This window comes from Alicyclobacillus sp. CIJ1 (assembly GCF_057538885.1).
Genome location: NZ_BAAJPH010000068.1, coordinates 1 through 57,671, shown reverse-complemented (window position 1 = coordinate 57,671; position 57,671 = coordinate 1). Strand labels below are relative to the sequence as shown.

The 57,671-nt window shown below is 59.5% G+C and carries 59 protein-coding genes and 1 CRISPR repeat array (1 of these 60 running past the window's edge); of the genes, 14 read left to right on the top strand and 45 right to left on the bottom strand.

Annotated elements, in window-relative coordinates; genetic code table 11:
* Positions 1–260, top strand: partial view of an ABC transporter permease gene (locus tag AC27E8_RS05855; RefSeq protein ID WP_487097364.1) — the 3' end only. The gene continues 1,390 nt to the left of window position 1, outside the view; the window shows 260 of its 1,650 coding nt (coding positions 1,391–1,650); its start codon lies off the left edge, out of view; its stop codon occupies positions 258–260.
* Positions 257–1,336, top strand: coding sequence for an ABC transporter ATP-binding protein (locus AC27E8_RS05850; RefSeq protein ID WP_487097366.1), 1,080 nt, complete (start codon positions 257–259; stop codon positions 1,334–1,336). Before AC27E8_RS05855 ends, AC27E8_RS05850 begins: the two co-directional genes overlap by 4 nt.
* 46 nt (positions 1,337–1,382) lie before the next feature.
* On the opposite strand, the gene AC27E8_RS05845 is transcribed toward AC27E8_RS05850, so the two are convergent.
* Complete coding sequence (locus tag AC27E8_RS05845; RefSeq protein ID WP_487097368.1) at positions 1,383–1,802, bottom strand: hypothetical protein; 420 nt, start codon at positions 1,800–1,802, stop codon at positions 1,383–1,385.
* A gap of 219 nt (positions 1,803–2,021) precedes the next feature.
* Here AC27E8_RS05845 and AC27E8_RS05840 point away from each other — a divergent pair, with 219 nt between their 5' ends.
* Positions 2,022–2,441: an acyl-CoA thioesterase gene (locus tag AC27E8_RS05840; protein WP_067849182.1), complete on the top strand. Its 420-nt coding sequence runs from the start codon at positions 2,022–2,024 to the stop codon at positions 2,439–2,441.
* Between the two features lie 53 nt (positions 2,442–2,494).
* On the opposite strand, the gene AC27E8_RS05835 is transcribed toward AC27E8_RS05840, so the two are convergent.
* On the bottom strand, positions 2,495–3,127 hold the full coding sequence (locus AC27E8_RS05835; RefSeq protein WP_487097370.1) for an MBL fold metallo-hydrolase: 633 nt from the start codon (positions 3,125–3,127) through the stop codon (positions 2,495–2,497).
* Between the two features lie 18 nt (positions 3,128–3,145).
* On the bottom strand, positions 3,146–3,715 hold the full coding sequence (locus AC27E8_RS05830) for a cysteine hydrolase family protein (protein ID WP_487097372.1): 570 nt from the start codon (positions 3,713–3,715) through the stop codon (positions 3,146–3,148).
* A gap of 313 nt (positions 3,716–4,028) precedes the next feature.
* Between AC27E8_RS05830 and AC27E8_RS05825 the strand changes: the two genes are divergently transcribed.
* From AC27E8_RS05825 to AC27E8_RS05805, 5 genes are all read left to right on the top strand, one after another.
* On the top strand, positions 4,029–5,102 hold the full coding sequence (locus tag AC27E8_RS05825; protein ID WP_487097374.1) for a BMP family lipoprotein: 1,074 nt from the start codon (positions 4,029–4,031) through the stop codon (positions 5,100–5,102).
* Between the two features lie 75 nt (positions 5,103–5,177).
* Positions 5,178–6,698: an ABC transporter ATP-binding protein gene (locus tag AC27E8_RS05820; RefSeq protein ID WP_487097376.1), complete on the top strand. Its 1,521-nt coding sequence runs from the start codon at positions 5,178–5,180 to the stop codon at positions 6,696–6,698.
* Entirely contained in the window at positions 6,695–7,768 is a 1,074-nt protein-coding gene (locus AC27E8_RS05815; RefSeq protein WP_487097377.1) for an ABC transporter permease, read from the top strand. Before AC27E8_RS05820 ends, AC27E8_RS05815 begins: the two co-directional genes overlap by 4 nt.
* 36 nt (positions 7,769–7,804) lie before the next feature.
* Complete coding sequence (locus AC27E8_RS05810) at positions 7,805–8,722, top strand: ABC transporter permease (RefSeq protein WP_008337831.1); 918 nt, start codon at positions 7,805–7,807, stop codon at positions 8,720–8,722.
* A 309-nt stretch (positions 8,723–9,031) separates the two neighbouring features.
* The gene (locus AC27E8_RS05805; RefSeq protein WP_487097379.1) at positions 9,032–10,021 is read left to right on the top strand and encodes an MFS transporter; all 990 of its coding nucleotides are present in this window, start codon (positions 9,032–9,034) and stop codon (positions 10,019–10,021) included.
* Positions 10,022–10,198: 177 nt separating this feature from the next.
* Positions 10,199–10,751: direct repeats of the CRISPR family, unit length 37 nt; unit sequence GCTTCAATGGGGCCGCCGACGATCTCGGCGGAGCAAC.
* A 440-nt stretch (positions 10,752–11,191) separates the two neighbouring features.
* On the opposite strand, the gene aceA is transcribed toward AC27E8_RS05805, so the two are convergent.
* On the bottom strand, positions 11,192–12,475 hold the full coding sequence (gene aceA, locus AC27E8_RS05800; protein WP_014462932.1) for an isocitrate lyase: 1,284 nt from the start codon (positions 12,473–12,475) through the stop codon (positions 11,192–11,194).
* A gap of 453 nt (positions 12,476–12,928) precedes the next feature.
* Here aceA and AC27E8_RS05795 point away from each other — a divergent pair, with 453 nt between their 5' ends.
* The 3 genes from AC27E8_RS05795 (at position 12,929) to AC27E8_RS05785 (ending at position 16,658) form a co-directional block, all read left to right on the top strand.
* A complete protein-coding gene (locus tag AC27E8_RS05795) occupies positions 12,929–14,296 on the top strand; it encodes a nucleotide sugar dehydrogenase (protein WP_487097380.1) in 1,368 nt (455 codons plus the stop codon).
* Positions 14,293–15,660, top strand: a complete 1,368-nt coding sequence (locus AC27E8_RS05790; protein WP_487097382.1) for a glycosyltransferase family 4 protein — start codon at positions 14,293–14,295, stop codon at positions 15,658–15,660. The genes AC27E8_RS05795 and AC27E8_RS05790 overlap by 4 nt, the downstream gene beginning before the upstream one ends.
* A gap of 149 nt (positions 15,661–15,809) precedes the next feature.
* Positions 15,810–16,658 (top strand): hypothetical protein, encoded by an 849-nt coding sequence (locus tag AC27E8_RS05785; RefSeq protein WP_487097383.1) that lies wholly within the window; start codon positions 15,810–15,812, stop codon positions 16,656–16,658.
* Here the strand turns inward: AC27E8_RS05785 and AC27E8_RS05780 are convergent, their stop codons facing one another.
* Entirely contained in the window at positions 16,659–17,597 is a 939-nt protein-coding gene (locus AC27E8_RS05780; RefSeq protein WP_487097385.1) for an ADP-ribosylglycohydrolase family protein, read from the bottom strand. It lies immediately after the preceding gene.
* 165 nt (positions 17,598–17,762) lie between these two features.
* On the opposite strand from AC27E8_RS05780, the gene AC27E8_RS05775 reads away from it, so the two are divergent.
* The 3 genes from AC27E8_RS05775 (at position 17,763) to AC27E8_RS05765 (ending at position 21,224) form a co-directional block, all read left to right on the top strand.
* Positions 17,763–18,737 carry a beta-ketoacyl-ACP synthase III gene (locus AC27E8_RS05775; protein WP_487097387.1) on the top strand — a complete coding sequence of 325 codons (975 nt, stop codon included), beginning with the start codon at positions 17,763–17,765 and terminating at the stop codon, positions 18,735–18,737.
* A gap of 1,477 nt (positions 18,738–20,214) precedes the next feature.
* Complete coding sequence (locus AC27E8_RS05770) at positions 20,215–20,574, top strand: hypothetical protein (protein WP_487097388.1); 360 nt, start codon at positions 20,215–20,217, stop codon at positions 20,572–20,574.
* A gap of 371 nt (positions 20,575–20,945) precedes the next feature.
* Positions 20,946–21,224 carry a hypothetical protein gene (locus tag AC27E8_RS05765; protein WP_195867081.1) on the top strand — a complete coding sequence of 93 codons (279 nt, stop codon included), beginning with the start codon at positions 20,946–20,948 and terminating at the stop codon, positions 21,222–21,224.
* 672 nt (positions 21,225–21,896) lie between these two features.
* Here AC27E8_RS05765 and AC27E8_RS05760 read toward each other — a convergent pair.
* The 40 genes from AC27E8_RS05760 to AC27E8_RS05565 all read right to left on the bottom strand — a co-directional run bounded on the left by AC27E8_RS05760 (position 21,897) and on the right by AC27E8_RS05565 (position 57,462).
* Positions 21,897–22,715, bottom strand: a complete 819-nt coding sequence (locus AC27E8_RS05760) for a hypothetical protein (protein WP_487097390.1) — start codon at positions 22,713–22,715, stop codon at positions 21,897–21,899.
* On the bottom strand, positions 22,696–23,166 hold the full coding sequence (locus AC27E8_RS05755) for a gamma-glutamylcyclotransferase family protein (RefSeq protein ID WP_487097391.1): 471 nt from the start codon (positions 23,164–23,166) through the stop codon (positions 22,696–22,698). Before AC27E8_RS05755 ends, AC27E8_RS05760 begins: the two co-directional genes overlap by 20 nt.
* Before the next feature lie 64 nt (positions 23,167–23,230).
* Positions 23,231–24,913, bottom strand: coding sequence for an amidoligase family protein (locus tag AC27E8_RS05750; protein WP_487097393.1), 1,683 nt, complete (start codon positions 24,911–24,913; stop codon positions 23,231–23,233).
* Positions 24,914–24,974: 61 nt separating this feature from the next.
* Complete coding sequence (locus tag AC27E8_RS05745; RefSeq protein WP_206830170.1) at positions 24,975–25,364, bottom strand: hypothetical protein; 390 nt, start codon at positions 25,362–25,364, stop codon at positions 24,975–24,977.
* Between the two features lie 685 nt (positions 25,365–26,049).
* A complete protein-coding gene (locus AC27E8_RS05740) occupies positions 26,050–27,126 on the bottom strand; it encodes a hypothetical protein (RefSeq protein ID WP_487097394.1) in 1,077 nt (358 codons plus the stop codon).
* A 56-nt stretch (positions 27,127–27,182) separates the two neighbouring features.
* Entirely contained in the window at positions 27,183–27,605 is a 423-nt protein-coding gene (locus AC27E8_RS05735; protein WP_487097396.1) for a hypothetical protein, read from the bottom strand.
* Positions 27,606–28,133: 528 nt separating this feature from the next.
* Complete coding sequence (locus AC27E8_RS05730; RefSeq protein WP_487097445.1) at positions 28,134–28,571, bottom strand: hypothetical protein; 438 nt, start codon at positions 28,569–28,571, stop codon at positions 28,134–28,136.
* A complete protein-coding gene (locus AC27E8_RS05725; protein ID WP_487097398.1) occupies positions 28,571–29,461 on the bottom strand; it encodes a type II secretion system F family protein in 891 nt (296 codons plus the stop codon). The genes AC27E8_RS05730 and AC27E8_RS05725 overlap by 1 nt, the downstream gene beginning before the upstream one ends.
* 17 nt (positions 29,462–29,478) lie before the next feature.
* Entirely contained in the window at positions 29,479–30,867 is a 1,389-nt protein-coding gene (locus AC27E8_RS05720) for a TadA family conjugal transfer-associated ATPase (protein ID WP_487097400.1), read from the bottom strand.
* A gap of 10 nt (positions 30,868–30,877) precedes the next feature.
* Entirely contained in the window at positions 30,878–31,717 is an 840-nt protein-coding gene (locus AC27E8_RS05715) for an SAF domain-containing protein (RefSeq protein WP_487097401.1), read from the bottom strand.
* Complete coding sequence (locus AC27E8_RS05710) at positions 31,707–32,870, bottom strand: ParA family protein (protein WP_487097402.1); 1,164 nt, start codon at positions 32,868–32,870, stop codon at positions 31,707–31,709. The genes AC27E8_RS05715 and AC27E8_RS05710 overlap by 11 nt, the downstream gene beginning before the upstream one ends.
* Positions 32,854–33,354 (bottom strand): hypothetical protein, encoded by a 501-nt coding sequence (locus AC27E8_RS05705; RefSeq protein ID WP_487097404.1) that lies wholly within the window; start codon positions 33,352–33,354, stop codon positions 32,854–32,856. The genes AC27E8_RS05710 and AC27E8_RS05705 overlap by 17 nt, the downstream gene beginning before the upstream one ends.
* Entirely contained in the window at positions 33,351–33,956 is a 606-nt protein-coding gene (locus AC27E8_RS05700) for an EAL domain-containing protein (RefSeq protein WP_487097406.1), read from the bottom strand. Before AC27E8_RS05700 ends, AC27E8_RS05705 begins: the two co-directional genes overlap by 4 nt.
* Before the next feature lie 6 nt (positions 33,957–33,962).
* Positions 33,963–34,973: a ParM/StbA family protein gene (locus AC27E8_RS05695; protein ID WP_487097408.1), complete on the bottom strand. Its 1,011-nt coding sequence runs from the start codon at positions 34,971–34,973 to the stop codon at positions 33,963–33,965.
* Positions 34,974–34,994: 21 nt separating this feature from the next.
* Positions 34,995–35,453 (bottom strand): hypothetical protein, encoded by a 459-nt coding sequence (locus AC27E8_RS05690; RefSeq protein ID WP_487097410.1) that lies wholly within the window; start codon positions 35,451–35,453, stop codon positions 34,995–34,997.
* Positions 35,454–35,491: 38 nt separating this feature from the next.
* Positions 35,492–36,721, bottom strand: a complete 1,230-nt coding sequence (locus AC27E8_RS05685; RefSeq protein ID WP_487097412.1) for a CpaE/TadZ family protein — start codon at positions 36,719–36,721, stop codon at positions 35,492–35,494.
* Positions 36,722–36,738: 17 nt separating this feature from the next.
* Positions 36,739–37,695, bottom strand: coding sequence for a hypothetical protein (locus tag AC27E8_RS05680; RefSeq protein ID WP_487097413.1), 957 nt, complete (start codon positions 37,693–37,695; stop codon positions 36,739–36,741).
* The gene (locus AC27E8_RS05675; RefSeq protein WP_487097414.1) at positions 37,695–37,967 is read right to left on the bottom strand and encodes an HU family DNA-binding protein; all 273 of its coding nucleotides are present in this window, start codon (positions 37,965–37,967) and stop codon (positions 37,695–37,697) included. The genes AC27E8_RS05680 and AC27E8_RS05675 overlap by 1 nt, the downstream gene beginning before the upstream one ends.
* 930 nt (positions 37,968–38,897) lie before the next feature.
* Complete coding sequence (locus AC27E8_RS05670; RefSeq protein ID WP_487097416.1) at positions 38,898–39,878, bottom strand: Ig-like domain-containing protein; 981 nt, start codon at positions 39,876–39,878, stop codon at positions 38,898–38,900.
* 51 nt (positions 39,879–39,929) lie between these two features.
* Positions 39,930–40,400 (bottom strand): hypothetical protein, encoded by a 471-nt coding sequence (locus AC27E8_RS05665; RefSeq protein WP_487097417.1) that lies wholly within the window; start codon positions 40,398–40,400, stop codon positions 39,930–39,932.
* Between the two features lie 90 nt (positions 40,401–40,490).
* Positions 40,491–41,210, bottom strand: a complete 720-nt coding sequence (locus AC27E8_RS05660; protein WP_487097418.1) for a replication-relaxation family protein — start codon at positions 41,208–41,210, stop codon at positions 40,491–40,493.
* Positions 41,207–41,530, bottom strand: coding sequence for a hypothetical protein (locus AC27E8_RS05655; RefSeq protein ID WP_236011217.1), 324 nt, complete (start codon positions 41,528–41,530; stop codon positions 41,207–41,209). Before AC27E8_RS05655 ends, AC27E8_RS05660 begins: the two co-directional genes overlap by 4 nt.
* A 67-nt stretch (positions 41,531–41,597) precedes the next feature.
* Positions 41,598–44,018, bottom strand: a complete 2,421-nt coding sequence (locus AC27E8_RS05650) for an ATP-binding protein (RefSeq protein WP_487097446.1) — start codon at positions 44,016–44,018, stop codon at positions 41,598–41,600.
* A gap of 2 nt (positions 44,019–44,020) precedes the next feature.
* Positions 44,021–44,635 carry a methyltransferase family protein gene (locus tag AC27E8_RS05645; RefSeq protein WP_487097420.1) on the bottom strand — a complete coding sequence of 205 codons (615 nt, stop codon included), beginning with the start codon at positions 44,633–44,635 and terminating at the stop codon, positions 44,021–44,023.
* Positions 44,635–45,093: a hypothetical protein gene (locus AC27E8_RS05640; protein ID WP_206830149.1), complete on the bottom strand. Its 459-nt coding sequence runs from the start codon at positions 45,091–45,093 to the stop codon at positions 44,635–44,637. Before AC27E8_RS05640 ends, AC27E8_RS05645 begins: the two co-directional genes overlap by 1 nt.
* Positions 45,094–45,107: 14 nt before the next feature.
* Positions 45,108–45,554: a hypothetical protein gene (locus AC27E8_RS05635; protein WP_487097422.1), complete on the bottom strand. Its 447-nt coding sequence runs from the start codon at positions 45,552–45,554 to the stop codon at positions 45,108–45,110.
* 86 nt (positions 45,555–45,640) lie between these two features.
* The gene (locus tag AC27E8_RS05630) at positions 45,641–45,943 is read right to left on the bottom strand and encodes a hypothetical protein (protein WP_487097424.1); all 303 of its coding nucleotides are present in this window, start codon (positions 45,941–45,943) and stop codon (positions 45,641–45,643) included.
* A 25-nt stretch (positions 45,944–45,968) separates the two neighbouring features.
* Complete coding sequence (locus tag AC27E8_RS05625; RefSeq protein WP_487097426.1) at positions 45,969–46,181, bottom strand: hypothetical protein; 213 nt, start codon at positions 46,179–46,181, stop codon at positions 45,969–45,971.
* Between the two features lie 74 nt (positions 46,182–46,255).
* Entirely contained in the window at positions 46,256–47,113 is an 858-nt protein-coding gene (locus AC27E8_RS05620; protein ID WP_014465144.1) for a type II secretion system F family protein, read from the bottom strand.
* 3 nt (positions 47,114–47,116) lie between these two features.
* On the bottom strand, positions 47,117–48,019 hold the full coding sequence (locus AC27E8_RS05615; RefSeq protein WP_487097428.1) for an HD-GYP domain-containing protein: 903 nt from the start codon (positions 48,017–48,019) through the stop codon (positions 47,117–47,119).
* Complete coding sequence (locus AC27E8_RS05610; RefSeq protein WP_487097429.1) at positions 48,006–48,806, bottom strand: GGDEF domain-containing protein; 801 nt, start codon at positions 48,804–48,806, stop codon at positions 48,006–48,008. The genes AC27E8_RS05615 and AC27E8_RS05610 overlap by 14 nt, the downstream gene beginning before the upstream one ends.
* A gap of 5 nt (positions 48,807–48,811) precedes the next feature.
* Positions 48,812–50,032, bottom strand: a complete 1,221-nt coding sequence (locus AC27E8_RS05605) for a transglycosylase SLT domain-containing protein (RefSeq protein ID WP_487097430.1) — start codon at positions 50,030–50,032, stop codon at positions 48,812–48,814.
* Positions 50,033–50,047: 15 nt separating this feature from the next.
* Positions 50,048–50,713, bottom strand: coding sequence for a hypothetical protein (locus AC27E8_RS05600; RefSeq protein ID WP_487097431.1), 666 nt, complete (start codon positions 50,711–50,713; stop codon positions 50,048–50,050).
* Positions 50,710–51,324 carry a hypothetical protein gene (locus AC27E8_RS05595; RefSeq protein ID WP_487097432.1) on the bottom strand — a complete coding sequence of 205 codons (615 nt, stop codon included), beginning with the start codon at positions 51,322–51,324 and terminating at the stop codon, positions 50,710–50,712. The genes AC27E8_RS05600 and AC27E8_RS05595 overlap by 4 nt, the downstream gene beginning before the upstream one ends.
* Positions 51,325–51,388: 64 nt before the next feature.
* Positions 51,389–52,000 carry a TcpE family conjugal transfer membrane protein gene (locus AC27E8_RS05590; RefSeq protein ID WP_487097433.1) on the bottom strand — a complete coding sequence of 204 codons (612 nt, stop codon included), beginning with the start codon at positions 51,998–52,000 and terminating at the stop codon, positions 51,389–51,391.
* A gap of 69 nt (positions 52,001–52,069) precedes the next feature.
* Positions 52,070–52,324, bottom strand: a complete 255-nt coding sequence (locus AC27E8_RS05585; RefSeq protein WP_487097435.1) for a hypothetical protein — start codon at positions 52,322–52,324, stop codon at positions 52,070–52,072.
* A 13-nt stretch (positions 52,325–52,337) separates the two neighbouring features.
* Positions 52,338–52,952 (bottom strand): metal-dependent hydrolase, encoded by a 615-nt coding sequence (locus AC27E8_RS05580; RefSeq protein WP_487097437.1) that lies wholly within the window; start codon positions 52,950–52,952, stop codon positions 52,338–52,340.
* Positions 52,953–53,007: 55 nt separating this feature from the next.
* Complete coding sequence (locus AC27E8_RS05575; RefSeq protein ID WP_487097438.1) at positions 53,008–53,781, bottom strand: BRO-N domain-containing protein; 774 nt, start codon at positions 53,779–53,781, stop codon at positions 53,008–53,010.
* A 93-nt stretch (positions 53,782–53,874) separates the two neighbouring features.
* Complete coding sequence (locus AC27E8_RS05570; protein ID WP_487097440.1) at positions 53,875–54,270, bottom strand: disulfide bond formation protein B; 396 nt, start codon at positions 54,268–54,270, stop codon at positions 53,875–53,877.
* Between the two features lie 150 nt (positions 54,271–54,420).
* Positions 54,421–57,462, bottom strand: a complete 3,042-nt coding sequence (locus tag AC27E8_RS05565; protein WP_487097441.1) for a hypothetical protein — start codon at positions 57,460–57,462, stop codon at positions 54,421–54,423.
* Between the last annotated feature and the right edge of the window lie 209 nt (positions 57,463–57,671).

Here is a 57,671-nt window from a genome sequence, read left to right as displayed (position 1 = left end):
TCATGTCTGGCTTGTACGAGGTGACACTCGCGAGCCTGCTTTACGGCCCGAATACCCAGACCATCGCCGTGGCCGTGCTGTCCGCGAGCGAAGGCGGGGATGTCCGTACGGTCGCGGTCTTGGCCGTGTGGATGACGGCCGCGAGCTTCGCCCTGGGCCTCTTGGCGCTGCGCGAGCCGAGGGGGCGGCGAAGCCAGGGCCTGTCGCAGCTTCGCATGGCCGTGCCGGCCGCACCCCTCGAGGAGGTGAAACTCGGATGAAGGATTCGAAAGCGCATCGCCTCTCCGTCGCAGGCGTCACTGTGGCGCACGGCCAGCAGGTGGCGGTCAGACGCGCGTCGCTGACCATAGAGGCGGGCGAGATCGTCGCGCTCGTCGGGCCGTCTGGATCGGGCAAGAGCACGCTTCTCGGCGCCATCGCGGGGTTTTATCCCATTCAATCGGGGGCCATCTGGATAGGCGAGGAGATGGTGGCCTCGCCGACGCTTTCTCTTCCGCCGGAGCGCAGGCGCGTGGGCGTGGTGTTTCAGTCGCACGCGCTCTGGCCGCAGTGGATGGTGGTGGACAACGTGGCCTATCCGCTCCGCAGGCGGGGCATGGCGCGGCTTCTGGCGCGGCGCGAGGCAGAATCGGTGCTCGCCGCGGTCGGCATGGACGCGTTTGCCGCGCGCTATCCGTCGGAACTCTCTGGCGGCCAGCGCCAGCGGGTCGGCCTGGCGCGGGCGCTCGCGTCGAGGCCGGAGCTGTACCTGTTTGACGAGCCCACCGCGAGCCTCGATCCGGCCAACCGCGAAACCTTCATGCACGAGGTGCGGGAGCGGATTCGACAGACGGGGGCGGCCGCGCTGTACGTGAGCCACCAGGTGGACGAGGCGCTGTCTTTGGCGCACCGCGTGGCCGTCATGATGCACGGGGAGATCCTGCAGGTGGAATCTCCCGCGGAGGTGTACGAGAACCCGCGCACGGCCGAGATCGCCCGGCTTTTGGGGCCGGCCGCGTGCGCCACGGGCGTGGTGCGCGAGGTGAACGGGAGCGGGCAGGCGCTTGTGCAAATCGCGGACAGCGAGCAGATGGTTCGACTGACGTCCGCGCCCCCCTCGGCCGATCTCGGCCGCAGGACGCTCATGATGCGGCCGGAGTGGTGTGAACTCACCGCCGACGATGAGGCGTCGCTGCCTTGCCGCGTGGTCCGGGTGCAGTACGTGGGGCACCGGACGCTGTACGAACTCGAGTCCCTCGCCGGGAGGCTCTTGGCGAGCCACGTGGGCCCGCCGCAATACCAGGAAGGGCAGCGCGTGGGGTGGAAAGTGCGGCGCGCCTGCGTGATGGAAGGATGAGGGCGCAGGGCCCGGTGCCCTGCGCGCTCGCGCATGCTTCGAAGCCTCAACGCAACATGGCGAAGACCGCGATTGTGTTGAGCGCCATCAAAACGTGTTGCACCGTGTGATAAGCGTCCGGCACAGTCCTCCTGTCGGATTTGGGAAGCAAGTACACATTGTCACCGAATGCGTCGTCATAACGTCGAAGCCTTTCGTCCGAGGCACCGGTGATCCACGAGATCCAGTGGGCGCGGAACTGTAGAAAATCCCACACAGGAAACAAAAACGCCATCATAGGAATCACGAAATACCATCGCTTCAAGCTCCCGATAAAGTACAGGATCAGCATGCATTCGAGCAGTATGTACTGCCAAGCGTCGCGATCCTTCCACTTGATTCTCCCGCAGAATCGGTTGATTCCTATGAACAAGAGGCTAAACCAAAGCATCAACAGCCCTGAAAGGACGTCGGTCACAACTGCCATCTGCATCTCCCCGGGTCACGCGTGGTGGGCAGGCGGGAACATTCGGCCTACCCCTCGTTTGGGAAGCAACGGGAACAAACACGAGCGAGACCGGAGACGACAATGACAACTGCCATGCGGAGCCGGTGAATTCGGCGCACAGGGATTCCTCCTTGCCTGCGGACTTCGGTTACAATGGACTGCAGAGAAATGCGACGAAACCGACAGGGGGAATGCAGTTTGATCCATGAAACGCCGATTCATATTCGTTACAGCGATACCGATTTGAACGGCCACGTGAACAACGCGGTCTACGCTACCTATATGGAGGAGTCCCGCATCTCCTTTCTGCAGGAGGTGTTCCCCGGCCAGCGTCTGCCGCTCGTCATCGCCTCGCTGCACATCGACTTCCGCCAGGAGACGCGCTATCCCGAGCACACCGACGTGGTGGCGCGCACCTGGCTCACGCGGCTCGGGAGATCAAGCTTCGAATTCTTCTGTCAAATCGTAAGCGTCCGCGGCGAGGTGATGTGCGAAGGCACCGCGGTGGTCGTCCACTACGATTTCGAGAAGCGCAAATCCGCCCCGCTGCCGGACTGGGCGCGCGAAAAGCTCCTGCCCTACGTCCGCGAGCGCGAGGAATCGAACGTCGGCGTGTGAGCGAAACGAGGCGCGTCACTCGCGCCTCGCCTTCACGAGCCCAGAACCCCCGACTACTCCACCAGCGCCTCCCACAGGGATCCGCGCCGGACGGGATCGCCATGCGCGGGGCAGACCCAGTCAAACGACAACCTGCCCACGTCCGCGAGCGACTGCCTGAGCGCCGCCTTGTCCCAGGTGAGGAAGGACGGCGACTTCTTCAGTCGGCCCCCGCGGGTCGTGACGAGATCGCCCGCCAAAAGCGTGTCGCGCGCGATGAGGCAGACGTGGCCGGGCGTATGACCGGGCGCGGGTACCACCTCCAGGCCGCCCACGTGTGCGCCCGGCTCGAGCGCGCGGTCCACCTTCGGACGCTCCACGCGCATCAGCCCGGCAATCGCGCGGCGCACGCCCTTCGGCTTCGCGGTGCCCTCAATGTACGGAATGTCCGGCGCGGGCGCCCAGAGTGTCGCGCCGGAGAGCTCCTTCAGCCGCTTGGCATTGCCGATGTGATCCACGTCCAGGTGCGTCAGGACGATGTGGGCGAGGTGGCCCGGCTTCAGACCGAGGGACGCAAGCGCCTCCACGATCTCGTCCGCACGCCCGGGCATGCTGGTATCGACCAGCACGGGCTCGTCGCCCAGCACAAGATAGCTGTAGCTTCCCTTGGTGCACTCCAACAGGTGAATCTTCGGCGCGATTTCCACGCCTCACGCCTCCCCGCATCAGGCGAGTGTCTTCGCCCACTCCTCGACGGTCATCACGTCGGCCTGCCGCGGGAACACCTTCTCCACGAGCACTCGGTGCACCTCCGGATCGGCGTCCAGGCAGGCGTCTTTCAGCACGGTCAGCGCGTAGTCCTTGTCCGCCGCCTCCCGCAGCGTGGAGAGCACCACGCCCGATGTGGCGATGCCGCAGAGCACGAGGTGCGTGATGTCCTTGGCGCGCAGGATGACCTCCAGGTTGCTGCCGGCAAATGCGCTGACCCGGTACTTCGTGACCACCGGCTCTCCCGGCTCTGGCCGCACCGACTCGTGAATTTGGGTGGTGTCGGCGCTCACCGTCATGTTGCCGGCCTGCGCGAGGTGCGCAAACATCTTGTTGCGCGGGCTCGCCTCAGGGAAACCTTCGCTGAACGCCACGCGCACGAAGATGACCTGCATGCCCGCCTTGCGCGCAGCCGACACGGCCTGCTGAAACGGACGCATGGCCGATGCATCCTGAATGTACCGCGAAACAATGCCGTTCTGGACGTCCATCACCAAAAGCGCGGTGTGTTTTACATCCGATGCCATGATCCCTCTCCTTTCGGACCGTCGCCGCCCGCGCTCCGCCCGCGAGCCCCGACCTCATCAAGGCCATCATACCGCGAATCGCGGGATGCGCCCAAACGCGACGCCCGTCTTCCCAAAACGCCCGCCACTTCACACTCTTTCGTCTTCAATTCCTTTGTGCAACATGGACTCGAATCCAAGTTGAGATCCAGCAAATTGACACAGGAGATTCGTCGACGAGTGTCGAATGTGCGTCGAATGGTTCCGAGCATGGAAATGCGCTCGGCAGCAAATGCTTGCGTTGATCGGATCCATTCTCAAGGGGGTTCATCACATGCAGAAACGGATTTGGCAGAGCGGCCTCTCCATCCTGGCCGTGGCCGCCCTCGTCGTGGGGTGCGGCACCAACAACTCGTCGTCCGGCACCACCAACACCGCGAACAGCGGCGGCACGGGCAACACCACGTCGACGAGCGGCAAGACCATCAAGGTCGGCCTCGTCACCGATACCGGCGGTCTCAACGACAATAGCTTCAACCATCTGGCGTACGTCGGCATGCAGGAGGCGCAGAAAGAGCTGCCCAACATCCAGACGAGCGTCGTGCAGTCCCAGTCCGAGTCGGATTACGTCCCGAACCTCAGCCACTTCGCGCAGGATGGGTACGATCTCGTCATCGCCGTGGGCTATCTCATGGCAGACGCGGTGCAACAAGTGGCCAAGGAATACCCGAAGACGCACTTCCTCATCATCGACGATAGCATCACCGGCATCCCGAACGTCGCGAGCGCCATCTTCCAGTCGCAGCAGGCCGGCTACCTCGCGGGCGTCGTGGCCGGCATGGTGCAGAAGGATCATCTCCTGAAGAACATCAACAGCCACAACACCGTCGGCGTGGTGGGCGGCCAGGAGATCCCGCCGGTGGACACGTACATCGCGGGCTTCCAGCAGGGCTTCCACAGCGTGGATCCGACAGGCAAGGTCATCGTCGAATACACCAACTCGTTCAACGACGAGGCGGCCGGCAGCCAGTACGCGCAGAACGAGATTGCGCAGGGCGCCGACATCATCTTCCCGGTGGCGGGCGGCACCGGCATCGGCTCCATCAAAGCCGCGCAGAGCGCGAAGGTCTACGCCATCGGCGTGGACACGGACCAGTCGTATCTCGCGCCCGGCACGGTCATCACGAGCGCCATCAAGCGGGTGGACACGTCCGTGTTTGACACCATCAAGGCCGTGCAGGACGGCACCTTCAAGAGCGGCGTCAACAACTTCGACCTCTCGAACAACGGCGTCGGCATCGCGCCGCTCATCTCGGGCCTGCCGAAGTCGGTGACGGATGCGGTCAACCAGGCGAAGCAGGAGATCCTGAGCGGCAAGATCCAGGTATCCACCACCGTGCAGAAGTGAACAGCGGGAGGGCGGCGCTTTCGCGCGCCGCTCTTCCCACGATTTGGAGCTCTTCACTTGGAGGCGATCCCGGCTTTGGAACCTGTGTTGGAAGTCGTGGACCTCAAAAAATGGTTTCCAGGCGTCAAGGCTAATGACGGCGTGAACCTGACCGTGCAAGCAGGGGAAGTGCACGCCATCCTCGGCGAAAACGGCGCTGGCAAGTCCACCCTGATGAAGGTCATCTACGGCCTGCTGGAGCCCACGTCCGGCGAGATCCGGCTGTTTGGACAGCCTGTCCATTTCCGAAGCCCGCGCGACGCCATTCTCGCCGGCATCGGCATGGTGCACCAGCACTTCATGCTCATCCCGGCGCTCACCGTCGCCGAAAACGTCGTCCTGGGCGACGAACCGGGCGGGCTCCGTTTTGACCGCCGAGAAGCGGTGCGGCGCGTCCGCGAGCTGTCCGAGCGGTATGGCCTCGCCATCGATCCCAACGCGAAAGTGGGCGATCTCACCGTCGGCCTGCAGCAGCGCGTCGAGATTCTCAAGGCATTCTACCGCAAAGCGCGCGTGCTCATCCTCGACGAGCCGACGGCACTCCTCACCCCTCAGGAGACGCGGGAGTTGTTCAACATCATCCGCGCGCTGAAGGCCGAAGGCGTGCCCGTGCTTTTCATCAGCCACAAGCTCGACGAGGTTCTCGAAATCAGCGATCGCGTCACGGTCATGCGCGCCGGAAAGACGGTGGAAACGCTCGAAACGAAAGGCGCGACGCCGCAGATGCTCGCCAACCTCATGGTCGGCCGTGAGGTCGTGCTGCGCGTCGAGAAGCCGCCCATCGAGGCCGGATCGCCCGTTCTGGAAGTGCGAAATCTGCGGGTGCGCTCGGCGGATCGGCACGAGCGCGTGAAAGGCGTGAGCCTGACCGTCCGGCGCGGCGAAATTCTTGGCATCGCGGGTATCGACGGAAACGGACAGTTTGAACTCGCGGACGCCATCGCGGGCCTGTTGCGCGCGGAGGCGGGGCAGATTGTGCTCGACGGGCGCGACATTACGCACCTCTCCCCCGCCGAGAGGATACAACTCGGCATCGCGTATGTGCCGCAGGATCGGCAGCTCGACGGCCTCGTTCTCTCGTTCGATCTCGCCGACAACATCATTCTCCGCGACTTTCGGCGGCCTCCGTTTTCGCGGCGCGGCATCTTGAACCGACGCGCGGCCGAATCGTACGCCAAGCGGCTGATTGAGGCGTTCGACGTGCGCCCGCCCGATTTCCGGCGCAAGGCCTCGGAGCTCTCGGGCGGAAACCAGCAAAAGGTGATCCTCGCCCGCGAAGTATCGCGAGATCCGCTCGTCCTGATTGCGGCTCAGCCGACGCGAGGGCTGGATGTCGGCGCCATCGAAGGCGTGCACCGCCAACTGGTCCGGCTGCGCAACGAAGGCAAGGCGGTGTTGCTCATCTCACTGGAACTGGACGAGATCCTGAGCCTGTCGGATCGCATCGCCGTGATGCATGACGGCGAGATCGTCGGCGTGGTGGATGGGACGGAGGCCACGCGCGAGCAGCTCGGCCTCATGATGACGGGACGGCGCGCGAAGGAGGGGACGGCGTGAAGGCGCTGCAGTCGATTCTCTTGCCCGTGGCCGCGAGCCTGGTGGCCATCGCCATCGGTGCCATCCTGGTGGCGGCGCTCGGGTACAATCCGGTGTCCGTGTATGGATCGCTCATCTCGGGCGCATTTGGCAATCTCGGCAACTTGGGCAACACGCTCACGGCGAGCCTGCCGCTCATCATCATCGGGCTTGGCATTGCCATCTCGTTTCAGAGCGGGCTGTTCAACATCGGTGCGGACGGCCAGTACTGGATCGGCGCGACGGCGGCGGTCTGGGTGGGTTACCACTTCACGTCCCTGCCCGGCTGGCTACACATGCTCTTCTGCCTCGCAGCCGGCATGATCGCGGGCGCGCTGTGGGCAGGCATCGTGCCCGGGCTCACGAAGGCGTTCGTCGGCGCACACGAGGTCATCACCACTATGATGATGAGTTACATCGCGATTTTGTTCGCACGCTACCTCATTGAGGGCGGACCGATGCAGGAGAAGGGGTACATCCCCCAGTCGCCGCTCATCGCGTCGAACACCCAATTTCCTTATTTCACGCAAGGGTTTGCGCGATCCCAGCTGTCACCTATCTCCATCCTCATCGCGGCGCTGGCCGTGATCGTCGCGTGGTTCCTGCTCTACAAGACGACGCTCGGATTTTCCCTGCGATCCGTCGGCCTGAACGCGCGCGCGGCGAAATACGCCGGCATCCGCGTCAAGCTGCATATCGTCATTGCGCTCGCGCTGTCGGGACTCTTCGCCGGCCTGGCGGGGGCGGTGCAAATGCTCGGCGTCGATCATCAGCTGCTCGATGGCTTTTCGTCGAACTACGGCTACACGGCCATCGTGGTGGCGCTTCTCGCGCGCAACAACCCGCTCGCCGTCGTCATCTCGGGCCTCTTTTTCGGCGCGCTAACCACAGGCGGGCAAAACATGCAGATTGTCTCCAACGTCCCGGCTTCGCTCACGAATGTGCTGACCGGACTCATCATCTTCTTTGTCGGATGTGAGCGCATCATCCCGCAGGTCATCGGTTGGTATCGGCGGCGCCGCTCCGCGAGAGCCCAGACGCCCGCAAGCTGACGAGCCGATTCCCGGATTGTGAAAGGAGGCGCACGGATGGTCTTCTCCAACCCCGAAATTTGGGCGCTGACCTTGTCCATGGCGATCCCGCTCGCGCTCCCGGCCGTCGGCGGCACGTTCTCGGAGCGTACGGGCGTCGTCAACATCGCGATGGAAGGCATCATGCTTATCGGCGCCTTTTTTGGCGTCGCATTCTCGTACTGGACCGGGAACGCGTGGATTGGACTTCTGGCCGCCATCGTGTGCGGCGCACTCACCGCGCTCGCGCTCGCCTGGGGCGCGATTCACGTGTCCGCCGACCAAACGGTGCTCGGCATGGGCATCAACATCTTCGCCGCGGGCCTGACGACGTTCTTACTCAACACGCTGTTCGGATACAACGGCACCCCTGTGAACACGCCGAAGCTGCCGTCGGTGAGCATCCCGGGCCTGGATAGAATTCCGTACATCGGCGTGATTTTCACGAACCAGAGCGTGCTCGTGTACATCGGGATCGTCCTGATTTTCCTGTCCCACTGGTTCCTGTTCTCCACCCGGCTCGGCCTCAGGATGCGATCCGTCGGCGAGAATCCGCTCGCGGCGGACACGCTCGGCATCCCGGTGTGGCGGCTGCGGTATCTCGGTGTGGTCTTGAGCGGCGTGTTTTCCGCCATCGGCGGGGCGTATTTGTCCATCGGCATCCTGAACGGGTTCACGTCCAACATGACCAGCGGCCGCGGCTACATCGCGCTCGCCGCGATGATCTTCGGCAAGTGGACGCCGCTCGGATCGTTCGGCGCGGCGCTCATCTTCGGTTTTTCCACCGCGCTCGGCATCGTGCTGCAAGGCCATGGCGTGTCGTCGAACATTCTGCAGATGATTCCGTACGCGCTGACCATTCTCGCGCTGACCGGGCTCATTGGCCGATCCACGCCACCAGCGGCGGATGGCATCCCGTACGAACCGCGGAGATAATGCGGAGAATCAAGGAGAGGCGTCGCTCCACGCGAGCGGCGCTTTTTTGTGAGTTTGCGATACAATGTTTTGGAGATTGGCGGAAGGGAGCCGTTCGGATGCACAGGCCCATTTGATCCATCTCGTCGGGGGAAGCCCCGTCTGCAACCATTTGCGAGCTTCCAGCAGGGGGCTCCTGACGAGGTGACAACTGAACATGAGGACATACGGGTCGTGGTTCCAACGCCGCGGTCTGGCACTTTTCATGATTGCGGACGGCGTGTCTGTTTTGGGCGATCAGGTGGGCTGGATGGGGCTTTGTGGTCCACGATGACCATGACCAAGAGCGCGCAGATCATGGGATGGCTGGGCCTTGCCTTCGGCCTGCCAGCCGTCGCGCTCGGCCCCACCGTTGGGCACGTTCTAGACCACACATCGCACAAGTGGGCGCTCATCACATCCCACGTCATGCTCGGCGCTTTGTTCGCATCCATCGCCGTGCTGGAACGTATGCACGCGCTTCCGGTGTGGACGTTTCTGATGTTCGCGTTTGCGGCAGGCTGCCTTACGCCGTTCTCGACCATCGGCTGGAGCGTCGTCATCCCCAACATCATAGCGGATGATGAGCTTGGCCCCGTCAATGCGCTCATGGAGATCCTGTGGAACGGCGCAGCCATTCTGGGACCGACACTTGGCGGATTCGCCATCGCGCGCGCAGGAACCTCTGCGGCCATCTTCTTGGACGCAATTTCGTTTTGGCTCGCGGCCCTATGTGTTGGACTGGCGGAGATACCCGGGCAGGCGAGGCGTGCGCCGATGACGATGCGTCAAGCGGCGCGATCGTTTGTGCAAAACACCCTCGAGGCCATGAAGACGTTGTACGCGCTGCATCCAGTCTGGTGGATCACCATCGGCGCGTGGGCGCTCAATCTGGCGTACGGCGCGCTTGACATCGAGTTGCCTCTCCTGACGCACCGACAGTTTGGTCGAGGTGCCTGGATCCTAGGCAGCCTTTGGACCGCCTATGCCATCAGCTCGATTGCTGGGGCGGCGTTAAGCGGCTGGATCTCCAAGAGACGCAGGACCGGCGTCGTCATGGCGATGATGATCATCGGATGGGGCGCGGCGTTCGCGCCGCTGTTCTGGATCCACGCCTTCACGCTCATCTACGTGTTCCTCGCCTGCGCCGGACTCCTGTTTGGCGGGTATCCACCGCTGGCGCGGACCGTCGTCCAGCGCTCTGTGCCGACGCAGGTCGTGGGACGCATCATGGGCCTACGGGGTTCACTGATTGCACTTGGCCCGCCGCTCGGCTCGTGACTCGGTGGCATGTTGGACAGATGGTGCAGTCCTTCGGACGCCATCGCCCTGATCGGCATGGCCGTTGTGGCCGTTGGATGCTGGCTTGGCTTACGGGATGACTTTCGGAGGATAGAAGCTTGAAAGCGGAATGCATGCACGACGATTGAAGAGGGCGGATGATTGCCGCCCTCTTTGTCGTGATTGGGGGCGCCGACGATCTCGGCGGAGCAACGTTACGGTCAGCACGTCTGGCTGGACGTTTACGGATACGCTTCAATGGGGCCGCCGACGATCTCGGCGGAGCAACTGTACTGTGGTCATCTGCCGCATCGCCTCGCCACAGCTTCAATGGGGCCGCCGACCGTCTCGGCGGAGCAACGTGCGGCTTCGACGACAAAATTCCCGCTTCGTGCATTGCATGCTTCAATGGGGCCGCCGACCATCTCGGCGGAGCAACGCATCTCAAGGATCTTGTGATCTTGAATGTGTACGATGCTTCAATGGGGCCGCCGACGATCTCGGCGGAGCAACGGGGCAATTGAACTACGCAGGACTCGTCTACCAAGCTTCAATGGGGCCGCCGACGATCTCGGCGGAGCAACATAGCGAACCGCCAGATTCTTTAACCTGTTGACAGAGCTTCAATGGGGCCGCCGACGATCTCGGCGGAGCAACAGGAGCGCCTGAACCAAGTCGAGGAGCGTCTGAAGGGCTTCAATGGGGCCGCCGACGATCTCGGCGGAGCAACTCTACTCTCCTGAGCCCGCGCCTGGCGCGGCTTTCCGGCGAAAAATCGCGAACCTGTGCAACGCGCGTCCTTCACGCGCCTTCCAACCGCTATCATCATACCCTGTCTGTCCTCAAAAATCCAGCCCCCATGCGGAATTCTCGCATTTCGCGAACCCCCCGGGTTTTCGCCATCGATTCAGGTTCGCGCTCCTTACCCCCGCCGCTTCTCCATCACTGCGGTGATCCACGGCACCACACGCCCCGCTTCACCCCGGACCGCGTCTGCGAACGGGGCCGTCCGAATTCACCCCGCTCCTTATCCTCCCACCTGCTCCCATGAAGCTACGCACCAAAAAAACAGGGGCCGCACCGGGCCCCAAAGTGAGTGCCATGCCGAGTTGGAACCATCCTCGCAGAGCGCCGAGATCGTGGGGCTTATCCGCCCGCAGGGCCGAGCCGTCACGCCTCCACAAACTGCTCCTCCTCCGTGGAGCCGGTGAGCGCCGTCGTGGACGAAAGTCCGCCCGACACCACCTGCGCCACTTCATCGAAGTAGCCCGTACCCACCTCCCGCTGATGGCGTGTCGCGGTATAGCCGCGGGCTTCCGCAGCAAACTCTTGCTGCTGGAGATCCGAGTACGCCCCCATGCCGCGCTGGTTGTAGCCATATGCGAGCTCGAACATGCTGTAATTGAGGGCGTGGAAGCCCGCCAGGGTCACGAACTGGAACTTGTAGCCGAACGACGCGATGATCTCCTGGAACTCCTCGATGGTCTTCGGATCGAGCTTCTTCCGCCAGTTGAAGGAAGGCGAGCAGTTGTAGGCGAGGAGTTTGTCTGGGAATTCGGCCTTGATAGCCTCCGCAAACCGCTTCGCTTCCTCGATGTTGGGCTCGGACGTCTCGCACCAAATCATGTCCGCGTACGGGGCATAGGCGAGTCCGCGGGCAATGGCCGCCTCCAGCCCGCCTCGGAACCGGTAGAACCCTTCCGGCGTGCGCTCGCCCGTGATGAACCGAGCGTCGCGATCGTCGACATCGCTCGTGATGAGGAACGCGCCGTTGGCGTCCGTGCGCGCCACGATGATGGTCGGCACGCCGAGCACGTCGGCCGCCAGGCGCGCAGCCGTCAGATTCCGCACCGCGTGCGACGTGGGGATGAGCACCTTGCCGCCCATGTGGCCGCATTTCTTCTCCGATGACAGCTGATCCTCGAAGTGCACGCCCGCGGCGCCGGCTTCAATCATCATCTTCATGAGCTCGAACACGTTCAGCGGCCCGCCAAATCCTGCCTCCGCGTCGGCTACAATCGGCACCATCCAGTCGATGTCGCCCTTGCCTTCCGCGGTCTGAATCTGATCCGCGCGCAACAGCGCGTTGTTGATCCTCCGCACCAGGCTCGGCACACTGTTGGACGGGTACAGGCTCTGATCCGGGTACATGTGCTCGGCCAGGTTGGCGTCCGCTGCCACCTGCCAGCCGCTGACGTAGATCGCCTTGAGGCCGGCCTTGACCTGCTGCACGGCCTGGTTGCCCGTCAGGGCACCAAGCGCGCGGATGAAGCCGTCTTCATGGAGACGCCGCCACAGCTTCTCCGCGCCCATCTGCGCGAGTGTATGTTCAATGTGCACCGATCCCCTGAGCCGAATCACGTCTTCCGCCGTATAGGCGCGCTCGACGCCTTTCCAACGAGGATCCGTCTTCCAATGCTGCTCCAGTTCCGCCGCCGTTTTGAAGTATGTCATCTTCCATTCCCCCTAGGTTCCATTTGCGGCGCCCTTGACATTGCGCCTGTCTCATTCCTGTTTCATGCCGGGCCATTTCACGCTGTACCAAGATTGCGAGAACAAGTCCGTGAAATCTACGTTACAGATGCGAGGCGGTTCGCTCATCTCCGTCTGTTTCTCTCATCTCCCCTCAGCCTAAGGCTGCTGTTCTGGCACAATTGTATTAAAACAATGCCTTGTTTGTGAATAGTGTTTTGATACAGTTTGTGTGACAAATTTGTGACGAGTCTGAAAACAACCGCTTGCTCGCCGGGTGCCGCAGTCATCCTCTCTCTGCCGGAAGATTTCTTACAACTTGCACACCAAATCTTTGCAAACCCCTCACAGTCGGTTCATGCTGGCTTGCTACACTGCGCATAAACGCCTCACGCACGTTCTCATGCTAGATCCGAACCTATGGGGAGGAACCACATGCGCACGCAGATTGCAGTCATTGGACTTGGCTATATTGGCTTGCCGCTCTCCCTCGCGCTCTGTGAGCGCGGCGAGACGGTCATCGGCGTCGATGTGGACGAGCGCAAAGTGAACGAACTCCGCACCGGCGTGACGCACGTCATGGAGCCGTACCGCGGCGAATCCCTCGAAAGCATCCTGCGCCGGCACCTCGAAAGCGGCCGCTTCACCGCCACGACATCACTAGCCGAAGCCGCCGAGCGCGCCGACACGTTCATCGTCACCGTCGGCCTTCCGGTGGCGGGCGACGTCGTGGACAAGTCGCCGCTTCTCGCCTGCGTCAACGACCTTGGCCAGGCCCTTCGCCCGGGCGATCTCGTCCTCATCCGCAGCACGCTTGTCCCTGGCATGATGGAAGACGAAATTGTCCCCCGCCTCGCATCGGCGAGCGGCTTCGTGCCGGGCCAGGACTTCCACGTGGCCTACGCGCCGGAGCGGGTCGCCGAGGGCCGCGCAATGGAAGAGTTCCAGACCCTCGATGTCGTCGTGGCGGGACTCACGGACGCGTGTGCCCATCGCGCCATGGCCGTGCTCGCCCGCCTCACGGACGGCCGGCTGCACAAGACCAGCCTCCGCGTCGCCGAGCTGTCCAAAGTCGTGGAAAACGCGCAGCGCGACGTCAATATCGCCTTGGCGCACGAGCTCAAGATGGTCGCCGAGCAGCACGGCGTCGATGTCTACGAGCTCATCCGCATGGCCAACACGCACCCGCGCGTGCACCTGCTCGAGCCCAACATCGGCGTCGGCGGCTTCTGCATCCCGAACGCGTACGCGTACCTCGCGGCTTCGCTCACATCGGAGGAGCATATCCCGCTCTTTTCGCTGGCCCGCCAAATCAACCTGACGGCGCCGCATCGCGCCGCCCGCCAACTCGACGACGCGCTCCGCCAGATCGGCAAGCGCCTGTCCGGTGCGCGCGTGGCGCTTCTGGGCCTCGGCATGAAGGACGGATCGAACGATATCCGCCAGAGCCCGGCCGTCCACTTCGCGGAAATCCTCGCCGAGCGCGGCGCCACCGTGACGGCGTTCGATCCGACCGTGGAACCGTATTTCCCCTTCCAGGCACCGTCGCTCGAAGACTGCCTGGTGGACGCGGATGCCGTGGCCGTCGCAGCCTGGCAGGCGGCGTTTGACACAACGCCGTGGCCCGCCCTCCTCGCCCGCGCGCGTCAGCCGCTCGTCGCCCTGGATCTCAAGCGCCGCCTCGTGCCGAGCCTCAAGGAGGCGGGGTGGCAGATCCGCGGCGACAGCCATCTGCCCTACATCGCCATGCCCGCGCCCCATGCATCCGCCGAGCGGGACTGCGCGGTGGAGATGGTGCCATGAAGCGCCGCCACGCCCTCATCATCTGCCACGACTTCCCGCCGGTCGGCGGGATCGCCGTGCAGCGCCCGCTCAAATTCGCGAAATATCTCGGGGAATTCGGCTGGAAGGTCACCGTGCTCACGGCCGATCACGTCTACAGCGCCACGCCCGATCCGTCGCTTCTCGACGAGATCCCGGGGGACGTGCAGATTGTGCGGGTCACGGATGTTGTGTCGAAGCAGCTCGCCCGCTGGTCGGGGCGCATGGTGGGCGACGGCTCGGCTCCGGCGCAGCAGCCGTCCGTCCAGGCGCGGCGCCCGCTGTGGAAGCGGCTCGCCTGGGGCGCGTGGAAGTGGGTCCAAGCGCACGCGCTCATCCCGGACGAATCCGTGGTGTGGGCCATGCTGGCGGGCTTCGCGGCCCGGCGCATCGTGCGGCAGCGCGTCATCGACTGCATCTACACCACCTCAGGGCCGCAGAGCACGCAGCTTGCAGGTCTCATCGCTTCCGCGTTTTCACGGACGCCCTGGATTGCGGATTTTCGGGATCCGTGGACGAACAACCTCCACTTCCACCATCGCGGCTGGCGAGCCTCCCTCGAGCGCCGGCTCGAGCGCATGGTCTTCGCCCGCGCATCGGCCATCGTGACGGTCACCGACGGCTTCTGGCGCCTCTTCGCGGCGAAGTACCCGCATCGCGCGCTCGACATTCACGTCATCCGAAACGGCGTGGACGAAGCGGATTTTCCCCCCGCGCCCGCTAGGCGCAAGGGCGAAGAAGAGCCGTTCACGTTCTTCTATGGTGGCATCCTGTACCCCGGGCGATCGGCGGACGCCCTGTTTCAGGCCGTGCATCGACTGCTACAAAGCGGGCACGTCATCCCCCAGCGCCTCCGCATTCAGTTCGCGGGTGTCCTCGACTACCCTGGCCATCATCACCACGCGCGCCTCATCCGGGAGCTCGGGCTTGAGGCCGTGATCGAGCCGCTCGGCTACCTCCCGCGCCGCGAGGCACTCGCCCGCATGCTGGCCGCCGACGCGACGCTTCTCATCGGCGATCAGTCCGAGCAGGCCAAGGACTACGTCCCCGGCAAGCTGTACGAGTACCTGTACGCCGGACGCCCCATCCTCGCCATGCTCCGCGAAGGCGAAGCCGCCGATCTCATCCGCCGCGAGCAGGCCGGCATCATCGTGCCGCCGGATCATCCTGACGCCATCGCGCAGGCGATGCTCCATCTCATGGCGCAGCCTGCCACCGAGCGACGCACGTGGAATCCGGCCTACAGCCGCCGAGCGCAGGCGCAGCAACTGGCCCGCCTGATGGACGATGTCCTGGCGGTCCAAACCGAGTCCACCGCCTGGTCGTCCATGTCCTGGGACGTGTGACGGTGATGTACCTGTCCATGGGTAGCCCCGGCGCCGTTCGCCCAGTGCGAGGGCCCGCCCTGGCGCGAGCCCTCGCTCGCATGCTCGCGAGCATCCTCGCGCCTCACGTGCTATAATTTCTCCAACCTTTCATGGACAAGGATGATAGCGTGGCTCTCCAGGCATGGTTCTCTCGCACCGCCGCCTCTGCGGCCCTCGTCGGTGTCTGTGCGGTGTCCACCGCCTGCGGCTCGTCCGCCGCGAGCTCGCAGTGGATGCTCGTCAATCACTGGATGATCGACGCCGTGACCACGAAGCAGGCCCCGCTTGCGCTGCAATGCCTGCTCATCGATGCGAATCCCACGACGCAGAGCGTGGTGTCGTCTGCGCAGCTCCAGACCCCAGGCCTGCACACGCGCAGCTTCTCTCAGCAGGAACTCCAGCTCACCCAGAACACCATCGAGTTTCAGCTGCACTTCACGTCGACAGTGACGCGCTCCATGCACGGCGCCGAACCCACGCTCACCATCGCGACGCCGAATTGGACGCATACCTTCTCGTTCGGGGAAATGGATGTCACCCTCGTGCCGAAGCGCGTCAATTGGCTGCTTCCGTTGCGCAGCTTTGCCGGCGAGAGCGGCGCGTTCACGACGTCCCACGTCTTCGCCATGGTGGTTGCAAACCCGCTCCCGCACGCCGTGACGTTCGATGGTTTCACGGTGGGTGGCGGCGTGGAGCTGGAGCGCACCGCGTACGTCATGGATCCCAAGCAGGCGCCCATCACGATTCCCACGCAGGCCAAGACGCTGGTCTCGCCCATCGACATCCCGCCTGACCACACATTGGCACTCTACTGCACGTTCCGCCAGCCGTCCGCCTACCGAAACGTGTACTTCCAGCCCGCGCTGCGTCTGACCTACCAGGGCCAATCCGGGTACGAGCTGACCAACCCGGCGCTCTACACGGAGACGAAGTTCAAGGGCGATCCGACCGCCATCTACCCGACGGTTAACGGCTGATTAGCAGCTAAGGCGCCATTGAACGAGGGACTCCACAAGGGGCTCCGCCTTGTCCCTCCCCCTGAGCTGGCGACGCCACCTCTCCGGAATGCCCGACGCGCCGAATGCGACGCCAGCGAGCCCGCCCGCCACGGCTGCGTTGGTATCCGTGTCCCGACCGAGCTGAATGGCGCGCCTGACGACCCGCTCGTAGCTCGTCTCGTTCAGAGCCAGGCGAGCCGCGTGGAGCGTGTGCACGACGTAGCCGTCGCCGTTCGTGACAGGCGGATCGTCTGGACGGACCTCATCTTCGAGCGCCTGGCGGTACGGCGATCCCGCTTCGTAAAGGCCGCGCAGCACCGCGATGGCATTCTCGTACGCCTCGCCCGGCGCTTGCCCACCCAACATGCGCCGCGCCCACAAGCAGTACACAGCGCAACACACCTGATTGGTGACATGGCCGTGCGTCACGCGCGCCTGCCGGTGCGCATCTTCGACAAGCGCCGCATCATCGCCCCGATGCCACAGCGCGAGCGGCAGGACCCTCATCAGGGCGCCATTGCCTTTCCCCTCCGGAAGCACGAGCCCCGCGCGTTCCGGTTCCACGCCGCGCTTCATCTCCTGAATGGCCAGTTTGGTCTGCCACCCAATGCCAAATGCCTGTCCGTCCACGGTCCAAAGTCCTTCGTCATGCCACGCGATGAGCCGCGTGGCGAAGTCCGCCGGATCGAACCGGCCGCACGTGAGAAGCGAGTCGAGCAGACACAGCGCCTGCGCACCATCGTCGGTCCACGTGCCCGGTGGCACCACGGCCCCCCATTCCCCAGGCGGCCCCTGCATGTCAATCTCGCCCTCAGGCGGCATCTCTTCGGGTTGAAGTCCGACATAGGGCTCGCCGAGCGCATCACCCACAAGCAACCCCCACATGCCGCCGCGCAACCTGTCTTCCAGTGCGATCATCCAGCCACCCCCAAATGGACTCAGCCCCGCGTTGATCTCCATTGTAACCGCTATCCAGTTTGGGTAGCGAACCGCGTAAGATCGCCAATTTCGTCACGATTCTGGCGCACTTTGGCCCACATGGGCCATGTCGTTGGCTGTTATACTGGCGGAGAGGTGAATGGATTGTATAAAGCCGTCATTCGCGGCGTGGGCTCCTACCTGCCGGAGACGCGCCTGACCAATGTCGAAATTGAACAGATGGTGGAGACCTCTGACGAGTGGATTCAGACCCGCACAGGCATTGTCGAGCGGCGAATTGCGCGGCCGGACGAGGCCACCTCGGACTTTGCCTACTTCGCGGCCCAGGCGGCGATCGCCGACGCAAAGCTGGACGCGAAGGACATCGATCTTCTGATTGTCGCCACGGAGACCCCGGACTACCTGCTGCCGCCCGTCGCCTGTCAGGTGCAGGCGAGGCTCGGCTGCCGCAACATCGGCGCGTTTGATCTCCATGCCACGTGCGCCGGCTTTCTGTCTGCGCTTCAGGTGGCGGAACAGTTCGTGAAATCGGGCGTGCACCAGCATGTGCTCATCGTCGGCGCCGATACGCTGTCGCGCTTCACGGACTACACGGACCGCAGCACGTGCATCCTCTTCGCAGACGGTGCCGGCGCGTTTGTCGTGTCGCGTGGCGAGCCAGACGAACCCGGCGGCGTGCTCGCGACCGCGATTCACGCGGATGGCACCTACTTCGAACATCTATACATCCCCGGAGGAGGCAGCCGGACGCCGTACGGCGAGGGTGCGAAGGCCAAAATTGTGATGGACGGGCGGAAGATCTTCAAGCTCGCCGTGAACGTGATGGCAGCCACCGCCGAAGAACTGCTGCAGAAGACCGGACGGCAGAAGGACGAGATCGACTGGCTCATCCCGCACCAGGCCAACCAGCGGATCATCGACGCGGTAGCGGAGAGCCTCGATTTCCCGCCGGAGAAGGTCGTGAGCACCATCCAGAACATCGGCAACAACTCGTCGGCGACGATTCCCATCGCGGTGGACACCGCCATCCGCGATGGGCGTATTCAGCGCGGCGATCTGCTCATGCTGGTGGCGTTCGGCGGCGGCTTAGTGTGGGGCGGCGCGATGGTGGAGTATTGAGTATGAGCGGGGAGCGGCGACAGAGGACGGTCTTCGTTCGCGCGTCGCTCCTCGTTGACTCGTGGGACGTTGCCTCGTGGGAAGGAATGGTCAATCGTGATGCGCTACGAAAAGGGGCAACCAAACCCGGAGACCTTCATCCCCGATAACTGCGAATTCTTTCAAGCGGAGTGGACGAAGAAATTTGTATCCCTTTGACTGGCGCTCAACATCCGCTTGACTGGCGCTCTTGACCAGTTCTAATGCTCATTTTTACAATATCCGATATCTCTTATCTCTCAGTTGAATTCTTTTCATTCACGAGTCGGAGGTGACCGATTTATGAAAGGCTTATGGCGCTTGATGATTCTGAGTCTTGGGACGATGTTAAGTTTGTCACTTACCACCGCGGATTTCGTCTCTGCAAGTGAGATTGCACCGACTCGCGTAATGGCAAAGTCGACGTCCTACCTAACGAAGACGCTCGCGGACGGAAAGGATTTGAAACACGTCTTTAGCGCGAGGTCCGGCCCCTCCTTTAACGCTATCACCGTGGTGTCACAACGTCTCAGCGTCTATCCGGGTGAATACGCCTACGTGACCATCCACACTTCGCCCGGTGCAACGGGAACCATTGAAGTGGATTATAAGACCGGGCCAAGTCACGCTCAGGGACTTGAGCCGAAGACAGCTGACGCGTCTGGAAAAATTACGTGGCGTTGGCGAGTTGGCACACACACTTCCCCAGGCAACTGGCGCGTGGTAATTCGAGTCGGTTCTCAGTCCATCACTCTCATCCTTTCTGTGCATTAGAGGATTCCTCCACCTGATTCCATGCAAGCAGAACACTAGGAAGCTCCGAGCCGTTTTGATCCACCCATTTTATGGCATTCAGAAAGACCAACTCTCCTCGTAACCGATGGGACGTGTGGATCATAGTCGATGGCGTGGCCTTTCCCAGCTTCGGAAATCAGGCGGAGATTGTCGAGATGTCTCGCGCCTTTCAAGCATAGCGTACCGTCCGACTTCCTCCTTTAGAGACGATTCCATAATCCCATGCTCACGCATGTGATGTTGTTGAAGAAAGAGGGCAGAAGGCGACGACTGAAGTAAAACGGCGAGGGTCTAGATCCCTCGCCGTTACGGACTTTCTGGCGCACCCGGCAGGACTCGAACCTGCGCAAGACGCGGTTTAGGAATTCACGGACTCCCGTTCACCTCGTTACACCTTGTGATTGTTGATCCTCTTTCGTCCGCGTCATTTCAAGGATCTTCAGCATCTCGTTCTTAGTCGTATCATATCGTGTCACGCAGTAGGGCAGAAGTTTGGGCAGAAGTCAGGGCAGAAACGGTGCATCGTAGATTTTCGATAACTTCAAGATCAGATTCCGAACGTATGTTTGCTTTTGGCCGTTTCATACGATATCATAGTCTCAAAACTACGTGGGTGCGCTCTCGAAAATCCCAGTCTCGTCATTCTGACACAAGGAGGATTAGAATGAGCAAATCAACAGAGTATTCTCAAAAACGCGTATGGATATCAAACAGAAATAGACAGTTGGAAGATGCTGTTGAGAGCCAATTGCCAGACTGCATCTCCTACTTGCATGTCAACGTAGAACCTGGGAGCAACCCAGATGCCGATGCGCTTGCCAAAGTAATTCAAGATGTAATAATGTGGCGCGAAAAAGTGTATCCAGAAGTGGAGCGTATACGAAAGGGCGAAGTCACTGAATCTAGGGTCGATTGCCCCTATTGTGGTGGAATCATCGTCATTGCCCGCAAAGACCGCACTTATATCTACGAAAAATGTAATAATTGCGGAAAAGAAAGCAAGACTTACGCTCCACTTAGGTAATTGATGACGTCGTAGCCCTGTGGCACGCTGCCGAAAAGTCCGGTTATCCACCGGAAGTCTTACAATCTGCATACGAGTCCCTGATCCGCAGCGTCGGTCTTCGCGACAGCGAATGCACGCGCCTGGCGACTGGCACTGGCCGCCGGCCTTACGTGTGCCCTTTCCGTGGTCCCCGGTTCCGCTACGGCTCGCCCGAGCGTCTGATCGAGACGGCCATTCCCTGGCTGCTTCGGTTCACCGCGCGCCTGCGTCAGGAACATCTTGAGTGGCTTGAGCGAAGGCGCCCCTAAAACACGAACACATGTTTGCATCTCGAACCCAAGCGCGGTATGATTCTCTCAAAAGTCACTCTTCTTTTGGGAGGGAACGTCATGCCCAAAAAGAAGCCGACCATGGTAGTTGAAGACCCCGAACCTCGCATCAACGGTTTCACCGAAGCGGAGTGGCACGAGATCTCCGTTCTCATCGGCGAAGCGATTGAAGCGGAGATCCCGATTCGGATCACCCTCAAGAGCAAGCTTGGAGACAAGGTGCTCGAAGGCGTGCCGTTCGTGAAGGATTCGAGGTTGTATCTGCGTTCAGCAGAAGGATCCTCCGTCCAGGTTCCGCTTGAGCGGATGGCCAAGGTTGAGGAAGCCGTCCGATATTGAAAGGCCCGCAACCGCGCGGGCCTCAATAGACTTCATGATACCTTGTGGCGTATACCAGGTGTCAAAACGGTTTATTCGTCGACATTTATACCACTAATATTTACCAATTTATAATATACTTTATCTTCTTTTGTGTACGGATTGATCTCAATAGTCTCTTCAATTGTAGCTTCGACGTTGTTTGCAGGAATCTTAAACCAAAATTTGTCGCCCACTCTCGCAAGCAAATTTGGACTAAGAACACCTCTATACCGTACTCCTTCATCGCTTATGAACTCAAAACTCGATCTCTCTTTTTCCTTATCAGACAAGACACCAACTAAATTCCCATGTATGTTATATGTCTGCGTCATATTATCAACCTCCATTTCAAGGAATCGAACCACTTTATTAATATCTTCAATACTTAGCGACGCTTCTTTTTCCTCATAAAAAGGTGATCCCCAATTAAGTCATCCGACATCCTCCCTCAATATCGCCGCCTCATGATCATCCATCCTACACCTAACACGACAACTATGAGAAGCAATAGCGCAAACGGCAAATGCCGTGCCAATTGCCAGCCGATGCCCCAACCGAACCCGTGCACCACCGAGCGCCCGAACTCGTGGAGCAGCGGGTGATACGAATAGTGTGCGTAGGAATGATAGTGGTGAAACATGGCCGCTCACCTCAGTCCGTTTTGAGGCCCTTGTCGAAGATCTCTTGCCGGAGTTCCTTCAGCCAATCGGTCTCACTGCCATCCACTTCGAACAATGCATTCGCCGTGTACGGCGGGATGTAGATGTCGTCGGCCTCCAACAGCACGTATCGATCTGAGGGTGACTTTTCTTTCTCGGGCCGCGGATAGAAGTCCGTGCACGAGCGGCCAATGGGCGCGTTTTCACTCGTGCGCTGATAGTACGCCGTGCAGAGACCGTCCCGCCAGTAACGGCAGCTCCCGCAATGCCCCTCTTTGACCTTCCGCAGCGCCGCGTCGCCTCTCAGCACGAACACGTCCGCGCGCTCCATCACAATCAGCGCGCCATTTCGGATCAAGGACTGGATGAGCGTCCGGTCGTTGAAGATGTTCCACTCGACCGGCTCCTCGTCGCTCCACTCCATCTCCTCGTATTCCTCCGCCTCCTCTGGGTCTGCATAGGGCGGCGGTTGCGTGTTGTCGAGGATCAGCACTGGCCCGTACATAATCTTCGAACGGATCCCGACCATCGTCATGTCGTGATGGAGGGGTTTGACGATCTCCAAGCGCATGAGGGCCTTCGTGATCTCGTCGTCCGTGTCGAAGAATGGATAGTCCATGACATAGGTCAGGATCCCCACAGGACAATGCGTCTCCGCTGCCTCGCGATCAAGGAACTTCACCAGATACTCCTTTGTCGGGGCGATTCCTTCTTCAAGCAGCGTCCAGAATTTAGCCTTCCACGCGGTGTCAAAGGTGCCATCTTGAATGCGCTGCATCAAAGCTTCTACGTTAGGCTCCAATTGCCCCATATGTGTTCTCCTCCTTTTGAAGTTTAGCGATGTGTTGCTCGATCTTCTTCCGATAGACGGGATTGACGATCCCGCCGAGAATGAGCTGCGCGTACTCCTCTGACGGTGCGACCTCGAATGGCAGGGGAAGCACAAGCTGATACGTTACCGCTTCTTCCCACATGCCACAGCAGCGCACCTGCACAAGCTTGCGCTGATAGACATACGGCGCGCCTTCGCGTCGATCAAGACGCTTGACCTCACGATCCGGAACCCACCACAACACCCCATGCACCGTGTGCCCGCGCGCTGGGACGATGTTCGCCACGCCGCCGTGCCGAGCCTCGGAGTAGCCGTTGAACGCGAGCCGATGCCCGAACAAGATCGCGTCGTCATAGAGCATTTGGGCGGTGGGACACGTCCGCCGGAAGTCACGTTCGTTCATGCAACTGCCATAGGCGAAGTAGATCATCCGCACCGCCCTCCTTTTACCTCGATTGGAATCTCCATCTTGATTTGAGTCGAGTATACTTCCATCATCCTCTGCTGTCAACATGTGTTTGTTCTTGATAAAAGAGAGGAACCTCGCCTCGCACCCATAGACCCGTCGCGATACGACGCAAACGGTCGCTCCCGAGTGTATCAAGGAGCTGGCGGAAGCGTCCTTCCGCTCCTTCGGCCAGGGCATCCGAGCTATCACCGCGGAACAGCGCCGGAAGACGCTCAGCGCCGGGCATGTGTTTGCGCAGATACGCTGCCTGCATCATCGTGGCGTTCGCCAACTGGATCTGGCGTTGGATGATGATCGGGTCCAATGAGCCATTCGGGTATCGGAATTCCACCGTTGGGACGTTGTGCTCCACGAACTTGGCCGTGTTGACGATCTTGTATCGGTCTTCGTGCCAGCGATAGCCAATCAACTTGCGCGAAGCCGAGAGCGCCGTATCATTGCGGCGCAGTTGACGAAGGTCGCGCAGACGGAGTGGACCTGCGTAACGCAAACCGCGGTGTTCGGTGACGGAGTCACGCTGACTCGCCGCGCCCATCTTGTAGTACTCGTTGCTAAACCAGTACATGTAACGCGCAAGCCGTTGCCAACGGTAGCCTCGGTCGTCGAGGATCGAGTGGCTCATGTGGATGTGGAAGCCGGTATGCCTGTCCGTTCTAGCACCGAGTTGGCGCGCGATCTCGGTGATTTTCCGAAGCGTTTCCCACGTCTCTGGTGTGTCACGAAGTGGCGGTGAGACGATTTCGCCGCCGCCTTCTAGGCTGCCGTCATACTTGACGATCCACCCTGTGTACTCGTCCACTCGGGAGCTATAAGACTGTTGGCTGTGTGTTGTAGAGAATCCATAAGCATAGAGTTCGCGTGCTAATGCGTCGCCATAAACGTTCTCCACTTCGAGCTCGATCCCGAAGGTCAAATCCGACCCATCCAGCACATTCTCCGTCTCGTACTCGCCCAGGCCCTCCAAAGTCGTAGCAGACTCACGCAGAGCCTGCCACCGCGCGTCGTCCCGGCTCATGTACACCCCGTCGTGGCGGTGCAGCTCGTGCCAGGCGTAAAGCGCACGGTCGCGCTCGTTGTCCCACGCGACCTCGCCGTCGACGATGTGCGTGAGGATCGTCGGCGCGGCGGATACGCGGTTCGCGGTCTCCAACGTCATCTCTGCGCTCGACTGCGCTCGCATCGCCTCCGCCACACGCTGACGCTCGGCCTCGGACTGTTCAGCCATGCGCCGTTCGGCGGCGAAGCGGTTGTAGCCCTCCATGTGTCGGCACACCCGATGTCGATGCTGGTGATCCGGGCACGAACACGCGACGGCCACGGCGCCCGTGCGGTCAGTGGTCACGACGTACTCGCGGCCCGACTCGGAGTGCACCTGCACGGCGGCGTCCGCGAAGTGGTGGAACTCGAGCACCTCGTCCTGTTCACGCGTCCTGCTGAACTGGTCTGCGATCATGCCGCTGTACGTTGCAACGGTGGGCTGCCTGCGAATGCGAGCGAGAAACCGGGCCTTCGCGTTCGCAATGGCCATCTCGTTCACGCCGACCATTTCGTCGCGACGACGCGCCCACGACTGACGAATGCGCTCGGCAGTCTGCGCGGAGATCGCAGCAATGAACTCGGCCACGTGCTTAGCGCAGACAGGGCCGGTGCCGCGCGCGACGGACACAGGGTGCGTGAGACGTCTGCTGCAAACGGCGCAGGTGGTCATAAAAAAACCCCTCCTTCATGTAAGGGAGGGGTGGAAGGCAAATGGCGGATGTTTCGTCCCATCAGTTCGCAACAATCTGTCCATCAGGCAGGCGAATGAAGGATTGCAATTTGGCAAGCGCGTCGACGGTGGGGCGAAGCTTGATACGAACCCCTTTCTCTTCAAGATAGGCCGCAACAACCCAAGCATATGCGAGGGCTTCTGCCGCATGTTGTTTTGACCGCAGATGAGGAAAATCAAAGTATCCTCTGCCTCGGCCAGTGACCTGTGCAATAGGAAGTACATCCTTTGTTAAATTTGTCTGGAGTTTCACTTTGATTTCAACCCCGAGGTTTGAATACTCCCAAAGCGGCACCACTTCGCATTCTTGGATTCCAGGTTTTTCACGAAGCCAGGCGTCTATTTTTCGAAACAACTCGGTTGTGTTAAATTGGTATGAATCATACATCATTTAAGTTCACCCCCCTTGATGGGCCGTCGCCTGCTCATATACAGCAGGAATTTTAAAAACGAATGTCTAAATTAGCCTTCTGTATGAAGATGGACAGAATCTTTTTTTGGAAAAGAACATTGGAGAACAACATTGGGAAAACGAAGAACAGCACCAGCGTCAAATATCGTATTACTCAAAATATGGATTTGATTTTACTCGTGACCCCGAGTTGCGTAAGACATACCTCCGTCTTGATCTCCGAAAAGGGATTGAGCCGACAGATTAGTTCGACCCGCGGTTGATGATACGGGCATTGTGCCGCCGCTTCCTGCACATACAGGCATATCAGCCATGCGTAGGCGAGGACTTCCATCTCGTCCATACGTCTTGAGTTCCGCGGGCGTTCCAGTCTTCGCCGAGCTACGATCATGCGAAGACGTTCCGTAGGTTCGGGGCCATTATCAGGCATCAAGTCCACCACAAACTCTTTGTATGGCGTCTGTCGGAAACGGTGATACACGACTTTCCCTAGCACACACCACGAATCCGAAATAGGTTCGCGAGCTTCGATCCAAGCACTGAGGGTATCGAACACAATTTCTGGGTTGAACGGGATTTCAGGTGGCATGTGTGATATCACAAACAAAAAAATCCCCCCTTCACATCAAGGAGGGGTGGAAGGCAAGAAGGGCATTCCATTTTACTAGATGGCATCCGTCTTTCTTACCCTATTCATCAGAACCGCATACATGATATACTCGTCAAAATCCCATAACCAACCGGCCGTCATCATGTCACTGAACGTCTCACGTTTCTCATGGAACCATCCCAAGAATCCCTTGCACCCGTTATAAACACCATGTTGGATAGCGTAGTTGATCGCGTCCAGCGCATTCACGCCATATCGAGATATGAAGTGATTCCGATATGGATGTTCAAAAGCATTGAACAGTTCACAAATCGCCAATAAATACCCGCCTGGTCGAACATTTTCATACAATCGGTCCAGCACCATTCGTGATGCAAGATCAGACAGGTACTGTATTTCTGTGTGAATTTTATGCACTGGATAGCGATGATCTCGCAACCAAACCCTACCGTTCTGCTCTTCGCTGAGCAAATAGGGTGCTACAAGTTGAGTAAACAAGGGAAGAATGATAACCGCATCGAACATTTCATCTACGCTTTGTACGGAACGACGAAATTTCTTTCGGGCTTGCTTGAACGCACGAAGAATCTCTTGCGTATCTCCCTGGGCAAATACTGCTTTGATGGATTCAAGCGTATCATTCCATCCCAAAATGTCCATTTGTATGATATTTGCTTTTTGAAGCAACATGGGTTCCCGGTCTTCAATTGCTCGACGTGTTGCTTCAGCGTCGATGTCGATGAATGTGACAACGACCTCATGCTCGTTGAACACGTGTAAATCGAGATCGTAGCAATTACCGGATCCGACGACTAAGATTCGCTTGATGTCAGAGAGACTTAATAGCTCGCGGATGTATTTGGCTAATATGGAACGGTGTTTTTCCCATCGTGTAAACGTTTCGGCATCTTCTACAAAGGATTTGTTCATGCGCTCATAGAATTCTTGCAGTCTCATCCGTTCTTCCTCGACTAGCTTTTGAACTTCTTCGACAACGCTTCGACATTCTCCAACTATCAAGCCATGGATGCACACGTTTCGCTGCTCAGTCGCCGAAAAAGGGATGATAGTATGATTCGACACGGGCAAATGATTTCCTCCTCTAGGTACGAAACGGCAGGCGGTGCTCATAAAAAATCCCCTCCTTCACATCCAGGAGGGGTGTAAGGCAAAAAGGCTTTCTCACGTCATCCCACGATGATCTCGCCCGACAGCATCAAGAAGGATTCGAGCTTTGCCACCGCAGCGGCCCTGGGATGCAGTGTAGCTTGAATCCCCTTCTCTGCTAGGTACGTTGCGACCAGACACGCATACGCGAGGGCTTCCGCATTGAACCGTCGAAACCGATAGTAAGAAAGGTCAAAATCTCCTCTTCGACACGAGGATTGATAGATGACATGAACGACTTCTTGGTTCTCGCCTGTTTGAAGTCGAACTCCGATATCGATCACAGGGTGGTCATAATATGGTGGTTCATGAATCCACTCGTCTTTCCATACGGGTTCCATCTCGCAAGTTTGGGTTCCAGGGTGACGTCGAATCCAGTCGTCAAGGCGTTGAAAGAGTGCATGGACATCCAATTCATATAGTCCCGATTCATATAGTCCCATGTTTGTATCTCTCCATTATTAAAAGATGGACTTTGATTTGTGGAACGCTTCGAATAGGCTCACCTTTACTTGGATCTGAGTGAAGGGATTGACCCGACAAATTAACGCCACATTGGGGTAGTGATACATGGTTTGCGCTGCGGCCTCTTGCACCCATAGACAGATGTTCCATGCGTAAGCTAGCAGTTCCACTTGGTCAAGCCGCGACGAATTGGATAACGGTCGGAAGGGACGTTTCGCTAGCAAGATCTCTATTGCGTTTTCGATATCCGTTTGTGAGTGAACCTGAACCCAGAATTCTTTGACGGGGGTAGCGCAAAACCGATGGTACGTGACCCTCGGAAGCACGACCCACTCGTCTGGCCGGTGTGGTTGCTGTTCGATCCACGTTCGAATCTGTTGTGCAATGTGCTCGGAGTGGAAACGAATTTCTTCCATCGGATTCTACACCTCACTTGATGGGGTGGATGAATCTCCTCCGCCTAAGTGCGAAACGACAGGCGGTGGAGATTCATAGTCATCGGCGGTTTACCCAAATCGCTCGACAAACGTTGCCCAGTCCATCGTCCCCACATGCACGGTGTCCCGCTGGAGCAAGCGCATGAGCTTCGGGATGCGGCACAAACGCCAATTGTGGAAGTTATAAAGCCAGAGAAAGATGAGGCCCATCTGGTCACGCCAAAACTGCACCGGTTCCTCGTGCTGCTGGAACCCGTCTCGGGTGTAGTCGATCCAGAGACTGTACCCGCGCACCTCGCGGATGTCCGTCCGCCCGCTCTGCGCAAGCTTTCGGTAGGCCCTTTGCCGCTCCCGCATGAATTTTTTGGAGTCCATCCAGTACCACGGCCACCACGAGGATGGCGTGTGATGCAAGACCGCGACGCCATCCTCGACCGTCACAGTGTAATGCCGTGTCAGCCGCATGGATGCGCGTTGTTGCGCGATCGCTCCGCTCTCCTGCAACATCAAACCTCGATCACCTCGCCAGTCCGCCAAATCCACCACGTGCATCCAATGAGAATGAGCAACGTGATCCAGAATCCGTCTTTCGCGAAAGTCGTCATATACGCTTGCGCACGCGGATAGACCAGGCCGAACATCGACAAAACGATCCCGGCATAGATGAGACCGTTGCGTCGCCCGGCCAACGTCTTCGCCCGAAGCACGCGCCGCTTGTCCTCATCGCGCTCGATCTGATCTCGGAAGCGAAGCCACAACTGCGCGCGGTCGGCCTGATATCGCGTTGCCACCTCCGTTGCCTTGGCGAGCTGCACCATCTCTTCGATCTCCCACCGTGAGGCGGCGAGGACAAAAGCTTGCTCAGGTGTGATTCGCAGCCCGCGCCAGCTCTGCGTGATCAGTTGAAACTCGCGGCGCAAAATAGGACTCCGTGCAATCCGCGCCACGTCCTCAAACGCCTCGTCCAGTCGATCCGTCGCTCGGAGGGTCGTAATGACGATGGGAATCGCCTCGCGTACAATCGACTGAAGAAAGCGGTACTTCTGCTTCTTGTATCGCGAGCGGATCCATGTCACCGTCCCTGCGATCGTGCCGCCGAGGCTCACCAGGACCCCGAACAACACTGACTTCTCTGCGAAACTCAGGAGAACAGAAAGGGCCACGAACGCGAATACTGCCATAGGCAGCAAGGCGGACATGCGAATGCCCGCCTCCTGCGCTTCGAACCTCAGGCGTTGCAATGCCTTAAACCGTTGGATCTTGGAGGACGTGTCTTGGTAGCGTTCGCGGATGGACGATAACCACAGCGTTTCCTCGTGCGCGCGGCGCAAGTCGGCTTCGATGAAGAAGCAGAGCATCGCGAGCGCCATCAGGACACCACTCAATTGTCCGATCATGCTTCTGCCCCTCCCCATCACAGGTATACGTAATGCACTTCGGGATTCGTCTGGATCGGGAGTTCAGCGATTGTGTGCCCCAGAAGGTGGGCTTCTTCGGCCATCTGTTCCGTGATGCCGTTGAACACCCAAGCATCCGTGCGCGGATCCCACTTCGCGATGACCACATACGGGATGCGCTGCTCGCGCGGCTCATAGGGCAGAACCTCGGCGATCTCCACCACACGCTTCCCGCCTTTCTCCGGCACCGAGCGCATGCTGATGATGTTGCGCACGCCCATCGTGATGAGATCCCCGACCATCGCCGGAGTGGGCCGAGACTCGTGGCTGGACAAAAGCGCCGCCATGCGCCGGATCGCCGCGCCCGCGTGTGCGAAGCCCGCTACGTGCAATGTCGTGCCCGTTTGGTACGTGACGGTCGCTGCGGCCTGAAAGTACTCCCAGATGACAGGCGTCGTTCGCACCTCGCCGATATAGACGTTGTCGAACATCATCCGCAAGGTGTTGACGATCTGCTGCGCCATCCGCACAGCGCCTCGCCCTTCCGCGTTCGGCGCGCGCTCGTAGAGTCTAGCGGCCCAGGCGCAGAGCGGCTGAAGTTCCGGCATCTCCTCGATGATGCACGAAAGCCTGTCCCGCGGCACCAGCCCAAGCAGTGCGGCCATCAGTGTCGACTTTGAAGAGCCGGTACCGCCGACCACAACAAACGAGCGAGCCAGGCGCTGCATCCACTGGAAGAAGAGCAAGATCAGGTCGTCAAAGGTGTGAAGCGCATGCAGCTCCTCCAAGGTGAAGTTTCGGAGGGGCTTGCGGATGGTGACGATCAGGCAGTCCTTTTCGAGCCGCCTGCCGTCTTCGTCCTCGGGCAGCGTCCACCCCGCCGGGCCGCCGACCACGTGCATGCGGTATCCGTCCGGCAGGATGGCGTCGGTGGACGGGTTCGTCATATCAAAGCGGTAATTCGTCCCGGAGAGCTTCTTCTGCACGAAGGCGTAGACCTCTTCGTTCGTCATGAAGCCTTCCGTGGAGATATGCCGCTTCCCCGCCTTGGTGTAGAACGTGAAGTGGTCTCCATACACCTGGATGTCGGAGACCAGCGGATCGTCGATAAGATGCTGAATTTTCCCATACGAGTACATATCGTTCAGCGCCATCGTGATGACGTACTCGCGGTACTTGGGCGGGATGCCGACTTCACCCGCCACCTTGCCGAGATACGCATACGCCGCGCGGCGGGGCGGGAGATCCCGCCACCATTCCTGCCTCCGGCGAATGGCCTCCATGAGTCGTTTGTGATATTGGTTGACTTCTTCGTAGAACCCTTCCTGGTCTTCCCGCGGATCACCCTTGAGCATCTGTTCCATATGCTGCTGTATTTGTTCGATGTCTCGCACATTGACGGACATGCAAATCACCTCATTTGTGCTTGGGTTGGACTGCTTTGTGCTGCACCGATGGCGACGGCGTGGCGGGTGTCGATGAAGAAGTCGAGATGTGCGTGCTGCCCGGCATGACGGGTGCCGTCGGGTTGCTATTGGTCCCGGAGGTGGTATTGGACGACGATGCGGACGGCCCCGTGGATGTCGACGGCGCAGACGATGGAGATGACACGTTCGGCAGCGTCATGCCGCTCGGCATGAATACCACATGCGCGCTGCCCGACAGAATCGCTCCGGCCACCGCGTCGTACTCCGACATCGGGATGAAGAGATAGATCACCTTCGACGACGAGGACGAACCGCCCAGAGACGAGTTGTTGCTTGGCTGCGGCACCGACACCGACAGCACATACACCGGATAGAGCTGGGGCACTGCGCCCTGTCCCTGGGGCGTGACGGTGATCGCGATCGTCTGCCCCGGCTCCACCAAGTTCGCCAGCGCCGTATTCGCCGTGAAGTCCATCAGCACACCCTGTTCTCCGTGGGCGGCGGTGTACTGATTGAGGAGGGCCTGCAGATCGTTCGTCGTGGAGATCATGTTCGCACTGATCGGCTCGCCGGGCACTGTCGAGACCGACAGATAGTGTCCGACGAGCGCAGAGGGCGGATCAGTGATAAGCCCAGCCTGCTCCGCGAAGTGCCTGGGGACGCGCGTGGTGGTCAGTTCATCCGCCTGCATGGGAGTGTCCGCCGGGATAGCTGTGCTGGCTGTGAGGACCGGCACCGTCGCCGTGGTCAGACGATATCCCACGGCGAAAAGCGCACCTGCGGCCAACGCAAGGCCAACACCGGTCAACAAAAACGCGCTACGCTTCACGAGGTTTCGCCTCCTTTGAGGTGATCGAGAGCGTGTTCACAAGTTGATGGATCTTAGCGTTGGTCTTCCGGGAGCCAAGCGGCGTTAAACCCTGTTGTACCCGGCGATAGAGCGTGTCGTCTTCGTGGACGATGGCCGCAACCCGAAAGCCGATTTCCCGCTGTAAAAACGCGCCCACAGACACCGCTTTACGCGGGCGTTCCCGGACGCGGTTCAGCACGAGATAGGCCGGGCGCTCACTCATTTGGAGAAAGGCGCGTAGATCCGTCCACGTCGTGCGGTCGGTCGTCGTGATCCCCAACACCACATCCGCCTCGCGCATGGCGATGACCGTGGAAACGAGGTGCCCGGCATGCGTGTCCACGATCAGAACGTCGGCGTACATCCCCACCAAGTGGATCAGCCGGGATACGCCGTCTTTGCTCAACCCAAGCGGTCGATCCCCTTTGGGAATAAGCCACCATCCCGCTGGGGTCCTGAGCATGTTTTGCTCCAACTCGGGCTCGGTGAGCGCATCCGGCAAAGTCTCATACCGATCCGCCGTGACCGTGCGCTCCAGGCGGAACAGATTTGCGAGATTCCCGTAAGGGTCGAGCTCCGCCACCACAATCCGCTTCCCTTTCGCCACCAGCGCATTGGCGAGGAGGACAGCCGTGGTCGTCTTGCCGACTCCGCCCTTGACCCCCGTGATGCAAATCACCTTCGCCTTCCGCGTGATCGGCGTAGGCGGCGGCGCGAACGGCGCGGTTTCACGAGGTTCATAGGAGCGTTTGCGCCGCACCGCCACGAGCTTTTCGAGCGCGGTGGTTCCGCCACGTTCCTCGTCTGAGGCCGTGCGCTCCCAGTGCCGCACGTAATCGACGGCCGGCGGGTACGGTACCACGTCGTCATACCCCTGTTGCCGCAGTTCCTCAAACCGTTCCGGGCGCACGTTCTCGGCGGTGCAGTAGAGGACCGAGACCCCCAGCGTCTCTTTCACGCGCCGCACCGTCGCCGGATTCCACTCACCCAGAAACAAGGCGAGCTTGTACGCGGAGGACGCCTCCGGGATCTCGTCTTCCTTGGTGGCGATCTGCGAAGGGACGTTCTGCTTGTCCAGGTATCGGTGCAACCGCTCGCCGCGAATCGGGTCGTGGTCACATAGAAGCCACATGTTGGATCTCCCTCCACAACGTCTCGAACTTGACCCGCCACGCTGGATCGCGGCGTGTCAGCGGCGCCCCGACCAGCGCGCAGGTGGCTTGACGCATGTCCCACGGGAGGATGAGCGTCGGTCGAAATTCAGCCGGGAAAATCCACGGCACCCCGGTGTCTTCGTAGCCCACAAGCACCAACACGGTGGGGCGCGACGCCTGTTGCAAGGTGCGTATCGCGGCTTGCACGCGCGCCAAATCCGGTGTCACGCCGTACACCACGACTTCCGGCGTCACGTCGGACTCCTCGTGATCCACGCACACCAAGGCAGGCGACGGTTGCAGGCGTTTGACGTCGAGCCAGTGCTCGTAGATGCGGATATGGCGATTCCAGACGCGATACGGCGCGCGAGGGTCGGCGTAGATCACGCTCGACTCGACGGCACCCGCGAGGTTCCAGGCCAAAAAGCTTTTCGCGAATCCCGCAAACCCGACGATCTTCATGAGGTCGTCACCACGGGCGTCGGCTTCCCGTACAGAAATCCCTGGCCGAACCCGATCCCGAGTTCCCGTAGCCAACGCTCCTGCCCCGGCGTCTCCACGCGCTCCGCGATGATGGTGGCTTCAAGCTCTTCCGCCGCGCGCCGCAACAAGGGAAAAAAGTGCGCCATCTCGTTCGTCAGGGCGACTTTGATGTAATCCGGGCGCAGCGTGCCCCAGCGCGACAGCCCGTTAAAACCGGTGCCGAAATCATCGAGCGCCACCTCCAGCCCGCGCGCGCGAAACGGGGCCAAATACGCAGCAACCGCCTCCATATCGAGGCGGCTGCGCTCGGTGATCTCCAGCACGACGCCTGAGAGATCGTCGCATTCTGAAAACGGCAGGCGCTGTTTCGAGAGGAGCTCCGACGTCGCGTTGACGAAGATGCGAGTGCGCTCCGTCTTGGCGAGGCTTCGCGCTGTTTCGAGGATGTACCGGTCGAGATCCCCGAGGAGTCCCGCCTCCGCCATCAGGCCCAGCGTGTCTTTGGGGTGTGCCAATAGCAGTTCGTATCCATACAGTTCGTGTCCTGGAATGCGCACAATCGATTGCTTTCGCAGTGTCATGTGTCCTCACCCTCCGATCCGCGCCAAGCCGTAGAGCCGATAGCCTTCGGCGTTTGCCATTTGCGGGTCCGGCACCAGATGGACGTGCGGGAACATCCGTTGCAACACGCCCTGCGCCATGCGATACCCACCGCCCGCAAGGAACACCGTGTGGATGCGCTTCAACCCATCCGCCCCCAGATGCTCTTGGATGCGCCGCGCGATGAGCTGCCCCATGCGCTCGATGTGCTTCGACCGCTCCGGTTCCACCGAGACCGTGTGCCCGCCGTAGTACACCTCGCCGCGCGCGTAGAGTTCATCGTAGAGAGGATCTGAGAGTGACGGCGTTTCTCCCGTGCGCTGACGGAAGACTCCAGCCAGCGCCAAATACAAGTCGTGCACCCCGACGTCCACAGAATCCGACAAGCGGCTCACCAGCCGCAGCTCCGGTTGCGTTTCAAACGTGACAAAGCCCGTGGTGCGCGTGCCCACGTCCACCAGCAACAGATAGCCTCCTTGCTCGATCCAGGCCGGATTGCGGAGCTCCATCGTGACCGGATCGAGCAGAGTGCCGATCATCGCGCCCATTGCCTGCGGGATCACACGCACGCTTTGCGGCGCGACCTCCATGGTTCGATCCTGCACGGTCACTCGTCCGCGCAGGTGCAGCAGGCGCTCCTTCAACGCTTCCCGTTGCGATTCGAAGTGCGCGAGCGGCAGGCCGGTCACGACATGCAGCGGCTCTCCTTCCTGCGCCAGGAGTGCGAGCGTCACCAGCCACAGGGCCTCCGTATCCGCGTCCTCGTACTTCTTCGTTGCCAGATTGAGCGCCGTCACCCCTTCGCGCCGCGCCAGTTCCCCGACAAACACCCGCCGAGCGCCAGATGCCGTTTCGAGGTGCGCTTCATACTCCGGCGCTTGAAACAGCTCGGTCATGATGAGATCATGCGCATCACAAACCACCGCCGGGAATCGTACCTGGCGTTCCCCGGCGGTGGCTTTGATCCATCCGTATCCCAAATCCACACCAACGATCATCTTGGTTACCCCTTTCGGCTATCAGGACACACTCGTGGGAACCCACGAGTAGGTTGGCTGGGTCACATATTGCGTTTGTTGCACGTACACCGTCTGACATTGTTGTTCTGTGGTATAGATAGGAATTGAATAGTTATAAACATTTGCATATCCATTGCTCGCTATGCTCGTAATTATATATTCTAAGGTTGCATTTGATGGACAGTAATTAAAACTACTACCTTCCAAAACACCATTTTCATAGAAAGTATAGTACCCCATAGCGCACTGCCCGGTCTCTACTCCTGTTTGCACCTGTACGTTTTGGCATTGTTGCTGTGGCACCGTGACCGTTTCGGGGATGGTCTGAGTGCCCGTCTGGACGTAATGCCCCGCCGTGACCGTCACGGTGTTGCTTTGCACGGTTTGTGCACCAACGACGGGGGCAAACGTCAAGCACAACGCTCCACCGATCCATGCACCGAGGACCGTCCGTTTCACGGTTCACCCCTCCCTATCTTCATGAGGACTGGATGGCATCAAGCGCGGATGCCAAACCAACGGCGTTTGGCTTTGACCGCCGAAAACTCGAACACCTCATCCCAAAACGGCTTCATCGCCTGCACAATGCGTTTGCCGTTCAGCCCCCCTCGCTTGTCGATCGTGGGGTCAAACGGAACCACGGCGCGCACCGTGTAGGGCGTCAGATACTGCCGCATGGCGCGTTCATCCGCCCGCACACGCTTGGACTTGTTCACGAAGGCTGAGACCACAGACGCATCCAGCCCCGAGAATGCGAGTTTGTCCGCATGTTCCTGGATTCTGGCTAACTGGTCGACGGCGGGGTTGACCACCAGCATGACTTTCGTGGTATACGGCAACACCGCCTGATGGATCGGGGTCCAGCCCTGCGGCATGTCAAGCAGTACCGTATCCATCTCTTCGAGGCACAGGTTCACCAGATACTCCGCATCCTCCGGGGACTGGAGCACCACCTCCGGGCTTTGCGGCGACGGGAAGATGTGAAGTCCGGACTCGTGCAATAAACACACCCCATCTCGCACGGCCTCCTCCACCGATCCGCCGCGCCAACCGCGCACATCCTCGGCATCGGCAAAGCCGAACTTTTGCGCGATGTCGCCGTTGACGTCAAGGTCAATCACCGCGACGCGCTTCCCGCGCAACGCGGCGTAATACGCGGTGTGCGCGCCGAGCGTCGAGCGCCCCGCGCCGCCCTTGGGACTGTCCAGCATGAGCACGGGCACGGTGCGTCGGCGCACGACGGGCGTCGACGTGTGCCGAAGCGCTTCGACTGGATTGTGAGGCGACACAGACGGTTCGGACACGGCGGTGGACATCGGGGGCTCCACGCGAGACATGTTCGTCGGTTGGACGCTCGACTGTGGTGCCTTCTCCTGTGAGGGTGGCACGGTCGTAGGCGGTGCAGACGCTGCGGACGGCTCCACCGTGGTCTCAAGAGGTGTCGGCGAGGCTGTGGAGGCGTTCTTCTGCACGCGCAGTTGCTCTTCCCAGCGCATGGCCGCCGCCAGATCAAACGGCACGGTGAATTCGTACACAGGGATCTGCGGCAACCGTTCCCGCACCGCCGCCGTCACCCCCAAACGCACATCCACCAAGATCCCTTCCACGTACCCTGTGGCCACATACCGCCGCAACTCGCTCATGGCCGTCACAAGCCGAACGTCCAAGATCCCGTCACACTGTGCTAAGATCTCTTCTGCCCCGTTCGCACAAAGCAGCGCCAGCATAAGGTCCCTTCACCCCCTTACTCATCCAAAACAAAGCCGACAGGTTCGGCTTCGCCGACTTCGCCGACCGCCGTGTCATCGTCTATGACAAAACCCTCGTTCGCCTCAGCGGCGCGCTCTTCTTCGTGGTCGCTCAGCGTCACATCGAGACGAATGTTGCGCTCGTACTGATCGATGGCCAGCCAAAGTTCCCACATGGCCGAGGCGAACGAGGTGTGCTTGGCAGCCACCGGAACCCCGGTCGTCATGGCCTCATACGCCGCTGCGCCAAAATCGGGGATGACCATGTGCGCTTCCGAACCCACTTCAAGCCCGTACGGCACGCGGTTCACTACGAGCCAATACGTGTCATCGTTCAGTGCAGGAAGGGCCTTCGCGGGATCGCAATCCTGCACCAGGATCACGGCGTCCACATCGAGCTGCACCGTGGTGTCGGACGTGTCGATTACCCAGACCTCCCCGCCGTCCGCCTCGGTTGCGCCGAACACCATGTCTCGATACGGCGGCGAAACCCACGTCGCAAGTGGGCTGGCGCTGGAAGCACTGAGAAGTTTGGCCTTGACGCCGCGCGTCAAGAGGACATGGAACAGGTTCCACGCCACAAACGTCCCGCCCGCCTGTCGGCTCGACATCACCTGCACCTTGAACGGCGCAGGCGTATACCGCACAGGCGGAGAATCGAGATCACGCACCATGAATGCCAGCACCTGCGCCGCCGTCAGTTGATTGAGCACAGGCACGACCATCACGCGTTCATCCGGGATGCCAAGTTGCCGGGCTTTTTTCGCAATCTGTTGGGTGCCCGCCACCAGTTTCACAGGCACCCGTGCCTGCAGCGCCGCCTTGGCCGATGCCAATTGGGTCACGAGCGCCAGGTCTGCACCGTCGAAGTCGTCCACCCACTCCACCGAGGGAAGCGTGGCACGAATCCACGCTTCCGCGGCGGCGTCCCCCAATGCCAGGTACACCCGCATCAATTCACACGTCCCTTCAGCGCGCTTGACGGCAGGAAGCGCACCGTCGCTTTTTCGGGGATTTCGATGGTTTCACCCGTTTTCGGATTCCGCCCCTGCCGCGCGGCGCGCACCACGTAGCGAAACTTGCCAAGCGGAGGCACGGCGACATCCTCGCCCGCTTGCAGCCGCTCGGTGGCCACCTCGCAGAACGAATTCAAGGTTTGCCAGACCTGAGATTTCCTCAAACCTGTCCGGGCTGCGATCTCCTCAACCAATTCCGTCTTGTTCATCAAGACCACTCCCTTCACTTCATGGAGGCGTGGCATGCAAAAACAAAAAAGCCGCCCGAAGGCGGCGGATACGAACATTTTCATCATGTGCAGAAGGAATGAAGCAGTTTGCCACGAATAACTTCGGTATGATGATACGGATTGCAACACGAATTACTGATGATGATGATTCGGTGTGATGTCGACGATGATGAAATGGTTTATTGAAGCCATTACAGAATTATTTATATTCGCATCTGGGATAGAAAGAGAAAAGTTGTTATCCAGGATTCCCATCTCAGTCTTACAACTTATTGTTCTTACTTGCGGAACGATCCTAGCAACGGTGTCTGTACTTATTCTGAAATTATGGGGAATATTAAACGGAGTCTCATTTCCACCTACAAATATCGTCGATTTGGTCTTTCTTTTCTCTTCTTCTCTTGGTCCTCATTTCTACCCTGTATCCTATCACCGCTGTGATCGTGGGCGTGATCGCAAGAAAGTCTTTCCACGAGCACAAAACCTAAAATACCTAAATACCAAAACGTCATTAAGAAAACAAATTCAAATAGGGAAGAATTATCATAGACATGATAGGGCTTTGGGCCTATCAGAGGCAAAGGGAAAAAGTTTATAATCCGCCGCATGATGTGCACGTTGAATTCCATCCCCTCGTCGGTACCTTGTGGTAAGTTCGACATGCTTAATACCAAGTGCCTGTGATGATCCAAACGAGCGTGATAAACGCCAGCCATATCAGGGCGTATTTTTGTGTGAATCTTGCAGTCATAGGAACTGAACCTTGCTTGTGCGAAAGTCTCTGATAAAACGACCAGAGCAGCATACAGAGCGCACTTATGGTGATCATGGACCCCCACCTTTTGATGTTGGCTTCCTCATTCGATCGCAGAGTGTAAGGCAAAACGAAAAAAGCCGCCCGAAGGCGGCTCAGTTCGTGTTCAGGTACGCGATAAACTGGTTCGTCGCGCCTTGGGACAGCGTGTACGTCGTCGTGAGGGTCTGCTGATTGGACGGCCCGGCGATCGTCTGTCCTGTGGTCACATCCACAATTGACAGCGTCTGATTCGGCGCAAGGGGTGCGTTGGCCTGTGCGGTGAGCGTCACCGTCGTGTTGCCCGGCGCGGTGGAAACCGGCGTCGCCGTGAGTGTCACCGCCGTGGCGCCCTGAACCTGTACGGTTGTGGTCGTACTTTGACCATAGACGGTCGCCGTGAGCGTGTAAGTGCCCGGTGTCGTCGCCGAAAACGTCGTCGACCACTGCCCCTGCGCATTGGTCGTGACGTTGGCCGCTGCCAAGTTCCCGCCGCTTGCCTGCAACGACACAGGGATATTCGGCACGCCGCTGCCGCCAGCCGTGACCTGCCCGCTCACGGTGATGGTCTGACCGATATAGGCCGGAGACGGTGAAGCTTGGATGCTGATTTGGTACGCCTCCCACGTGATCTGCACGGGTGACGACGACTGGATCGGCGACCCGCCCGGTGTCCCAAGGTAAAGCACGTAGGTATGCGTGCCAGGCGCTTGTTGGCTCACACTGGCTGAGATCGTTTGTTCGCTGCCACCCGTGACCCACTGTCCCGTGGTCTCATCGTAGATCCCAAGCGTGTATCCGTTGGTCGATTCACTTGCGTTCCCCGTCAATGTCGCGGATTGCCCCACCAAAAGCTGCGTCGGGTTCCCGGTGAGCGAGAGCGCCATCCCGATGACGCCCGTCTCCGAAACCACCGCATTGCCCTCGTTGACGGCGACAGTGTACGCCGGGCTATGCTGACCCCACAGTTCGTAGGCATCGCCATCCAGCGTTTGTGTGGCTTGTGAACTGCCGTGAGCTGTCAACACCCAGTATACGGCCACTCCTGCTCCTGTCATGAGAATCGCAAAGATCAGAATCAGGATGCGTGGCATCATGTTTTCCGGTCCTGCACGTCGCCAGCGCCACATCGGCTGTTCACCTCTCGTTTATGGCCGTAAAACCGCCATACTTGCTAGAATGGTGCAGACCAACCCCAAGAAAAAATACACGCCCATTGGAGCCAACTGGCGTTCTTCAGCGTTGACTTGAGGGCCTGCCAACACAGGCCACAGGGGTCGGGTTACCAAGGCCAGGAGCAGGGCGAGAAACAGGGGCACGAGCGCCAGGACGCCGAGGCCCAGCCCCATCACCCCGACCATCTCCGCATCCCCGAGCGCGTGGTCACGATCCACCATCCACCAGAGCGCACCGAGGCTCACACCACAGAGGAGCATGGTGAGCATGAACCACCAAGGGGCATGGAAGACTGCCCTGTCGATCACGAGCATCCCTAGGGTGAACACCACGAGAAACGTCTCACTCACCCGGCGGTAAAGGACGTCGGTCACAGCGCACACCGCCAAGATGCAGAGCACGGCGGCGCTGTTGAAATTTATCAGGACTAATTCAGCTCGCAAATGAGCACCACTCCAGACTGTATCGATTTCGATAGGGTACAATGATTCTCCAGTGAATATATAGTTTTTCTACAATAATTCCACGGTTTTTCATCCTTCGAACGTTTCCTTCCCTTCGACAAAAAATTGCATGCGTAGGTTGTTCTCTGGCATCTGTGTCCAAATCATTTCCATGCTCCGCTGTCGTGCTTCGTTTTTCGTGACCCACACCACGTTTCGAAAGGACTCGTCAAGTTCTGAAAGATTCGTGATGTACATTTGGTATTTGCGCCACAACTGCCTTGATGTCTCCGTGGCATTGTCAAATTCCACCCACCAAAAGCCGTTCGATGTGCGAAGGGCCGCGTCTGGACGAATGGCTGAAGCGCGCAAATCCGTGTCTGCCGCCCCGGTCGCAAGTTTGCGCAAAAACCAGAGTTCATCGGTTGCCTCTCGTGTGTTGAACCAGCGCACATCCTCAAATCCGTGGGTGCGTAGATAGCGCATTAAAACGGCATTCAACCCCAGCGCATGATTCCACAAGGCATCCATGGTCACCGGTTTCCCGTCTATCCTCAGCATCTGGTGCACATACCGCACACCTGCTTCTGTCAGCACAAGCGCATAGCCAGTGCGGTTATGCGTCCATCCTCCACGGAGAAACGGTTCGGAATGCGCATTTCGGACGCGACGGATATATTTCTTGAGGGTGTTTTGATTCCACCCCAAGAGAAACGAGACATCGGAGCGCAGGATCACGCCCGCGTCATACACCACACCCAACAATTTTTGCTCGGGCGGAAACTCGCTATCTCGCCACGACAAAATCAATCCAGATCCCACCTCTGCAAGAACGCCGTCACCGGGTTGCGGGGTATCTCCGGCGATTTCGGAGTTTGTGGCGGTTGTGCGGCCACAACGCTCTGCCGTGCCTGGATCCCTTTCAATACCTCGTCCGCGATGCGCTTCGCCCATGCCTCCACGTCTGCACTCAGGTGTTCAGGATCTGCTCGCTCAAGCCCTTGCCGCAGCACGGCTTCAATCGCCCGAGAACGTTGGCGCTTCGGCAGGCTTTCGAGCCACGCAATGAGCGTCGGATCCCGAATGTAGATGTGCAGTGTGTACGGTTTTGCACGCCATGATGATTCCATCTCGATTCCTTCCTCACAAATTCTCGTGGTGTAAGGCAAAAACGCCGCCCCGAAGTGGAGCGGCATTTCAGCCATACAAATCATGGGCTGTCAGTCCCCGCTGACGCTTACGTTTGGATGCTTGTGCTTTCTCGCCATCCGGCCAGTACCCGTGCTCCAGGTAGAAGTTGAGCCGCTCTTCCGCTTCATGGGCGGGGCGGCCCAATTCCTTCTGCAATTCGTAGCCAAAGGCGCGAAGTTCCTCGTACCGCTTGCGTAGCGCGGGCTTGTCGAAGAAATTCACGACTTTGGCGTTGGGCGCAAAACCTTCATACACATCCGGCGGCGGCGCTTGTGTTTCGCAGGAGTGCGCCTTGCCACCGACAATCGTGTACACCGCAGCCACGTTGTCCGGGAGCGCGCGCAGGTACTCCGGCGTGAAATGTCCTTGCGTCAAGTCCGCCATGATCCGCGCGCTGTCCGCACCCACGCGGAGCGAGAAGAAGTTCCCCAGCACGTCCTTGATCGCCTTTTTGAGTTCCCCGCTGAATTGCTCCACCGACTGCGTGATCATACCGAGCGACAGCCCAAACTTGCGCGTCTCGGCGATGATCTTGGCCATGATGTCGGTCTGCACGCGGTGACACTCATCGACCAGCAGGAAATGCGTGAGTGACGTGCTTTCTGGGCGTGTCAGCGCGATCTGGTAGTATTGCTCGATGAGCCCGCCCATGATGAGGCTCATGAGTTCCCCACTCAGCGCCTTCACGTCAATGAGCAAAATATGTCCTTCGTCCATCCACTCGCGAATCGGCAAGGCGTACTCCGGTTGCCCGAAGTAAAGGGCGGTGCTGCTCGTCACGAAGGGACGCAGGCGGCGTTCGACCGGCGCGTAGTAGTCGGGGTTTTTCGCTTGCGCCGGGAACGTCTGCTCCCAGTACGTGCGCACCAAGGGTGATTTCAGCCGGCGCAGGACTTGCAGCCGCCAGTTCTCGTCTTTCAGCATCGGGATCATGCCTGCGAGGACATGCTGCACCTCGTCGTCTTCCTTGAACGCCTGCACACACATGTCGATGATCTCGTCGATACGCGCGCCGCCCCCGTAGGCCTTGCCCAGGGTGGCCACCATGGCCTCCGTGGTCAGCACCTGAAGCAGGTTCAGCGCCACCGGATAGTCGCGGTTGGAAAACGAGATATAGTGAACCTTCCTCCACAGCGGACTGTCTTTCGGCAAGGCCGCTTGCAGACGCGACAGGAAGATGAGCGTCGTTTCCGCCGCCGGGTCTATGAGCGTGAGTCCAGGCTTGGGATTCCCAGGCGTCTGTTGCACCCAGTCGTCCAAAATCGACTGCAGCAAGAACATGAGCGTCGTCGATTTCCCGGCGCCCGTCATGCCCGTCATCAGGAAGTGGCGCGTGAATTGTGCATACGGGATGCGCACCAACCGCGAGGCTTGCGTCGGGTGACGCAGATAGCCAATGGCCACGCCTTCTGCAAATTCGTCGTCTCTCAGTGTTTTTGCGTGCTCTCGAATGATCGGCATCTGCGGCCAGGTTTCTGGAGACGGCACATGCACGAGTTGCGCCAATTCATCCGCCGACATGACAAACGGCTTCAGGGATTTCGAGGCTACGAGTTGATTTTCCGCCGCCAGATCCCGCAAGGCGCCGAGCATCCCTTGAAAGAACGGCTGCGCCCGATGCTTCTCGTCGCCCTCAAAGCGCATGGTGACGTGAAACAGGTCGCTTAACTCTTCGTACCGTTGCACGATCCCGCCAATCTGCCGCTTTTGGTGTGGAAGCACTCGCGGCTTTTGGGGTTTGGAAGTTGCCCCTTTGTTGGCGGATTTGCCCGTGAACGCCGCACCGAGTTCCGCCGCTGTATCCGCCGCGATCTTGGCCCACGGATTCGCCCCGGATTGACGCAGTTCGGGATCAAGGCGCTGATGTTCCCGCTTCACCCGCCGTAACGCCTCGCCCTCCTCCATGGGGCTGAACGCGATTTCGACTGCCGTGTTCTTGCCCATCGCCCGAAGGAGCGTCACCAGCGGATCCCGCTTGCCATCTCGCGCAAACGGCAAGAGTGCGTGTCGAGCGGTGACCTCCATCCGCACCTTCGGGTTCAGGCGGATGGTCGGTTTTCGTTCTTCTGGCACTTCGTGCAGCTCCAACGTGGGTGAAAGCGTCCCCTTCACGCCTTGCTCGCGATCTTCCGGCACAATGAGCCAGAACCAAACGTCTCCGTTCGCATCTTTCTCGATACGAAAGCGAAACCACACCGGCCCTTTGCTTCGACGCTCCGCCTTGGTTCGGCGAAAGTGAGACAAACGAGCGAGCCACGCACTGGCTTCGCGCAGGTCGTACGTGTGATGACTCCGAGGGATGAGCGCTTTGGGCTGTCCCTCGTAACGTTTGCGCTCCGCCTGCACTTTGTCCTTGTCCCGCCATACGCCATAGCCTGCGGCGGCTCCAAGCCCCACCGCCGCCACGCCCATGAAGGTGTGTTCCACATTCAGCAACGTTCACCGCCTCCTCGCCAACGCGGAAACCACATGCCCGTTTCCGTCTGGTACACCCGGTAAGTCGGAAACACGCCTGCCAGCACTTCTTCCTCCGCTCGCGCCCGCAAGACCTCCATACCCACAAACAGTAACCAAAGCCCCCACAATACCGGTCGGTTCACACCGATACAGCTTCCGAACATCCCAATGCAATACGCGAGATACAACGGATGGCGAATATAACGATAAGGTCCGCTTCGCACCACACAATGCGCCTCGGCGAGTTGCGAGAAACAGAGCCGAAGCGCAGTGAGCGCCCATACCTCAAGCAACAGCGCCAGGAGTTGCAGACTATAGGAGAGACCGAAACGCCACAAAGATTCATGAATCGGGCCGTGAACCCAAAACGCCACAACCACCGGAAACACAACGATCCCAACGGACGCCGCCCATGCCCACCAGCCGCGATGGATCTCCTTGGGACGTTGGATCAAGTTCCAAAGGAGCATCATAGCTTCGACGACGAGTAACGCCGCAAACGGCCAAAAGGGTGGCACATGCCCCAATCGCCAAGCGTTCCAAAGAAGAACGCCTGCCGCAAACGCCTGAACACCGATGCGCAACATCATGCACTTCCCCCGGTGACGCTGACCGTCATTGGCACCTGAAAATCCGTGGTGAACGCTCCGCCGAAGATCGCCTGGGTCGCTTCCTGGATCCACGGCACATGGAACGTACCGCTTACGGTGACGGTGACTTCTTCGTTGTTCACGGTGGCGTTCTCTTGAAGGTTGTCAAACAGGTTGGACAGATGTTCACTTTGTGCGCTGGCTTCAAACTGTTGCTGCGCAGCTTGTACAGGATCTCCGACGGTCTGCAGTGTCGTCGTGAAATAGCCCTGTACCCCCGATGAGTTGACCACTTCCTGTTGAATCTGCGACTGCGCTGACCACGCCGCCGCCTCCGCTGCGGCGCGCAACTCGAAATATCCAGCCACTGTGGCCCCGAACGTCATCATGACCGTCAAGAGCAGCAACCCGATCGTGGTATAGACCAGCCCTTTGAACAGTTCGGCTACGGCCAAGAGAGTTCGCCTCCTCAACTGGAGGTGAAGTACGCTTCGTTGACATCCGAGGCGGTGACGGACATCGGGATCGTCGCTGGGAAACTGTTCGGTGCACCAATCGCCGCCAACAGATCCGGAAACAAAAACGGCGCATCGTATTGCACCGTCACTTGTGCCTCGGGTGTCGACACATCCGCGCTCACTTCCGTGGACGAAGCGCTCCATAGGGTTTGCCCGTTGTAAGTAAGCGGCAACCCCGAGGCTTGCAGCGTGTCTTCAACCGCTTGCTCCGCCGCAGACGCATCTCCGGTAATCGCCGCCACCCGTGCGCCGTTCTCCGCAGCCGTCACGAGGATGCTCCGGACGTGAATCAAGGACGTGAAGGTCAGAATCAGACCCAGGATCACCAACCCGACCCCCGTGGTCACCAGTCCTGCGAACAACGTACTGACGCCCGTACCGCCTCGTAACCATCTCATGCGCGCTCACCTCCAGACCCGCCGTCCAAAAACTCCGTTCCTCCAAAAAAAGGGTGAGCGCATGGTCACGCCCACCCTTCGCCACTTCACGATCCCGTGCTTCCCGACGTCGAGCTGAAGTTCGGCAGCGTGAAGTTGCCGTTCCCCGAGTAACCGGCCGAATAGCCGCCCGAAGACGCCGTCCCCGAGCTTTGCGTGATCGAGTTCAGCGCGTTCTCCCCAGAGGACTTGGCGGTGTTGAATCCGTGGAAGAGCAACACCCCAAGCACCGTGAACAGAGCGATCGTAAGCAGGATCCCGAAGATCATGAAGAGGGTTCGATTCAAGTTCGACTGTTCGGGGCCTGCCTTTCGCCAGCGCAGCAAGTGCGAACGTACCCATGTGGTCATGTTCACAGATTCCCCTTTCGTCGGTTTACGAACCAAACATCGCCATAAACGCCTTCAACGCCGCAGGAACAACGCCGTGCTGCAGCGTGTTCGACAACAACAGAGCCGTGCCGGTCGCCATGCCGATCCCGGCGATCATCAAGAAGATGCTCACCAGGTTAATCGTGCTGCCCGTCCCGGCTCGACGCCCACGCCAAAACGTGGGGCTGCGAATCACGCAACTGAGGAGGCGTTGCATGAGACTTCACACTCCCTTCCGAGGGCATTAAAAAACCCTCCTATCCCTAGGAGGGGTGTCATGCAAAAACGAACTCAAAACGCGATCCCGACGCCAAAACCACTCGCGAAGAGTTTCATCGCGTACGACAGGACCGCGAAGAAGATATAGCCGAAGACCGGAATCCCCATCCCCAACGTGGAGATGAGGCCGATCTTAGCCACCGCCGAATTGTGGAGATGTTCGGCCTCCGCATCGCGGATGCGTTCCTCGATTTCAAGCGACGTCAGCATCATGTCCACAAGCGGCGTGTGATACCGTGTCGCTTGCGACAAAAGCTGCGCGAACTGCGTAGCCTCCGGCAAGCGCAGGCGCTCCGCCATGGTCATAAACGCTTCCACTACCGTCTCCACACGCATCGAGACGTTTTCCATACCCTCCGCCGCGCCGATCGCGATGCACACGTCACGAAGATACGGCTTCAACGGATAATTCGCGACCGATTCCGCTGCCAGAATCCCGCGTTCGATCGGCGCGCCCGCCTCCGTGAGCAGCGCAATCAACAGACGCGCTTGACGCAACTGCTTCTTCAGCAGAAGCCGTGCACGCTTATATAGGCGACTCAGATACACGTAGGGTAGAAAAAACGCGAACGCCGCGAATGGAAAAGCCCAGTAGAGGCCGAGGAGCAGAAACAACGCCAACACCAGCACCGGCATGGCGAAGGACACGCGATACGCAAGGTCCGCCCACTCGGGATGTCCGATCTCTCGCGCGAAAAACACCAAGTTTTGATGCAGGCTTTCGAGAAACCCTTGCTTGGGCTTCGGACGCCGAAACGTACCGTGCACGGACTGACGGAACAGGCGTTCCTGTTCCTGATCGGCGAGGTACGTCCCGACCACGCCGATGAGCACCGCAAGGGCCATCAGCACACCGAGCGCATACGCCATCGACTACCCCTTCTTTCCCGTCGCAATGTTTTGCACGAACGCCCAGTCCTGCGCGAGCAACCACTCCGCGAGATGGGGATCGAATTCAACGCCCTTCTTTTGGTCGATCTCGCGCTTGACCTGCTCCAGCGGCCACCCCTCTTTGTAGGGCCTCGCCTCCAACAGCGCATCCAGCACGTCCACCAGTTTGACCACCCGCGCCACCAGCGGGATCTCTTCGCCCGCCGCGCCCGTGGGGTAGCCGGTGCCGTCCCAGTTTTCATGATGATGGAGTGCGACGTCCTTGGCCCACTGCCAGCTTTTCTCGTCATACAGCCAAGCGTTCTCCTGTTGAATATAGCTTTCGACCTCTTCCAACACGTCGCGCCCCTTTTGGGTGTGCGTCTGCACCAGCTTGTACTCTTCCGGGGTCAGCTTGGCGGGCTTATACAGGATTTCGCGCGGGATCGCCGACTTCCCGACATCGTGGACATAGGCAGCCAGGGTAATGCGGGACACATCGGGCTGCTCCCAGCGTAGTGCCTCTTCGGCGATCCAGATCGTGTATCGTTCGACTCGCGACAAATGGTTTAGCAGTTCAGGGTCCCCGTACTCCGCTGCAAACGCGAGACCGCGAAAGAGCGCCGATTGGTAGGCGAGCTTCACCTGGATGGTGTCTTGCTCGAACACATGCGCGAGATACACTTGCGTGTGCGTGTCGTGAGGGATGGAAAACGCATGGAGCAGCGCCCGATCGCCATTCCTGCGCCGAACCCAGAGCGTGTGAAGGCCCGTTTCCGTGATCTGCGGATGCAAAAAGGCGCTCGGCAACCCCCTTATCTCGTCGGGCGCAAAGTCCAAGAGTTCGTCCAGGTTGCCTCGAACCGCTGCAATCGCGCCGTCCTGCCCGATCTCAAGCTCCACCATGGGCGCTGTCCCCCCACACGATCTCGCCACCGCCGCGATGTTTGCCGTGATAGAGATGCAAATCGGCGTGCGCCAGCAGTTGTTCCAAGGTCTCCCCGTGCTTGGGAAAGCATGCCGTGCCAAATGTAATGTCGAGGCCATACTGTTCGAGCGGCAAGCGCGCTTTGAGTTGCCTCAACCGATCCACCATGCCTTCATGACACGCGCACGCTTCAAAGATGAGCACAAACTCGTCCCCGCCCAGTCGAGCCAAGACATCCGACGCACGCTTCTCGGCTTGGAGCGCTTGCGCAATCGCGCACAGCGCCTCGTCACCCTTCGCATGGCCTTTGGTGTCGTTCAGGCGCTTGAACTTGTCAAAGTCCATGAGCACCAGCACAAATTCGAGGTTGTTGTACCGCCGTTGCCGACGTTCAAACCATTCTTGCAGCCCCTTGCGGTTCAAGCATCCCGTCAATGGGTCGTGCGTGGCTTCCTGCTTCAAGCGTTCGTGGTCGTGAAGAAGACTGTCCGCCGCCAAGGCAAATTCAACGGCCTGCTCCTCTTCCGGTGTCGGGTCCCCGCGAAAGTAGACTCGATAGAGGCCATCCGCACAGTGGAGCTCGCGGACACGAAGCAGGGATTTCCATGCCGGTGATCCCGTGGTCACGCCGCGTTCAAACACCCCGTCTGGCGTTTCGACCTCCACGCCGAATGCCCGCATATCGAGCCAAAACTGCATGTGCGCGTCGCGCCAGGATGCGCCTTGGGCGAGGCGCTGAAGAAAACGGACATAGGCTTCTTGCATGCTCCTCACACTCCTGCGTGAACGGGATTCCCAGGGGGCGTCACCACACCCGCCGAGATCCCCGGATCAAGGTCTGCGATGTCGCTCGATACTTGAAACGGCTCCGTCACGTTGAGAAATCCCACAATGTCCCCAGCGGAGACTGGGCCGTTCGATTGGTTTTTGGCCAACGCCCATTTCATCCCCTGATCGGAGGAGAATTGTAGGGCAAGGTTGCCGCCGTCCGGCAACGGCAACGTGACGGTCGTTCGATTTCCTGTCGTAACCCAAGTCACCGTACCGGAGGCAGGCGCGAAGATCGGAAGCGACGGCAAGAATTCACTCACCAATGGAGCATTCCCGTCATCAGGCGTAGCCTGCACCGTCCATCCGGCCGGAGATGGGGTAAAGGTAAGCTTGGCGTCACCAAACGGCCAATACCCACCGTTTGCGAGTGCCACAGGCGGCGTGTCCAACACATAGGCAGCCGTCATCCGCATGAGCGCGTTGATGTAATCCTGCACCGCCGCTTCATCGCTGGACCCATAGTAGTGCGCGCTTGCGTTCGGCCAGCTCCCATACATGAGATAGAGCATGTGAAGGTATTTCGCCCCAGCATTCAGCGCATCATCGGGGTCGTAGGGCGATGCGTAGGGTGCACACCCTTGCCCCCCATTTGCCGCGCATTGTTCGTTCAACGCTGCGAGTTCCTGAGGCTGCAAGGCTGCTTCGGCAGGCGTGCCGATCGGCGCTTCGAGATGATCCGCATCTACGCCGTAGCCGCCGTATTGCTGGATGCGAAGCGCGTCCGTATCCGGCTCGTCGACCTGTACATACGGATCCGACCACCCGCTCCAGGTCTCCGGCTCAAACTGCATGAGGCCCATGGCGTGGCTTCCATCGTAGTCGGCATACGCATTCGGTTCCCAGGACGATTCGTGAAGCGCCGTCGCCGCGACGTACTGCATGGGCACCTGATAGGTCTCACTGGCCTGTTGCACGTAGGAAACAAACAGCGTCGGGATCCCGTCTGCCGGGGACACATCCGTTGGAATTTGCCCGTTCCACGACGAGGGAACCGCCGTATTGAGCGCATTGCCACCTGCGAGCACCGCCACAAAGAGGAGCAGGAAAAACAAGCCTGGGATGCTCACAAGAAACATCGTCAGAAGGAGAAGAAGCGGCCAGCGGCGGCGAGCGAGATGCAGCCCCATCCGCAGTCCGATTCTCCCCAGGATCGCCGTCAAGCCCTCTCTTCCTCCTTACCCCAGAATGGCTCGCCAGAACGTTGTGTTTTCCACGTAACCCGGCTGCAAATACCAGCGTCCATCGTGCGGGACGAACACGTCTGGGAAGCCTCGGATCGCATTCGCAAGCGCGGTCCCTGGCATCGCGTACAGGACCCGTTCCGGCATCGGCACACCCAAGGCGGCGAACGCTTGTTGGACCTTTTGTTGGGCCTCAGCCAGCGTGAAAGGCATCGGAAGTTGCAACATGGTCCCATTCTGTGTCATCGGATATTCGTATCGCTCGAACCCCGCGGCAACCCATGTGGCTTGATTCAAAAGTCCTTCCTGCTTCAAGGTCTGGGCCAGCTCGTGGCAATACTCGCACCACGGCGCGAAAACAATGACGGGCCGATCAAGCGGAAGAACCACGGTCTGGCCGGATGCCGTTTCGACTCGCGCCGTCTCAAGCACTTGCAGCATCGAGCTTGGAACAAACGATAATCCGTGCCAAGTCTCTGAACCTAAGACGGCGTGTGGCGACGGGAGCACGTTGACCCCCGTCACTTCCCTGGACGAAGCAGGATGCGATGAAATTCCTGTTGTAACGTCAGACGGTTTGGATACGCTCGTCGCCGCACCGCAGCCCGTCACGAGCAAGGCTGCCATCCCTATCCCAAGCCACGTCACTTTGCGATTCACGGTTTCGCCACCTCAAAGAATGCCAACCAGTCATGCACTTGCGAGGCAGGCAAGATCCCCGGCACGGCTTCCCAGCCGTTCGCCACGCGGTGATAGGCGATGGGGACAGGCAGAGACGTATCCTCGTACAACGTGACAGCGCTCGGCAACGGATCACCTGCATAGCCTGCCTGTTTCCACACACGCTCCGTTTGCGCTTGCGTCAGTCCCACCCACACGACGGCGGGCTTGTCGTGCAGTTGCGACCACACGCTCTGAAATTGTGGGATCGCATAGGCCGTCAACGCGCTGATGACCAGCACATTCTTGGTCCCGTTCGGCACCGTGACCGGGAGCGACGTCACATGTTCCAAACGGCTCGCATAGGGCTTCAGATGCTGCATGATTTGCACAGGCAGGGCTTTGGTAGGCACTGGAACTTCTTTAACCGGTGGAATTTTGTAATTCGACGAGACTGTGTTGGAAGCGTGCGTCCCCACGCTCGGCCCCGGAACCGGTTGAGTCGGCGAAGGCGCCGTGGACGCCGTGGTTTGGGTCGCGTGGGTTCCACACCCCGTTAACGCGAGACTCCCCAGCACGGCCATCGCGATCATGAACGTTCCCTTCTTCAACGTACATCCTCCTCGGTACCTTGGTCTCCTCATAGAAGTGTGGTTTGTCATGCAAAATCAGTGATTATCGGTCCAGCCGCGTGACCTTGCGCCCCGACACCTCGTACACCCCGGGCCGAAGCCCGATGATCCATCGCCCGCTCGGCCAGCGAAGACGCCGAGGCTGTCGAAAGACCGCTTGCCGACGCCCAATGCTCACGTCTACATGTACAGCGTTGGTGAAAGTCCACGGTTCCGCAGAGCGTGTCCGCACTCGCGTCGGCAAAAGCAACGCTCCGCGCGTCCACCACACTCGCGCCTGAGCGCGAAACACCGTGCGCCGTCCTCGACGCCAAACCAACGTGCGGGTTTTGCGCACAAACCCATCGCTGACATGGCTGCGAAACGGATACGCAACGAAGCCATACAAATACTTGACGAGCGATTTCCCGTCCGGGTCGAGCTTGCGCGCCAGCCAAGTAAATCCTGCGGCGCTCAGGGTAACGACCACCCAACGATTCATGAAGAGGTTGAACAGCCGATAAGGTGTGAACGCGTCGAAGAAGAAAAAGAAGATCCAGGACAATGCGAACGTGACGAGATCGTCCCAGTAGAGCCGAAACCCCAAGTGAATCTTCCGGTCAATGTTGGTCACGACCACTTTCTGCTTGAACAGCTTCTGGTAGGTTCTCGGCATACGAACCTCCTCCGCCTGTTGCTTTCCGTCATAGACGCATGGGGCGAGGAACGCTCCTCGCCCCATGCCTTATCCCCCGATCTTTCCGATAAACCATTGGATAATGGGGAAGAACACCGTCGGGGCGAGCAAAAACAGTAACGCCACCATGCCAAAGACCACGGTCACCAGCATGTTGCTGTGGGCTCCCCTGAAATAGTGCATGAAAAGCCGCACCACCATGACCGCCAGCGCCACGACTCCTAAGATCGAAAAGATCGGATCCAACAAGCTCCACAGAGGATTGCTGGAAATGTCCGAAAGCGTCGTGCCCGTTCCGTTCATAAGGCATCCCCCTTTACGCAAGATGGAGAAAGTGGCACAATGCGCTGAACCACGGCCAGGTGACCGCCCCCACAAAACGTCGCGCGACAGGCAACAGCCGCGCCGCAGCCAGTTGGATCTCGTGAGGCGCATGAAGCAACAGATAAGCGAGGCCAAAGAACGCAGCGAACACCGTCAACGCGATGCGAATCACGGTCTCCCCGGCGCTCTCGACTTCGACCGCAAGCCACGGCACCGGCGGCTTCACCCACCAGGGCAGCGGATAAAAAAGCTGAACGCCGCGCGGATTCACGAGATCGATCACCCAGTGACTCACCCAGCCTATCCAAATCCCCGTGGCCAGCCAGTCAGGAATTCGAAGCCCCAGGCCAAACAGCACGAGGTACAGAAGAACTGAGACGAGCAGACTATGGGTCAGCGTGCGGTGGCGCACGAACATCGACACCACAGAAGCGCCCGGGATATGTCGAGAGATCCAGGACTCTGGCTGATCGATGTCCGGCACAGGCGCTACGGCATACGCCACGGCAGCCGTGGCAGCGGCCTGCCACGTGATCGGCGCGTGTTCAGATGCGAGCATCACCTCCGTCAGGGCCACCGCAAACACTGCGTGAGTCGTATGAATCAAAAAGCCACCCCCTCTCTGAGGAGAAGCGGGGTGGCATGCAAACCACGATGTTTGCTCAGTGACGAAGCGGTTCCTCCATTTGCAATCCGAGTAGTTCCAAGAGTTTGGCCTTGCCTCGGGCGTTATAGCGAAACGATGACACTTGCTTGTCGCTATACGGCGATTTGTCTAACACAAACTCGCCGTATTCCGGAGTTTTGAGCCCGTATTGATTTGCGATGCGGCCAACGAGATTAGCACTGACGCCAGCTTCATCAGCGATCTCCGTCGCGGAGTACAGACGTTCCTTGGCGGGCGGCTGCAAGAGTTCGCGTCCAGCCGCGATATTGACGGCTGCAAACAGCAACGACTCAATCGCCGTTTGCGAAATTTGATCTCGAAACTTCTGCGCGGCATCCAACACGACCTTGGCTAAGCGCGCTTGCGCGTTCATCCGCATGACAGCCAGCCGTTCGCGCTTCATCTCCTCGTCTTCGGCGGACTTGCGATGGGGCATTTCGTAGCGGCCCGTTTTGCGGAGCGTCGGCAACACGTCGTGGGTGATCCAACGCTTAAAGGCTTTCGCTTCGGGCTTGCGACTACGCAAAATCAGAGAGTACAATCCTGGTTCGTTGACAACAAAAGTCTCTTGCTGGCGTCCAAGCGCATCGGTGACCGGAATAGTATTCCGCTCATCCTCATCAAGGAGACCAACTGACTTTCGTGCGTCGGTGATGCCCAATATCTCACACACATCCTTCGCCACCCACCAAGGCTCGCCATTGACCACGACCACGCGCACCTGCTTGCCTTCGTACTCAAACGGCAACAACGTATCCATACGATCCATTTGATCAACCTCCCGGGGAATCAGTTGGAATGCCCGTTCTACTTAAACGGCCAATGGCATGCAAAAAAGCCCGCCTGACTGTTCAGGCGGGCCTTACGATGCTTTGCGGGGAAACGGAACCAGATTCGATGGTGCGGGCCGATGCACAATCCGATCCATCGCCAGCAGCAGAAGAACCATGAACACCAGCGCCGCTAGTGCAGCCGTCGTGAACGGTCCCCATTGGAGATACGACACATCGCACGACGCCGTGGCTGAACAGAAGCCCACGTGCGCGGCGCGAAGTTGTATCCACCACTGCACGGACGCGACGATGGAACCTACCGCCGGAGCCAGCGCCACAACCCACAGGTTGTCGATTGCCCACCCGAGAAGCGTCGCCCCGAGAAGCATGCGTTCGGACCAACACATCACGCAGGCTGGCCAGTGGAGTACGAGGCTCCAGTACGCGCTCACACTGAGCGCAATTGCAGGGATCACGATTCCCATGCCACGGCGTATCCTCGCTCGTTTCCAACTTATCCACCTGATGACTGCCCGCATTGGATCAGCCTCCTCACCAGATGGGCAGTGATCCGCCTCTCGATCGAGAAGAGAAGTGGCATGCAAAAAGGCCCGCCTTCCCAGGCGAGCCTAGTCTCAGGTGTTGTCTCTCGGATTCCGATTCCGTCGCGGATCAAACCGAAGCGGCTGCCCCATGCGCGCGCGTTGACGCGGATTCGGGACCCTGCGCGAAGGTGCGACAGGCGAGGTGCGTCGAGAAGCTTCCGTCCGCTCTTCACGCCGCTGCGTGTTGCGTGCAGGCGGTTGAACCGTGGGGTTCGTTCGAGTGGTTTGCGAAGAATCCTGGGGAGCCTTCGGTTGCAACCGCACCACTGTGTTCGGCGTGTTCTTGGACTCTGCGGCCCTGGGGGGCGTCGATCCTTGCTCGCCCTCCGCTTGTTTCGCGTTCGCAGAAACCTCAGATTCATGGGTACCCTCGATACGGCGAATCGTTGCAGGATGGACGGAAGGCGCAGCAGGCTTCACGGCGTCCGATGCCTGGGTGAACTCTGCACCGATGGACGTTCCCGCGGCCTCTCGTCCGTCTGCCGGCACATGAGCTTCGTCGTGTGTCGTCGGGCGAAGCGTGATGTTGCGTCCTGAATCATCGGCCTGCCGTTCGATCGCTTGTTCGCGAGTTTTGGTTGCCGTCGTATCCGAAGCCGATGTCTGTGCTTCGGCAAACGATTCAACCTGAACCGCAGGGGTGTCGTCGCGCGTACCAGTTTCTTCAGTCGCCATGGTATGCGTTTCGTCTTGCTCCACCGAGGCAGGCGTTTCAGGCACTCCCCGCCGGCTCGCTTCCGCCGCCGTCTCTTGCACAGGCGCAGGCGTGTGAAAGCTTCGCTCCAGCGCGCCGACTTCCGCATCGTCCACTTCCACTTCCGGCAACTCAGAGCGGTTCGCCGCACGAGACTCTGCGCGCGCCTCCTCGCTTCTGGGGCCTGAAACTGAGTTCGTTTCGCTGTCCTTGCGCAGCGTCCCTGGATTCACTGCGGAGGCTTCAGGTTCAGAAGCCCTTGAAGCACTTTTCACCCGTTCTCCTGCATCGGCTTGTGGTGCGACAAACGCTTCAGAGACCAATTGCGGAGATGGCACATCCTGTTCTTCCGTCGCCACGGGTGACGATTCGGTCGCGTCCTCTGCGGACACCTGCCGTTCCTCTTGCTCTGGCGAAGATTCGTCAGTCATGCGACGTTGCGCAGACGAAGCTTCGGGTTGGGATGTGGGTTCGGGTGTCGCAAAAGCATCCGCCAAGGAGGACATCGCCACCTCGTCATCCGTTTCACGCCGCATGGACTCGTCTTCGCGCCTCACCATCCCATCTGCCGTACTCTTCGAAGGCACCAAGAGAGGCTCGGGTATTTCGCGATCTTCAACATGCTCCGAACGCGCATCACGCGATTCTGAGGCCGCATCCGTGCCGAGCGATGCAGTCTCTTGTTCGGGCAATTGCGCTTCTCCATCGCTCGATTTCACGTCCGCGTTTGGACGGGATTCAACTTCGGATCCTGGTTGTTCGTTCGCCGTAGATTCTGGTGTAGTCTGCTGTGTCTCAAGCTTTGCGACCTTGGCTTCATCGTCGTTGTCAGCGGTCGACGGCCCACGTTGCGCCGGTTGTCCGCCCGCAGTGGGTGCGCTGGACGCCGGCGAACCGCCTTGCGACGCGCGACTTGTGGAAGAACCTGCTGACGTTGCTCCATTGGAACTGCTTCCTCCGCTGGAGGATGTCCCTCCATGCGGGGTTCCACCTGATGCGCCCCCAACCGCATTCCCCGGTGCGGCCCCGCCATGGGAGGAAGACCAGCGCGAAGACCAAGTGTTTCCTGCACTCCCCGTAGGAGGCGCGCCGAAAGTTCCACTGCCCCCTCGCCCCATCGCACTGAATGCTGCGCTCAAGGTCTTCTGGGCAAGAGAGCCGCCGCCACCGCTCTTGTTGTCTTGGTCGTCGTCACGCTTGTCACGTTGATCACGCCGCCCCCACGCTTCGCGGGTGCGCTGACGCCATTCGTCCATGAGGCTTCGCGGTTTGCCATCTTCGTCCGTGATCGCTCCGTTTTGAATACGGGCGACGACCGGCTCGACGTAAATCGAGAAGAGCTGATGGCGCATCATGAGCGCCCCCAGAAAGATCAGCCCGCTCGTGATGGCTCCCGTGATGAGCGTTGCCTCGCCACCGGTCAGGGAAACGGAATCCATCACGATCGTCACGAGCAGAAACGTGATCGCCATATACACCACATTGGCCAGCTTCAAGAGCAGAAAGCCAACTGATTTCTTCGCCCAGTTCTGCACGATCCCCCAACCGACTTCGGGGACAAACCCGAGTGGCAAGACGAAAATGCCCATGAACGCACTGAACAAAAACGCCAACTCAAATCCGAAGAGAATAAACGCCATGAACGCCAGAAACGCGAGACATGGCAAGCCCAGGATGAACATCACCAACAGGAAGATGATGTTGTTGTACGGATTGGCGTTCTTCACACTCGTACTCGTCCACGACGATTCCGCAAAGGGCTGAGACGTACTCAAGATGTCATTCAGCAGGCTGTCTCGCGCCTGGGACGTGGTGTTCTTCATGAAGAGAACTACCCAATTATCTCCCGGCTGGATCGTTGCGGAAGCCCCGCTATCCGTCGTATAGCTCTCTCCGACCGCCGCGTTGGATACGTTAAATTTGGCGAGGTCGTTCGACTCATGTCCGAATTGCGCCAGTTCCCAAGGCTCCAGCACATAAATATTCCAGGCGGCGTCGTAGATCGTGGTGGCGCTAAGATCGGCGACCGATTCGATCGCCTCGCTCACGGTGTTGTCCAAGTTCTCCGAGAGATTGTTGACCACCTGGAAGATCGCTGCGAAGTGCATAAAAAATACAAACAGCAGCCCGCCCATCGCCGTGGTGGTGAGAAACGCCGTCAGGATCTTGGTGTGGTGTCCTCGGAGATAATGCCACACCATGTAGATCGCTACTGCCAGGCACAGGAACGGCAGCAAGCGTAGAAACACATTCGAATACGCCTGAGAGAATGAAACTCCCATGCGTTGAGAGATGGGGTTCACGAGCCACGCTGGATTCGTGAAGTCCACCGCGATCATGATCGCGATATGGAAAGCCCACGCCAGCCCCTGCGACACCAAGTCCGCGATGAAGTTCGCAACTTCCTTGATCGCACCTCCCCCGAAAAGCGTGTTCCACCAGCCCTCCGGCGGCAGGGTAAACGTGTAATTGTTAGGCGACGGATGTTGCCATCCTGGGAAGGGAGAAGTGGGATTGGAGTAGCCAAAAAGCGTATTGGACGCCGCGGAAGACGTGACCACTTGATGGATACTCGGTAATGCTCCCG

Bases quoted from the DNA above. Each gene is read 5' to 3' on its own strand.
- AC27E8_RS05630 (WP_487097424.1), bottom strand. From the start codon at position 45,943: ATGACCACATGGGTACGTTCGCACTTGCTGCGCTGGCGAAAGGCAGGC.
- AC27E8_RS05730 (WP_487097445.1), bottom strand. From the start codon at position 28,571: ATGTTGCAGGAGAGCGGAGCGATCGCGCAACAACGCGCATCCATGCGG.
- AC27E8_RS05625 (WP_487097426.1), bottom strand. From the start codon at position 46,181: ATGCAACGCCTCCTCAGTTGCGTGATTCGCAGCCCCACGTTTTGGCGT.
- AC27E8_RS05845 (WP_487097368.1), bottom strand. From the start codon at position 1,802: ATGGCAGTTGTGACCGACGTCCTTTCAGGGCTGTTGATGCTTTGGTTT.
- AC27E8_RS05745 (WP_206830170.1), bottom strand. From the start codon at position 25,364: ATGATGTATGATTCATACCAATTTAACACAACCGAGTTGTTTCGAAAA.
- AC27E8_RS05725 (WP_487097398.1), bottom strand. From the start codon at position 29,461: ATGATCGGACAATTGAGTGGTGTCCTGATGGCGCTCGCGATGCTCTGC.
- AC27E8_RS05675 (WP_487097414.1), bottom strand. From the start codon at position 37,967: ATGAACAAGACGGAATTGGTTGAGGAGATCGCAGCCCGGACAGGTTTG.
- AC27E8_RS05780 (WP_487097385.1), bottom strand. From the start codon at position 17,597: ATGATCGCACTGGAAGACAGGTTGCGCGGCGGCATGTGGGGGTTGCTT.
- AC27E8_RS05655 (WP_236011217.1), bottom strand. From the start codon at position 41,530: ATGGAATCATCATGGCGTGCAAAACCGTACACACTGCACATCTACATT.
- AC27E8_RS05610 (WP_487097429.1), bottom strand. From the start codon at position 48,806: ATGCAAGAAGCCTATGTCCGTTTTCTTCAGCGCCTCGCCCAAGGCGCA.
- aceA (WP_014462932.1), bottom strand. From the start codon at position 12,475: ATGACATACTTCAAAACGGCGGCGGAACTGGAGCAGCATTGGAAGACG.
- AC27E8_RS05830 (WP_487097372.1), bottom strand. From the start codon at position 3,715: ATGGCATCGGATGTAAAACACACCGCGCTTTTGGTGATGGACGTCCAG.
- AC27E8_RS05795 (WP_487097380.1), top strand. From the start codon at position 12,929: ATGCGCACGCAGATTGCAGTCATTGGACTTGGCTATATTGGCTTGCCG.
- AC27E8_RS05585 (WP_487097435.1), bottom strand. From the start codon at position 52,324: ATGAACGGAACGGGCACGACGCTTTCGGACATTTCCAGCAATCCTCTG.
- AC27E8_RS05825 (WP_487097374.1), top strand. From the start codon at position 4,029: ATGCAGAAACGGATTTGGCAGAGCGGCCTCTCCATCCTGGCCGTGGCC.
- AC27E8_RS05615 (WP_487097428.1), bottom strand. From the start codon at position 48,019: ATGGTGGAGCTTGAGATCGGGCAGGACGGCGCGATTGCAGCGGTTCGA.
- AC27E8_RS05790 (WP_487097382.1), top strand. From the start codon at position 14,293: ATGAAGCGCCGCCACGCCCTCATCATCTGCCACGACTTCCCGCCGGTC.
- AC27E8_RS05575 (WP_487097438.1), bottom strand. From the start codon at position 53,781: ATGGATCGTATGGATACGTTGTTGCCGTTTGAGTACGAAGGCAAGCAG.
- AC27E8_RS05740 (WP_487097394.1), bottom strand. From the start codon at position 27,126: ATGAGCACCGCCTGCCGTTTCGTACCTAGAGGAGGAAATCATTTGCCC.
- AC27E8_RS05590 (WP_487097433.1), bottom strand. From the start codon at position 52,000: ATGCCGAGAACCTACCAGAAGCTGTTCAAGCAGAAAGTGGTCGTGACC.
- AC27E8_RS05850 (WP_487097366.1), top strand. From the start codon at position 257: ATGAAGGATTCGAAAGCGCATCGCCTCTCCGTCGCAGGCGTCACTGTG.
- AC27E8_RS05810 (WP_008337831.1), top strand. From the start codon at position 7,805: ATGGTCTTCTCCAACCCCGAAATTTGGGCGCTGACCTTGTCCATGGCG.
- AC27E8_RS05670 (WP_487097416.1), bottom strand. From the start codon at position 39,878: ATGATGCCACGCATCCTGATTCTGATCTTTGCGATTCTCATGACAGGA.
- AC27E8_RS05635 (WP_487097422.1), bottom strand. From the start codon at position 45,554: ATGAGATGGTTACGAGGCGGTACGGGCGTCAGTACGTTGTTCGCAGGA.
- AC27E8_RS05735 (WP_487097396.1), bottom strand. From the start codon at position 27,605: ATGGGACTATATGAATCGGGACTATATGAATTGGATGTCCATGCACTC.
- AC27E8_RS05770 (WP_487097388.1), top strand. From the start codon at position 20,215: ATGAGCAAATCAACAGAGTATTCTCAAAAACGCGTATGGATATCAAAC.
- AC27E8_RS05760 (WP_487097390.1), bottom strand. From the start codon at position 22,715: ATGGGGCAATTGGAGCCTAACGTAGAAGCTTTGATGCAGCGCATTCAA.
- AC27E8_RS05685 (WP_487097412.1), bottom strand. From the start codon at position 36,721: ATGCTGGCGCTGCTTTGTGCGAACGGGGCAGAAGAGATCTTAGCACAG.
- AC27E8_RS05620 (WP_014465144.1), bottom strand. From the start codon at position 47,113: ATGGCGTATGCGCTCGGTGTGCTGATGGCCCTTGCGGTGCTCATCGGC.
- AC27E8_RS05710 (WP_487097402.1), bottom strand. From the start codon at position 32,870: ATGTGGCTTCTATGTGACCACGACCCGATTCGCGGCGAGCGGTTGCAC.
- AC27E8_RS05695 (WP_487097408.1), bottom strand. From the start codon at position 34,973: ATGATCGTTGGTGTGGATTTGGGATACGGATGGATCAAAGCCACCGCC.
- AC27E8_RS05680 (WP_487097413.1), bottom strand. From the start codon at position 37,695: ATGCGGGTGTACCTGGCATTGGGGGACGCCGCCGCGGAAGCGTGGATT.
- AC27E8_RS05805 (WP_487097379.1), top strand. From the start codon at position 9,032: ATGACCATGACCAAGAGCGCGCAGATCATGGGATGGCTGGGCCTTGCC.
- AC27E8_RS05700 (WP_487097406.1), bottom strand. From the start codon at position 33,956: ATGACACTGCGAAAGCAATCGATTGTGCGCATTCCAGGACACGAACTG.
- AC27E8_RS05705 (WP_487097404.1), bottom strand. From the start codon at position 33,354: ATGAAGATCGTCGGGTTTGCGGGATTCGCGAAAAGCTTTTTGGCCTGG.
- AC27E8_RS05755 (WP_487097391.1), bottom strand. From the start codon at position 23,166: ATGATCTACTTCGCCTATGGCAGTTGCATGAACGAACGTGACTTCCGG.
- AC27E8_RS05645 (WP_487097420.1), bottom strand. From the start codon at position 44,635: ATGTTGCGCATCGGTGTTCAGGCGTTTGCGGCAGGCGTTCTTCTTTGG.
- AC27E8_RS05720 (WP_487097400.1), bottom strand. From the start codon at position 30,867: ATGTCCGTCAATGTGCGAGACATCGAACAAATACAGCAGCATATGGAA.
- AC27E8_RS05750 (WP_487097393.1), bottom strand. From the start codon at position 24,913: ATGACCACCTGCGCCGTTTGCAGCAGACGTCTCACGCACCCTGTGTCC.
- AC27E8_RS05765 (WP_195867081.1), top strand. From the start codon at position 20,946: ATGCCCAAAAAGAAGCCGACCATGGTAGTTGAAGACCCCGAACCTCGC.
- AC27E8_RS05570 (WP_487097440.1), bottom strand. From the start codon at position 54,270: ATGGGAATCGTGATCCCTGCAATTGCGCTCAGTGTGAGCGCGTACTGG.